The following is a 56,511-nucleotide window of genomic DNA, read 5'->3' on the forward strand; positions in this document are numbered from 1 at the left end:
GGTTACATTCCGAACCCGGAAGTTAAGCTTCTCTGCGCCGATGGTACTGCACTCGGGAGGGTGTGGGAGAGTAGGTCGCCGCCGGACAATCTTTGAAGGGGCCCGACGCCGTGTGCGTCGGGCCCCTTTTTTTGTTGTGTCGGCAGGCCTGGGTGGCGCTGTGTGGCGCTCTCTCGTACGGTCGGCTACCGGTCCACACCTGACACCCAGGCGGCGCCTCCACGCGCCCGAGGGGCTGACTCCAGGCGCGCATTCTCATACGCGTGCCCACTGCGCTCATCCACCCGGCTGCGCATCGGTCTGCACGCCGCACCGAATTCGTGCGCCCCCTCGCTGTCCCCGTTGAATAGAAGACGGGGATCTGGTGCTCCAGCAGGTGACCACAGAGGGTGACTTCGACGGCGAGAGAGAGCCGGCGGGGCGAATTGGCGAGGCTCCGAGCGGTTCATCCCGATGGCTACTCTCTGCATCCGGCCATGAGTAACCGGAGTGCCCAGCAGGCTGTGCGCCGCGCGATTAGGCTGGAAAGCCTTGCTGGTGAAGGCGTCGACAGTGAAGAGGCGCACGTGGCCGTAGGCGGGCGGTGGTCGGATATCCAGATGCAAGCGGGCTGCAAGCCGTACAAAATGGAATTGGGGCTGGGCGTGTCGCGTGGCGAATGCGGAATCGTCGGTTACCGTCCAATGTGTAGGGACGTGCCGATTACGGTGAGTTCCTGAGGAAAGGACAAGCCGATGGGGGCAGTGCGCAAGGTGGTGAGCTACCTTGGCCTGAGCGGGGTCGATCACTACGACGAAGGCTATGACGACGACGAGAACTACGAGGACGAGTACGTCCCCGCGACCGAGCGGGCCGCCAGACGGTGGCGCGCGAACGTCGACTCGTCACGAATCGTGATGGTCCAGCCGCTCAAGTACAACGACGCGCCGTTGATCGGCCAGCACTTCCGTGACGGACAGACCGTGATCATGGACGTCTCGGGCATGCCGATGCCGGAGGCGACGAGGATGGTCGACTTCGCCGCCGGGCTGGCCTATGGGTGCGAAGGGCGGATCGAGCGCATCGCCGACCGCGTCTTCCTGCTCGCGCCGGCGCACGTGGAGATCGAGACCACCTGAGGGTGGTGACCGGCCCGCTGGGCAGTGGTCGGCGCGCGGAGGCGGGCTGCGCTGACCACGACCGCCCGGCGGGGTCGAACCGGTGGCCGGGTATGGAGGCGGATCGTCGATGCGCCCCCGACCTGGGCCATTCAGGCGGGTCGCCGACGAGCCGCGGCCCGCTGGTCCTCGGCTGGCTTCCCGACGACCCAGCTTCCTACGCCGGCCCGGCCGAGCCGTCGCCGGGCGACTTGCTTACGTCAGCTCAGGTGTGGCCCGCCGATCAACGGACGGTAACCGGCGGGCCACCCGTCCACAGCATTCGAGGCCAGGCCACCAGCCCCCGATGGCGTGGCTATGGCCATCCAGCGCCCCAGCCAGGAAGTACCGGCCACTGGCGCCCGGCTCATTGGCCAGGGCCCAACGGCCGTGAGCGTCCAGTCCCTTGGGCGAGCGCGGATCGTCGTCGGCCCGATCCGCTGGCCCGGAGCCCGCTGACCGGGCGGCATCTGGCCCATTCGCCAGGGTCCGATGGCCGTGAGCGCCCATTCCCTCGGCCGAGCGTCGATTGCTGTCAACGTCCGCTGGCTGAGGGGCCGCTGACCACCTGAGACCAGCCCATTCGGCGCGTGCCCGATGGTCGTGAGCGCCCAGCTCTTCCGCCGACCGTTGATGGCCGTGTGCTCTCAGCTCGATCGTCGAACGGTCGATGGCTGTGAGTGGTCAGCCCGTTCGTTGAACGGTTGATGGCTGTGAGCGCTCAGTCCGTTCGTCGAACGGGTCGGCGGGCGTGGGTGGCTGGTCGGTTCGTCAGGGGTTACTGAGAGTGTTCCTGGAGCGCGGGCTAGCTGGCGCGGGGGCCGCGGCGGATGAGGCGGGTCAGTTCGGTGGCGTCCTCCGTGGCCTGCGTCGCGCGCTCGTCCGCCTCCCTGGCGTACGCGTGCAGGGCCCACACCGCCCCCTCCGCCAGCTCCTTCAACTCGCTGACCTGCCCGGCCACGTACCGGGTGTCGGCTTCGACGAGCTTGCGCCGCTGCCAGAGCTGCCACCCGGCCAGGCCGATCATGGCCACCGCGGCGGCGGCGAACAGGCTGCTGGAGATCACCGCACCGACGAGGCAGGCGATGCCGGCCACGATCAGCAGCATGGCTGCCCACGGACGTGGCCGGGGCACGACGCCGTCCGTAAGGATCGACGTCTCGGCGGCGGCCAGCGACGACGCCTCCGGACCCTCCGGGCGCAGGTGGATGCGGTGGCCGAGAAGGGCGACGGTGAGCGTGGTCGGCGGCGCGAGGCGGCTGTCGGCTTCGAGCTCCTCGGCCACGCCACGCAGGATCGGCCCCGCCACGTGCAGGGCGATTGCCGCCAGGTGCGGGTCGGAGCCGGGGCGGAGGTCTTCGAGCAGGTACGCGTTGAGCGAGGCCATCGGGCCGGCCGGGCCGCCCAGGCCGATCAGGGAGCGCAGGACGGCGAGCGGCTCGTCCTCGCCCCAGCTGGCGGCCGGGCTGCCGGAGCTGTTGTCGAGCGAGACGACGATGTCCTGTTCGGGCTGGCGGGTCGAGGTGATCTCGGCGCACCGCCCGCGCAGCCGAGCCAGGCGGGCTGCCGCCATGGCGGGTCTGGCCAGCTCGGGGATCTCGGCCATCTCGGGGAAGTCGACCAGGGACGGCGGCACCACGACCGAGGGCTCGCCCGGCACCAGCGCCTGCACCCACTGCTCCGGGTCGGTGTGTTCCTGCACGGCCAGGGCGTCGAGTTTGCGCAGCACGAAGATCTTGCCGGCGGGGCCGTACGCCCCCCGGGCGGCGGCCAGCCAGAGCGAGCGCTGGCCGTGGGTGACCGGCCGGTCGAGCGAGAGCTCGCCGAAGGCGGTGCCGAGCCAGGAGGCGTGGATGCGGCTGCCCTGCCCGGACACCGCGAGGGCCAGGCAGAGGAAGAGCGCGGTCTGCTGCTGGTCACGCCCGGCGGCCCTGCTCAGGGGCTCCAGCGGGTCTTCGCCCGCGAGGATGGCGACCAGCGCTTCGATGGCCGGAGGCAGCCAATAGCCGGGTATATCGCGAAAATCTGGTGCGGCGGGAGGAGCGGCGCCCTTGGCGGCAAGGTGAGCGAGCAGCGCCTCAGCGTAGCGATGCAACTCCGTAGGTGCTTGGGGGCTCGCAGTCAGGTCCGTGCTCAAGGCAGAGAACTCCCCCATTTCGGCCTCAATTCATGACCGCGTAAAGCCTAGCCGTTCGGGCGCGCCAACCAGGTGGAGGCGCGCCCACGGCGGATCTGCGGACTTTGAGGCAACTGCCTGTTACATACGCTCCGGAACCGGGACACCCAGAAGATCGAGCCCCTTCTCCAGGACGTCCAGGACCAGCTTGCACAGGGCCAGCCGGTGCTGCCTGGTCTCCGGGTCGACACCTTCCTTGGTCACCGGGCACTCATCGTAGAACGTACTGAACAGGCTGGCGGTCTGGAACAGGAAGTTGCACAGCCGGTGCGGCTCGGATTCGGCGGTGACCTGGGAGATCAGCTCCCCGAAGCCCAGCACGTGCAGGCCCAGCGCGCGTTCGGCCGGGGCGCCCAGCACGATGGGGCCCGTCGCGTCCGCCGGGGTCACGCCCGCTCTGCGGAAGATCGAGCGGATCCTGGCGGTGGCGTACTGCATGTACGGGCCGGTGTTGCCGGTGAAGCTGAGCATGCGGTCGAAGTCCAGGACGTACTCGCTGTCATGGCTGACCGACAAATCGGCATATTTCACTGCACCCATGCCGACGGCGTGCGCGATCTCCTTCGTGGTGGCCTCGTCGTAGCCCCGGTCGGCGATGGCCGCCCTGGCCCGTTCGATGGCCTCCTGGAGCAGGTCCATCAGCTTGACGGACTCGCCGGACCGGGTCTTGAACCTGCGCCCGTCCTTGCCCAGCATCATGCCGATCTGGACGTGCTCGGCCGAGACCGACTCGGGCAGCCAGCCGGCCAGCCGCGCCGCGGCGAACACCATCCGGAAGTGCAGCGCCTGCTCGTTGCCCACGACGTAGAGGATGCGCTCGGTCTTCAGGTCGTGGACGCGGTAGCGGATCGCCGCCATGTCGGTGGTGGCGTACCCGTATCCGCCGTCGCTCTTCCTGATGATCAGCGGCAGCGGCTTGTCGTCGGAGCCGGCGAAACCGGGCGGGAACACGCAGAGCGCGCCGTCGCTGATCACCGCCGCCCCCGACGCCTCGAGGTCGTCGCACGTCTTCTGGAGCATGGGGTTGTACATGCTCTCGCCGGCGAGGTCGGCGTCGGTCAGCGTGACGCCGAGCAGCTGGTAGACCTTGTTGAAGTAGCGGACGGTGGCGTCCATGAACACGTGCCACACCCGCATCGTCTCGGGGTCGCCCGACTGCAGCGTGGTCACCCGCACCCGGGCGCGCTGCCTGAACGCGTCGTCGCTGTCGAACTTCGCCCGCGCCGCCTGGTAGAACTCCGTGCCCTGGCCGGCCTCCAGCTGCGCGACCGCGGCCGCCTCGCCGATCTCGAGCAGGTGCTCGATGAGCATGCCGAACGGCGTGCCCCAGTCGCCCAGATGGTTCTGCCTGATCACGGTGTTGCCGAGGTGCTCGTGCAGGCGGGCCAGCGAGTCACCCACGATCGTGGTGCGCAGGTGGCCGACGTGCATCTCCTTGGCCGCGTTGGGCGCGGAGTAGTCGATCACCACGGTCTGCGACGGCGTGATCGTGCCGACGCCGAGCCGCGGGTCGGCCAGCATCCGCGTCGCCTCGGACTCGATCCACGAGTCGTCGAGCGTGATGTTGAGGAAGCCGGGGCCGCTGACCTCGATCGTGCCGGGGAAGTCGGACAGCTCCGCCCTGATCGCCTCGGCGACCTCCCGCGGCGCCCGTCGCAGTCGCTTGGCCAGGCTCATCGCGACGTTCGCCTGGAAGTCGGCGAACTGGGAGGGCCGGATCAGCGGATCTGCGTCGGCGTGCTCCTGGCCGAACGCGCGCGCCAGCGCCTGCTGGACGCGTTCGGTGAGCACTATCTGCGGGTCGGTCATGTTCTAAGGGTACCGGCGACCTTGACCGCGGCGCTGATCGCCGCGGCAGCCACGAGCGAGATGCCGACGGCGGTCAGGCTGTTGCCGATGCCGCCGGGTTCGAGGGCGAAGAAATGCCGTACGAACGGGATCGTCAAGCCGATCGCGAACGCCGCCGCCATCGAGGCGACCAGCGCGATCCGCCACCAGTTGAGCGGCCTGGCGATCAGCACGAGCACCCACCAGGTGGTGAGGAAGAGCGCGATCACCGCCGACGTCTGGTTCTCGACGAGCGTGGACGTGCCGCTGTGGGCGGCCCAGAACGACAGCAGCACCGCCGCCGCGCACAGCACCCCGGCGGGTACGGCGAAGCGCAGCACCCTGGGGACGAACCCCGGCTTCGAACGCTCGAACGTGGGCGCGAGCGCGAGGAAGAGCGCGGGGACGCCGATGGTCAGGGCGTTCGTCAGGGTGGAGTGGCGGGGCGCGAACGGGAACATGACCCCCGCCACGCCGACCAGCAGCGACAGCACGATCGCGTAGAAGGTCTTGGTGAGGAACAGGTTGGAGACGCGTTCGATGTTGGCCAGCACCCGCCTGCCCTCGCCCACGACGTGCGGCAGCGTGGCGAACCTGTCGTCGAGCAGCACCACCTGCGCGACCGCCTTGGTGGCCGGGCTGCCGGCGCCCATCGCGATGCCCAGGTCGGCGTCCTTCAGCGCGAGCACGTCGTTGACGCCGTCGCCGGTCATGGCCACGGTGTGGCCCCTGGCCTGGAGCGCGGTGACGAACTGGCGCTTCTGCTGAGGGCTGACGCGGCCGAAGACGGCGTGGGAGTCGAGGAGTTCGCCCAGCTTGGCCTGGTCGTCGTAGGGGAGGTCGCGGGCGTCGATCGAACGGTGCGCGTTCGGGATCTCCAGGCCGGTGGCGATGGCGGAGACCGCGACCGGGTTGTCGCCGGAGATGATCTTGACGGTGACGCCCTGCTTGGCGAAGTAGCGGAGGGTTTCGTGGGCATCGGGCCGGACGCGCTGCTTGAGCGTGACGATCGCCACCGCCTCGACGCCCGCGCCGCCGCGCTCCACGCCGAGCGGTGAGCTGCCACCGCGCTCCACGCCGGGCGGTGAGGTGCCGGCGCGCGCCTCGTCGACCGATGAGCTGTCGCTGCGCTCCAAGCCCGAGCTGCTGCCGCTGCCGCCGTCGCCGTCCTGTGGTGTGGACGGGGGTCCCGCCTGAGGCGCGGGCAGGGTGCGGGCGCGGCACAGCACGAGCACGCGAGCCCCGGTGGCGGCCAGGCCGGCGGCCCTGTCGTACGCGTCCCCGCCGTCGAGCAGCACGTCCGGCGCCCCCAGCAGCCACGCGCCCCGCTCGCCGAAGTCGGCCCCGCTCCACTTGCGCGCCGACGAGAACGGCACCGTCTCACCGGCCGTCCACCCGTCCCGGGCGCCCGGGTAGCGGGACCGGATGGCCTGGGCGGTGGCGTTCGGAGAGTGGTCGAGGTGGGACAGGGCGGCGAGGGCGTCCTCGACCGGGTGGCCGTCGCCCAGGGGCAGCACCTGGTCGAGGTCCATGCCACCGGCGGTGAGCGTGCCCGTCTTGTCCAGGCACAGCACGTCCACCCTGGCCAGGCCCTCGATCGCGGGGAGCTCCTGGACCAGGCACTCGCGCCGGCCCAGCCGTACGACGCCGACGGCGAACGCGATCGAGGTCATCAGCACCAGGCCCTCGGGGATCATGGTGACGATGCCCGCGACCGCGCCGGTGATCGCGGTGCCGAAGTCGGCGGAGTGCTTGAGCTGGCTGTAGATCAGCAGGGCGCCGATCGGGATGACCAGCCAGGTGATGTACTTGATGAAGTTCGCCACGCCCTCGCGCAGCTCGGAATGGGCGAGGTGGAACTTGCTCGCCTCTTCCGCCAGCTTCACCGCGTACGCGTCGGTGCCGACCCGCGTGGCCACGAACGCGCCCGCGCCCGCCACGGCGAAGCTGCCCGACAGCACCTGGTCGCCGGGCTGCTTGTGCATGGGGTCGGCCTCGCCGGTCAGCAGCGACTCGTCCACCTCCAGCCCGTCGGACTCGACCACCTCGCCGTCCACCAGCAGGCGGTCGCCGGGGCCGAGCAGGATCAGGTCGCCTAAGACCACCTGGCGGGGCTGGACCAGCCGCTCCTCGCCGTCCCGCCGGACCCTGACGGGGGCCTCGTTGATCACCGCGAGCTTGTCGAGCGTGCGCTTGGCACGTAGCTCCTGAACGATGCCGATCAGCACGTTGGCCACGATGACCAGGCCGAACAGGCTGTCCTGCCACTCACCGAAGATCAGGACCAGCGCCCAGAGCACGCCGATGACGAGGTTGAACAGGGTGAAGACGTTCGCCCTGACGATCGCGCTGAGCGACCTGCTCGACCGCCGCGGAACATGGTTGGCCTTCGCCCCCGCCACCTGCGCCGAAGTGAGCCCGTTGGTCACTGTGGAGAGCCGGTCCACATAACCCCCTGTTTCTGTGGATCGGTCACACCCTACGGGGTCACCACAATCTGTGGGAGCGATGTGTAACAGCGATCTTGTCGCCGATGCGGGCCACGATTCCGGCCGCGGACAGGTCGGCCGCGAGCTTGCAGGCCGCGCTGATCCCGTCGGCCCTGGACGAGCCGTGGGCGATCACGACGGTGCCGTTCAGGCCGAGCAGAACGGCGCCCCCGTACGCCTCGGGGTCGAGGCGGCGGCGCAGCTCGCGGATGCGCGAGCGCTGCATCGCGGCGCCCAGCCTGGCCAGCCTGCTGTCGGTGACGGCCTGCCTGAGCTCGGAGAACGCGTAGCGGACCGCGCCTTCCATGGTCTTCAGCGCCACGTTCCCGGTGAAGCCGTCGGTGGTGATCACGTCCACCTTGCCGGTCAGCAGGTCATGTCCCTCGATGTTCCCCTCGAACCGGAGGCCGGGGGAGGCCAGCAGCAGCTCATGAGCGCGTTTGACGAGCTTGTTGCCCTTCTCGGCCTCGCTGCCGATCGTGAGCAGGCCGACCCGGGGCGCCTCGGTGCCGTACGCCAGCTCGGCGTAGGCCGTCCCCAGATGGGCGAACTGCACGAGCATCTCCGGCTTGACCTCGGCGTTCGCGCCCGCGTCGATGAGCAGGGTGGGGTTGGGGAGGGTGGGGATCGCGACCGCTATGGCCGGTCTGAGCACCCCTTGCTGGCCTTTGAGCCGCAGCCTGCCGGTGGCCACGATGCCCGCCGTGGAGCCCGCGGACACGACCGCGGCGGCGTCGCCGCGGCGTACGAGGTGGCAGGCGACGGCGATGCTCGAACGCGGCCGGCGCAGGCTCGCCAGCGCCCCCTCGTCCATGGCCAGCGCCTCCTCGGCCCGTACGATCGGGACCTCCTTGGTGGCGTCGTGGTCGGCGAGCGCCTCGTAGAGCACGCGGGGCGAGCCGACGAGCACGACGGACAGGCCGCGCTCCCGCACGGCGTGCACCGCTCCCGCCACGATCTCGTGCGGTGCGTGGTCGCCGCCCATGGCGTCGAGCGCGATGGGCCTGCTGTCGGACAATGATCACCTCGTACGGCCTCGAACCCGCCGCCACGGCTTGACCGGAACGCGGGCTCGGTATGTCCGCATCGTAGGCAAGGCAGATGCCAGGTTAACCGGCGGGTAGGCCCTGTTGGTTCCCCTGAAGGCCCCCTCCACTCTCGCCGACCCCCCACCGAATCCCACAGTCCCACCCCATTACCCCGCTCCCCGTCCATCGCCGCCGCCCTGCGCCGGCTCGGCGGGCGTCGCGTGGTCGCCGCGCCCGCTACCGGCCCCTCGTGGTCGCCGAGGGTGCCCGGGATCAGGAAGTGTGGGGTTGCATGCAAAGGGGGCGGACGATCAGTGGAGGTTCCAGTCGTCCTTTCCGCGCGACACGATCACCTTGGAGAACTTCGACGCCCCCGTGATCCGGATCAACGGCCCGTCGGCCTCCGAGCCGCCCGTCACGTTGCGCTTGCCGAACATCGAGCTGCCCTCGTCGATCACGTGCGCGTTGTCCGGAACGCGCACGATCAGCTTGCTGAACCAGGCGTCGGTCTCGATGGTGATCTCGCGGCCGGGCAGCACCGCGTCCGAGAGGTCGATGATGAGGGCCCCGAAGCGGGCGGACAGCCGGGTGTTGCGGGAGGCCACCCACCGCCCCTTCCGGACGATCTTGCTGAACTTCGAGTCGATGACCTGCTGCTCGATGGCGGCGGGCACGTTGGACGCGGACACCTCGGGCAGGTCCCGGGTGATGGGGACGAGTTCGCCCACCGTCTTCGCCGCGTAGGCGACGTCCAGGCGGTCGGCGTGCTCGACGCTGGTGAGCCTTCCTGTGGCGAGGGCCTCTGAGAGGACCGCGGCCACGCGGTCACGGTCGGCGTCGGAGGCCCGCTGGTCAGGGTCATGAGTCACGGTAAATCAGTGTATGCCCAATCGCGATATGTCGCGAGTGCCCGCCAACCTCAAGGAAAACTTGGAGTCCAGTGGAACCGCTGACGTGTCTGACAGCGTCCGGGTATTAAGAACCGTAGACGCGCGACAGGGTCGTGAGGTTTACACCCGATCGAACAAAAAAGATGGGAACGGCCTAGTGATCTTGAACCAAGCTGGCACGCGGCGCTTCAAGGCGTACACGTCCAAGCACCTTGACGAGCTCTTGAAGCGTGCGGGGCTGGGCGACGAGGAGCGGCTGAAGGTCCGCGCCGTCGCCACGGTGCTGCCGTTCCGGACCAACGCCTACGTCGTCGATGAACTCATAGATTGGTCGGCCGCGCCCGACGACCCCATCTACCGGCTCGTCTTCCCGCAGGAGGACATGCTCCCCGCGACCGACGTCGCCCGGCTGGCGGACCTGCTCAAGGCCGAGGCGCCGAACATCGAGATCCAGGCGGAGGCGAACCGGGTACGCGCACAGCTCAACCCGCACCCCGCGGGCCAGAAGGAGCTCAACGTCCCGAAGATGGGCGACGAGCCGGTGCCCGGCATGCAGCACAAATATTCAGAGACCGCGCTGATCTTCCCCAAGCAGGGGCAGACCTGCCATGCCTACTGCACGTACTGCTTCAGATGGGCGCAGTTCGTCGGTGACGCGGACCTGAAGTTCGCCTCCGACGACATCGATCAGATGGTGGCCTACATTCGCCAGCATCCCGAGATCACCAGCGTCCTGATCACCGGCGGCGACGCGATGATCATGGGTGAGCCCGTCATCAGGCGATATATCGAGCCGTTGCTGGATCTGGAGCAGCTCGAGTCCATCAGGATCGGCACCAAGGCGCTGGCCTACTGGCCGCAGCGCTTCACCACCGACCCCGACGCCGACGCCACGCTCGGGCTGTTCGAGGAGGTGGTGAACGCGGGCAAGAACCTCGCGTTCATGGCCCACTTCACGCACCCGCGCGAACTGGAGTCGCCGCTGGTCGAGTCGGCCGTCAAGCGCATCCTCGGCAGCGGGGCCACCATCAGGACCCAGGCGCCGCTGATCAGGTCCATCAACGACGACCCGGCCGTGTGGTCGCACATGTGGCGGCGGCAGCTCAGGATGGGGATGATTCCTTATTACATGTTCGTCGAGCGCGACACCGGCCCGCAGGACTACTTCGCGGTGCCGCTGGCGCGCGCGTACGAGATCTTCAGGGACGCGTACTCGAGCGTCTCCGGGCTCTGCCGAACGGTCCGCGGGCCGTCGATGTCGGCCACGCCGGGCAAGGTGTGCGTCGACGGCGTCACCGAGATCGCGGGAGAGCAGGTGTTCATGCTCCACTTCATCCAGGCGCGCGACCCCTCACTGGTGGGGCGGCCGTTCTTCGCGCGCTACGACCCGTCGGCGGTCTGGCTGACGGATCTGCGCCCGGCCTTCGCCGAACGGTTCCCGTTCGAGCCCGCCGGGGCGCTGCTGCCCGTCTGACCGGTCGTCCGCGTCCACGCGACCGAAAATCCGCGCCCGCGGCCCGTGACATTTGTTTTCGCGACCCTTTGTTCACGGGCCGCCGGGCAGGTAAATTCCGGGGAACCGCTCCAAGTTTTCGTGTACGCGATCCAAAGCTTCCCGTACGCGGCCCAGAACCGGCGCGCTCGTGACACCGATCCGAACGCGCGCAATATCGGAAACTAGACCCATCTATTTCCCGTTTTGTCTCCCCGCTCAACGCTCTCCCTTTACTCGGTAACCGGCCTGCAAACCCCTGCTACATGGGCATTCATGCGCCTGCGGCCGATCACAGCGAGTGATAGAACTGCTTGCGTAGCTCAGCCGTGACGGCACGCTCCGTGTGGTGCCCATAGCGCGCCCGCCACGGCATTCGGGGGTTATCGATTCGCATTTCCACCGCATTCGAGAGCGATCGATCACGAGCCGGGAAGGCAATCATGAATCGAGTAGTCAAGACGGCGGTCGCCGTCACAGCATTCGGCTTGGCGGCGGCTTTGGCCGTTCCGGCGCAAGCGGAAGTCCGGCACGACGCCGCCGGTTACGTGGGCTCGGGTGGTGGCTCCGGCAGCCCGCTCGACAGCCTGCTGGGCGGCAGCCTCACCGACAGCCTGCTGGGCGGTCTCGTCGGCGGCGTCCCGCTGAACGGGCTGCTGGGCGGCGGCACCCAGGCAAAGTCCGCCGCGCGGCCCAGCCGCCCGATGACGGACGTCGAGCGCGACATCGCAGCCGAGAACCAGCAGGGACCCGCCCACTTCACCACGCCGAACGCGGCAGAGGACGTCACCAACTTCGGCGGTCCGCTGCCGGAGCTGTCGCCGATCGTCGGCGGGTTCTCGCTCGGCGGCGGGGGCCTGACCGAGTCCCTGCCCGTGCCCATCCTGTCGGGCGCGGCACGCATGGCCCAGCCCGCCGCGACCTCGGTGAAGGCAGGCAAGCAGGGGACCGGCCAGGTCGTGACCGAGGGGACGGCCCTGCGCGGCGCCTACGACGCGACGGCGGGCGTGCTCGGCATGTCCGTCGGCGACGCGATGAACAAGGTGAACAGCAACAGCCTGTTCCCGGGTGCCGGTTCCAGCGTCCTGAACACCAGCACGGCCACGGCCAAGACCATGAACAGCACCACCCAGGGCGTCGAGTCCCTGTCGGCCGGGTCCGTCGTGGCCGGCCTCGGCCTGGTGGCCCGGCAGGCCCTGCCGCAGGCCGCGAGCAGCGAGCTGTCGCCGGTGATCGGCCAGGTGGCGCCGGTCGAGATGGCTCCGGTCGTCGAGGCGCTGCCCGGCACCGCGCAGGCCGCATCCATGGACGAGCTCACGCCGCTCGTCGAGGACGCCTCCGGGTTCCTGTCCGCCAACGGCACCAAGGCCACCGGCACCTACGGTGACGTGCTGACCGCGCTTGGATGGACCACCGACGCGCTGACGAGCTCGGTGCGGGACTCCTGGACTCGCGACTAGAGCGACCAGACGCGATGGAGGCGCCGTAGAGCGGTGGCTCGCCGAGGGCCAGGATGACGGTTCGCGGGTGTCCTAGGTGCCGACGCCCGTGAACGGCCGTACCGGCTTCGAGGTGGTCCCGTTCGCGCCCCGGCTCTTCCCTCAACTGCGTGTTCCCTTTCCCGGGACCAGCGGGTGCCGCTCGTTCGGCGCGGCGGTCCCGGTGCCGTCACTCTGGTGCGGTAGGTCGGCGGGGACTGACGGGGAACGACGCCACGCCGGCGCGACAGGCCGGCGGGGAAGCTGACCGGGGACGATTTCGCACCGACGCGGCAGGCCGGCGCGGCGCTCACAGGTGCCGAGCGCCTACGGCACTGGCGCGCGTGGGTTGCCAGGCCCCGCGCAAGCGGGCAGGTCTCATGACGGGCCTGGGCGGACGCGCCCATGCCCTGGTTCGCGCAGCGCGCCGCCACTGCAGGGCAGCGGCGCCGCACGAGCCCGCCGCCGACCCCGGACTCCGGGGTCGGCGGCTTTTTCGTTTCTCCGTCTCCGGGGCAGGGCAAAACCCCCATCTTGTACGGCAGAGCACGGGCGGCGCCACCCGCCGCACGTGGCCGAGCGCCTCCAGGGTGACGCCCGCTGACCCGCACGTGGCCGGCCGCCGTCACGGCGCAATGTCAGCCGTCCGAGGGGGTCGTCGTGGGCCGGAGTTCCTGCTGTCCCCGGGCCGGGCCGAGGGCACGCCTTCAAGGGATCGTCGCGGGCAGGCGGGTCAGGTCGCGCAGTGGGTGATTGTCGGGATTTTGGGCAGGTCGGGGGCTCAGGGCAGGCGGACGCCGGTGCGCCGGGCGATCTGGGCCTGCAGTCTGGCCATCTGCCAGTGCAGCTCCAGCAGCTGCTCGGCGAGCTGTATCCGGGGAATCTCGGCCACGTCCTCGGTGGCCAGGTGGTCGATCGCGGCCGAAAGCTCCACCATCGCGCGCTCCCACTCCATCAGCGTAACCTCGGATCGAATTGACGTTCGAATCCTATCGGAACGGCAGCCTCGATGTCAGTCTTTTGCCCCTGCGGTCGCTCGCGTTTCGCACAGAAGATCGAAACCTCGGGCATGGGTATGCGCGGGCAGGGATGTCGGTGTTTGTGGCCGTAACCCGGCATGGCGAACGGGGCTGGAGCGGGGGGGAGGCTCCGAGCCCTGGGCGTGGTGAGAGGTCAGCCCTTGTTGTAGGCGGCGATGACTTCCTTCGGGTCGCCGTCCATCTTGATCTTGCCCTTGTGCAGCCAGATGACGCGGTTGCAGGTCTCCTCGATGACCTTGAGGTCGTGCGCCACGAGGAAGACCGTGCCGGCGGACTCGCGGATCTGGCGGATGCGCTCCTCGCTCTTCTTGCGGAACTCGCGGTCGCCCGTGGCCAGGGCCTCGTCGATGAGGAGGACGTCGTGGGTCTTGGCGGAGGAGATGGCGAAGCGGAGCCGGGCGCCCATGCCGGAGGAGTAGGTGGACATGGGGAGCTGGACGAACTCGTCGATGCCGGAGAAGTCGACGATCTCCTGGTACTTGTCGCGGACCTCGGCAGGCGTCATGCCCATGGCGTAACAGCCGAGGACGATGTTGCGCTCGCCGGTGAGCTCGCGCATGAGGGCCGCGTTGACGCCGAGCAGCGAGGGCTGGCCGTCGGTGTAGACGGCGCCCTTGTGCGGCGGCAGGAGGCCCGCGATGGCCCGCAGGAGCGTGGACTTGCCCGAGCCGTTGCGGCCCACGATGCCGATGGCGTCGCCGTGGTAGGCCACGAACGTCACGCCCTTGACGGCGTGGACCTCCTTCATCTGCGGGCGGCCCTGGCGCTTGAGGATGCGCGTGAGGGCGTTGACCGCGTTGCCCTTCTCGGAGTCGGAGGCGGCGCCGTAGACGCGGTAGACGATGTGGAGGTCGTCGACGATGACGGTCGGAGTGCCCGTGGGGGCGTCGAGTGGCCGCTTGCCCTGGGGCTCCGGATCGGGATGCACTCTCACATCCTTGCCGGGGACGGCGGGCGTCTCGCCCTTCACCTGTGACAGCTCCTTGGTAAGTTCAGCCACGCCCGTACCTCTCCTCGGACCGCCAGAAGTACCAGAAGCCGAAGCCGAGTGCGAACACCGCCCAGAATACGCAAGACACCAGCACCATGGTCGGGGGGTGGTGGCCGAACTGCGGATTGTGGGTCGAGATGAGGATCTCGCGCATCCACTCGATGTAGGAAGCGGCCGGGTTCATGTACATCACATTGGCCACCCATTGGGGCAGGCCGGCGGAGCCGACGACCTTGTCCTGGATCGAGAAGAACACGCCGGAGGCGTAGAGCCAGGTGCGGGTGATGAACGGCAGCAACTGGTTGAGATCGCGCATCGAGGCGCCGAGCCGGGCGACGATCAGACCGGCGCCGATGTTGAACATCGTCTGGAGCAGCAGCACCACCGGGATCATGAGCCAGAACCAGTTGAGCCCCTCGCCGGTGAGCATCACGATGACGAGCAGGATGCCCATGGAGATGGCGAGCTGCTGGAGCTCCTGGATCGTGTAGGCCAGCGGCAGCGAGGCGCGGGGGAAGTGGAGCGCCCTGATGAGCGACAGGTTGCCCGAGATCGACTTGGCGCCCGCGGTGACCGTGCGCTGCGTGTAGGTGAAGACGAACATCCCGGTCAGCAGGAACGCCGTGTAGTTCTGGATGTTCTTGCTGCCGCCGAGGATGAGGCCGAACATCAGGAAGTAGATCCCGGCGTTGAGCAGGGGGGTCAGCACCTGCCACAGCTGGCCGAGAGCCGAGCTGGTGTACTTCGAGACGTTGCGCGAGGTCGCGTACGTCAGGATGAAGTGTCGCCGCTCCCAGAGCTGGCGCACGTAGACAGGGAACCTCGGCCGCGCGATGGCACGGCGAAGTCCGTATCTCTTGGCGAGCTTGGCCAGCGGCTCCTGCCCGCTTCGGCCGCCCGCCTGGGCGTCCGCGACGGCGGATTCCGGCTGGCTCATGGCAAGGACTCTATTGGATCCCGGTCGGTGGGGTGCCTGTCACGCGGGTTGGCGACAGCGTCAGTTGGACGGAGACTCGGGACGCTCGGTTCCCAAGGCCCCGTCAAGACCTGCTCAACCGTAGCCCAGCCAGGCGCGGTGCGCTGGCAAGGGCACGGCCACTCTCGGGTAGGGGGTAATTTTCATCGGCTGTTCACGTCCTGGCAGTACCGGTTCGAGGGGCTATGTACGATTTGTTGCCTAATGGGCCGAATGTCTGTGACGCTGGATTGGCACACGTGTGACCGAACTGCAACGCGCCAGAGACTCCCTGGTGGCAAGTAGTAAGGGATAGTCGCGATCGACTGGCAGGGCGTCGGCTGGTTTGACCATGTCAGCCAAACCCGGGGGGAAAACCAGGATCCCCCCGTCAGGCTGCTACACGATCACCGCAGCTCAGCGCTTACGCCCACCTGTAGAGGGAGGAATTCTTTCACCATGCGTGTTACTAAGGGCGTACAGATCGTCGCCGGTACCGCGCTGCTCGCCCTCGCGGTTGCCGCGTGTGGCGGCGGTGCCTCTGACAGTGGCGGCACGGCTGCCGGGGGCGGAGGGGAGACGCCGGTCCGCATGGAGATCGGTGAGCCCCAGGAGCTCCTGAACCCGCAGAACACGACGGAGACCGAAGGCTCCGAGGTCCTCGCCGCAGTGTTCTCGCCGCTGGTGCGCTACGACGAGAACAAGCAGCCAGTCGAGGAGGCGGCCGAGTCGGTCACCACCTCGGACAGCAAGGTCTGGACGATCAAGCTGAAGTCCGGCTACACGTGGCACGACGGCACGCCGGTCACCGCCGCCGACTACGCTCGCGCGTGGAACTACGCGGCCCTGCAGGACAACGCCATGGCCTCGTCCTTCTTCTTCGGGCGCGTCGACGGCTACGCCGACGTGCACCCGGGTGAGGGCAAGACGCCGACGGCCAAGGAGATGAAGGGTCTCAAGGTCGTCGACGACTCCACGCTCGAGGTGACGCTCGCGGCGCCGTTCTCGCAGTTCAAGACGATGCTGGGCTACACCGCGTTCTACCCGATGCCGAAGTCGGCCATCGGCCCCGACGGCAAGGTGACGCAGGCCTACGGCGAGCAGCCGACCGGCCAGGGTCTGTTCAAGCTTGACAAGCCCTACAAGAAGGGCACCGACCAGACCGTCGACCTGACGGTCTACGACAAGTTCCCGGGCGCCAAGCCGAAGAACTGGAAGAAGCTCCAGTTCAAGGTCTACACGAGCTCCGAGACCGCGTTCAACGACCTGCAGGCCGAGAACCTGGACATCCACGACTCGCTGCCGCCGTCGACGATCGCCACCGCCAAGTCCGTGCTCGGCGACCGCTACCACGACGAGCCCGACGCGGCCGTGGGCTACATCGGCGTTCCGCTGAAGTACAACCCCGAGTTCAAGGACCCGCAGGTCCGCAAGGCCATCTCGCTGGCCATCGACAGGAAGACCATCACCGAGACGGTCTTCTCCGGCACCCGCGCCCCCGCGGACGACTTCATCAACCCGGCCATCCCCGGCTACCGCCAGGGCGCCTGCGACGCGTGCACGTACAACCCGGCCGAGGCCAAGAAGCTGTACGACGCCGCCAAGGGCCCCAAGACCATCGAGCTCGGCTACAACGCCGACGGTGGCCACAAGGAGTGGATCGAGGCGGTCGCCAACAACCTTCGCGCCAACCTGGGCATCGAGGTCACGCCGAAGCCGTTCGAGAAGTTCCAGGGTATCCTGGACGCTCTGGACGCCAAGGAGTACAAGGGCCTCTTCCGCATGGGCTGGGCGATCGACTACCCGTCGGCCGAGAACTACCTGACCCCGATCTTCGGTACCGGCTCCATCGGCACCGGTTCGAACTACGGTGGCTACTCCAACAAGGACTTCGACGACCTGGTCGCCAAGGGCGACCAGGCCACCGACGCCGCCGAGGGGCTGAAGTTCTACCAGCAGGCGGATGACATCCTGATCAAGGAACTCCCGTACATCCCGGTTTACTTCTACCGGAGCAACTTCGGGTACTCCTCGAAGGTCAAGAACGTCAAGCTCAACCTGCTCAACCAGGTTAACTGGACCGAGGTCGAGAAGGCCTGACGTTCATTCGCGCGGTGGACGGCTCTTGCCGTCCACCCGCCGGAGGGCTGAGCTTGGAGGCAGCTACTCGAGCCGGGTGAACCACGGGCTCCGAGGGCTGCCTCCAAGTCATGTACCGGAGGGCTTGTATGGGCCGTTATGTCATCAGGCGCTTGATCCAGGCGATACCCGTCCTGCTCGGCGCCACCCTACTTATCTTCATGATCGTCTTCGCGCTGCCAGGGGACCCCATCGCGGCGTTGTTCGGAGACAAGCGCCCGGACCCCGCGATCGCCGAGGTCCTGCGCGAGCAGTATCACCTCAACGATCCGCTGCTGCTGCAGTACTGGTATTACATCAGCGGCGTGCTTCTCCACGGTGACTTCGGAGTGAACTTCGCCGACGTCCCCGTGTCCCAGGTCATGGCTGGCAAGTTCCAGGTCACCCTGAACCTCGCGCTGACCGCCCTCGTGATGGAGGCGCTCATCGGCGTCGGTCTGGGTCTGTGGGCGGCACTGCGCCGCGGCAGGGCCATCGACACCGCGATCCTCGCCTCCACGCTGCTGCTCATCTCGGTGCCCACGCTGGTGACCGGCTTCGTGCTGCAACTGGTGCTCGGCGTGAAGCTCAAGTTGTGGACGGGGCTGGACATCTTCCCGGTCGCGGGCACGTTCGCGGGCTGGCGCAGCTATCTGCTGCCCGGCTTCGTGCTCGCGGGAACGTCGATCGCGTACCTGACCAGGCTGACCAGGACCAGCCTGGTGGAGACGCTGAGAGCGGACTACATCCGCACCGCCACCGCCAAGGGTCTGTCGAGACGGCGCGTCATCGGCAGGCACGGGTTGCGTAACGCGCTGATCCCGCTGGTCACCTATCTGGGTGCCGACCTCGGCAACCTGATGGGCGGCGCGGTGATCACGGAGACGATCTTCAATCTTCCAGGGATTGGAAATCAGCTCTTCCAGTCGGTTTACTTGCGAGAACAACCGGTTGTCGTGGGAATCATCACCGTCCTGGTGCTGATCTACATCCTGGCCAACCTGGTCGTCGACCTGTTGTACGCCGTGCTCGACCCGAGGATCCGTTATGAGTAACCCAACCCCGCCGCCGGGGCCCGGGCTCCCGGAGACGCAGACACTGGTCACGGACACGGTTGCCGCCCCGGCGCCCGCGCAACAGGGCAAGAAGGGCAAGGAGGGCAAGCCCGCGAGCCTGTGGAGCGACGCCTGGTACGACCTCAGGCGCCGGCCGATGTTCATCGGGTCAATGATCATCATCCTGATCCTGCTCGTCATGTCGTTCTGGCCGTCGCTGTTCACCTCGATCGACCCGTTCAACGCCAGGACCTGCGACCTGGCCACGGCCAGGCAGGCGCCCAGCGCCGGCCACCTGTTCGGCAAGGACAGCCTGGGGTGCGACGTCTTCGCCAGGACGATCTACGGCGCGCGCAACTCGATCGTGATCGGTGTGTTCACCACGGTCATCACCACGCTGGTCGGCGGTCTGCTCGGCCTGGTGGCCGGCTTCCGGAGCGGTGTGGTCGACACGGTGTCCTCGCGGCTCACCGAGATCTTCTTCGCCATCCCCCCGGTTCTCGGCGCGCTGCTGATCGGCGCCACCTTCCGCGGCCGGGCCAACAGCATCCTGCTGGTCATCCTCGCGCTGGCGGTGCTCGGGTGGCCGATGACGTTCCGCATCATGCGGGCGGCCGTGATCACCGCGAAGAACCAGGACTTCGTGGTCGCGGCCAGGGCGCTGGGAGCGGGAGCGGGGCGGATCATGTTCCGCCACCTGCTGCCCAACTCGCTGGCGCCGGTCATCGTCGTGGCCACGATCAACCTGGGCGGCTTCATCGCCGCCGAGGCCGCGCTCTCGTTCCTGGGCGTGGGCGTGCAGTCGCCGGACATCTCATGGGGCCTGATGATCGCCGACGCGCGCATCAGATTCCTGGAGGCGCCGCTGCCGCTGGTGTTCCCGGCCGTGTTCCTCAGCATCACGGTGCTGGCGTTCATCATGATGGGCGACGCCGTACGCGACGCGCTCGACCCGAAGCTCAGGTAGAAGGGGGGATCAAGTGAAGAAGACGTCAACGGATGTGTTGCCCGCCGAGGGAGGGCTGGGCGACCAACCGCTGCTCGCGGTCGACGACCTGCACGTGGAGTTCCGTACGCGTGCCGGGGTCGTGCGCGCGGTCAACGGCGTGAGCTACACGGTCAGCCCCGGTGAGACGCTCGCGGTGCTGGGCGAGTCGGGTTCCGGCAAGTCCGTGACCGCCCAGGCGATCATGGGCATTCTCGACATGCCGCCGGCGGTCATCCCCAAGGGGGAGATCCGCTTCAAGGGCACCGACCTGCTCAGGCTGTCGGAGGAGGCGCGCACGCAGGTGCGCGGCCAGCGCATCGCGATGATCTTCCAGGACGCGCTCTCCGCGCTCAACCCGGTGTTCACCGTGGGCTGGCAGATCAGCGAGATGTTCCGGGTGCACCGCGGCCTGTCCAAGCGCGACGCCATGAAGAAGGCCGTCGAGCTGATGGACCGGGTCCGCATCCCGGCCGCCAGACAGCGCGTGAACGACTATCCGCACCAGTTCTCCGGGGGCATGCGCCAGCGCATCATGATCGCGATGTCGATCGCGCTGGACCCCGAGGTGCTGATCGCGGACGAGCCGACCACGGCGCTCGACGTGACCGTGCAGGCCCAGATCATGGAGCTGCTCGCCGAGCTGCAGCGCGAGAGCCAGATGGGCCTGATCCTGATCACGCACGACCTCGGCGTCGTGGCCGACGTGGCCGACAAGATCGCCGTCATGTACGCGGGGCGCATCGTGGAGAACGCCCCCGTGCACGACATCTACAAGGGTCCCGCGCACCCGTACACGAAGGGCCTGCTGGAGTCGATCCCCCGGGTCGACCACAAGGGCCAGGACCTGTACGCGATCAAGGGCCTGCCGCCCAACCTGCTTGACCTGCCGACCGGCTGCGCGTTCCACCCCCGGTGCCCCTACCGGCAGGACGACTGCGTGACCGACGTCCCCCCGCTCCACGAGATCAGCGGCACCCGAGGTAGCGCGTGCCACTACTGGAGGGAGGTCCTCGATGGCGATAGGTGAGCGCATCCTCGAGGTACGCGACCTGGTCAAGCACTTCCCGCTGACCCAGGGCATCATCTTCAAGCGGCAGATCGGCGCGATCAAGGCCGTCGACGGCGTCTCGTTCGACCTGCACAAGGGCGAGACGCTGGGCATCGTGGGCGAGTCGGGCTGTGGCAAGTCCACCCTCGCCAAGGTGCTGATGGCGCTGGAGCGGCCCACCTCGGGCTCGGTGCTGATCAACGGGCGTGACATCGGCAAGGCCAAGGGCGGCGAGCTCAAGCGGATGCGCCGCAACATCCAGATGGTGATGCAGGACCCCTACACCTCGCTGAACCCCCGGATGACCGTCGGCGACATCATCGGCGAGCCGTTCGAGATCCACAGTGAGGTGGCGCCGCGCGGCGACCGCCGCAAGAAGGTGCAGGAGCTGCTGGAGGTCGTCGGGCTCAACCCCGACCACATCAACCGCTACCCGCACCAGTTCTCCGGCGGACAGCGGCAGCGCATCGGCATCGCCCGAGGGCTGGCGCTCCAGCCGGAGATCATCGTCTGCGACGAGCCGGTCTCGGCCCTGGACGTGTCCATCCAGGCGCAGGTGATCAACCTGCTGGAGCGGCTGCAGAACGAGTTCGACCTGGCGTACATCTTCATCGCGCACGACCTGTCGGTGGTGCGGCACATCTCCGACCGGGTGGGCGTGATGTACCTGGGCAAGTTCGTGGAGCTCGGGAAGGACACCGAGATCTACGACAAGCCCGCGCACCCGTACACGCAGGCGCTGCTGTCGGCGGTGCCGGTGCCCGACCCGGAGGGCCGGGAGCAGCGGGAGCGGATCATCCTGCAGGGCGACCCGCCGTCCCCGGCGAACCCGCCGTCGGGATGCCGGTTCCGTACGCGGTGCTGGAAGGCGCAGGAGATCTGCGCCGAGGAGGAGCCGCTGCTGCAGATCCGGCCGGGTACCGGGCACGAGAGCGCCTGCCACTTCGCGGAGACGCACGACGTGGTGCACGTGGGCTGACGCGCCTCCGAAGACCCTCCGAGGGAGCTCCCCCGGAGGGTCTTCGCGTTTCTACGTCGTCACGATGAGGGCCGAGCCGTGGCCGAAGAGGCCCTGGTTGGTGGCCAGGCCGACGCGGGCGGCGGGCACCTGGCGGTCGCCGGCCCCGCCCCGCAGCTGCGTGGTCAGCTCGCAGAGCTGGGCGATGGCCTGGGCGGGGATCGCCTCGCCGAAGGAGGCCAGGCCGCCCGAGGGGTTGACCGGGATCCGGCCGCCGAGCGCCGTCTCCCCGTCGCGCAGCAGCTTGGTGGCCTCCCCGGGCGGGCACAGGCCGATGTCCTCCATCCAGTCCAGCTCCAGGGCCGTGGAGAGGTCGTACACCTCCGCAAGTGAGACGTCCTCAGGTCCCACCCCCGCCTCCTCGTACGCCGCGTGCGCGATCGCGGCCCTGAAGGGCCTTTCAGGGGCGGGTACGGCGGCGCGGGAGTCGGTGGCGAAGTTCGGCAGCTCCAGGATCGTGTTGGGGAAGGTCGGGGTGACGGTGGAGACCGCGGCCAGGCGCACCGGCGCCCGCAGGCCCCGGCGGCGGGCGTAGGACTCCGAGGCCAGGACCACCGCCGCGCCCCCGTCCGAGGTGGCGCAGATGTCCATGAGGTGCAGCGGGTCGGCGACCACGGGCGAGGCCAGCACCTCCTCGGCGGTGACGGGCTTGCGGTAGCGGGCCATGGGGTTGAGCGAGCCGGCCAGCGCGTTCTTGACCTTGACGGCGGCGAAGTCGGCCGGGGTCGAGCCGTGCACGGCCATGCGCCGGCGGGCGTACAGGGCGAAATAGGCGGGGTTGGTGGCGCCCAGCAGGCGGAAGCGGAGCCAGTCCGGGTCGTCGGGGCGGTCGCCGCCGACCGGTTTGAAGAAGCCCTTCGGGGTGGAGTCCGCCCCGATCACCAGCGCCACGTCGCACAGGCCCGCCAGGATGCGGGTGCGGGCGATGTCCACGGCCTGGGCGCCTGAGGCGCAGGCCGCGTAGCAGGAGGCGATCCTGGCGCCCGACCAGCCGAGCGCCTGCGCGTAGGAGGCGCCCGCGACGAACCCGGGGTAGCCGTTCCTGATCGTGTCCGCCCCGACCACGAACTCCACGTCGGTCCACGCCACCCCGGCGTCCCGCAGGGCCGCGCGGGCGGCCGCCACGCCGTACTCCAGGAAGGGCCTGCCCCACTTGCCCCACGGATGCATCCCGACACCCAGCACCACCACGCTCACAGCGCCTCCTTCGTCGGCGCTGTGAGCGTGGCACTGCTGTGCTTATCGGTTCGTTCGCTTCGCTCTCTCACGGCCCGCTCCCACATCCACACCAGAGGACCGTCGGACAGCGGCCCGGCGGTGAGCGTCAGCTCCATGCCCACTTCGAGCTCGTTCACCGTGAGGCCCCTGACCTGGCCGAGCACCACGATCCCCACCTCGTCGAGCTCGACGGCGGCCAGCGTCACCGGCACGTACGGCTCCGCGGCGACGTACGGGGCGGGGGGTGGGTAGCAGGCGTTCGTGTAGGACCACACCCTGCCGCGGCGGGGGAGCCGGACGGTCTCCGTCGAGGTCCCGTCGCAGTGCGGGTTGGGGCAGAGGCCGGTCCTGGGCGGGAAGGTGACGGTGCCGCAGGTCGCGCATCTGGTGCCCAGGAGGAAGACGCCGTCCTCGTCGACGGCGAACCAGCCCTCGATCGCTAACGTCATGCGGCCAGTATCGCACAAGCGCTTGTTCGGGTGGAGGGCTGGGGACAAAGCCTGGTGGGGGAGGGCTGCGGGGGCGGGGTCAGGGGCGGCGTTTGCGACGGTGGCGGACGAGGACGCGGGCCGACATCGCGGCCGCCAGCATCACCATGCCCGCCACCACCGGTCCCCGGGAGGCGGGCGGAGGGCCGTCGCCGAAGTACGGGCCGGTGCGGGCGCGGCCGGAGCCGGGCAGGTCCAGGCGGGCGGCCTCGCGCAGGGCGAGCAGGGCGTTGGCCACCCCGTGCCCGTAGGCGGGGCTGTGGCCGTCGGCCGGCTGCCGCCTGGTGCCGAGCTCGATGGCCGTCCGCACGTGGTACGGCGACAGGGCCGGATACGCCGACTTGACCAGGGCCGCGAGGCCCGCCACCATGGCCGCCGCCGAGCTGGTGCCGTCGCTCACCACGTACGAGTCGCGCGCGTCGGCCGTGACGATCTCCGTCCCCGGCGCGACCACCGAGAGGTAGTCCTGCCTGTTGGAGAACGCGGCCACCCTCAGCTCCCGGTCCACCGCCCCCACGGCGATCACCCCGGGGTAGGCGGCGGGGAAGTTCTTCCTGTTGGCCGTGCCGCCGTCGTTGCCCGACGAGGCCACCAGCACGGCGCCCCGCGCGATGGCGTACTGGATGGCCTCCTCCTCGGAGGGCGAGCCCTCCCACGTGCCGCTGCCGCCGCCCAGCGACATGCTGATCACGCCGGCCCCGTGGTCGACGGCGTACCGGATGCCCTTGGCCAGCGCGTCGCGCCCGCCGGAGCGCTGCTGCTCGCGCAGCGGGTCGCCGTTCTCCAGCGTGACCCGGATGGACATCACCCTGGCCGCGGGCGCCACCCCGATCACGCCGCCCCTGTGCTCGTCGCCGTGCCCGCGCCCGGCGATCAGGCTGGCCATGGCGGTCCCGTGCCGCCCCCACAGGCCCTTGGCCGTCCCGGTCAGGTCGGGGCCCTGGATCACGGCGCCCTCCAGGTCGGGGTGGCGGCCGTTCACGCCGGTGTCGAGGACGGCGACGATCACGCCCTCGCCCCTGCTCGTCCGCCACGCCTCGGGCAGGCGCATCGCGGCGAGCTGCCACTGCCCCGCCCGGGCGGCCTCGCCCACGTCGTCGGTGGCGCTCGCCGGGACGGTCCCCACCACCAGCGCGGTGATGAGGACGGGGACGGCGAGCCTGCTCATCGGGTCAGCGTCCGGTGCAGCTCCGCGGCGAGCTGCCGCGCCGTGGCGCGCAGCCGGGGCACGACGCGGTCACCCGGCTGGTACGGCCGGCCGTCGGCGTACCCGGCGGCCGTCGCCACCACGTAGCGCTCGTCGGACCTGAGCACCACCCCGGTGAAGTACTGCCGCCGGCCGAAGCGCTCGGCCGGCCCCTGGGGGAAGGCCACCGGCAGCACGGTCGCGGGCCGTCCCGCGCGGTAGTAGCCGCGTCCGGGCGCGTCGAGCACGGCGATGCCCACGGTGGCGACGAACGTCTGCGTGCTGTCGGCGTACGTGGCGCGCAGGGCCACGTGGCAGCCCCGCCGGACGGCGGCGGGCTGGAACGCCGCCCGGCAGGGCGCCTCGGGGGCGACCCCGGCGAGCACGTACGTGACACGTGCCCCCGACGGGCTGACCCCGGGCACGGTGGCGGGGAAGATCTGCGAGACGGGCCACGCGCGCCAGCGCTCTGACACGGGCGGCTCCGGCGCGGGCCAGATCGCGGACAATATGGAGAGCAGCACAACCGACAGCTGGTACACGTCGACCTCGGGAGGGGAGGAGAGGGGACGCCCGCGCGTTGCATTCTGACACGTGCCCGCTGATTGTTTCCGACGCTTCGGTAAACAGACCGATACGCGGAGTAATTCCGATCTGTGTGCTTTCGTACTAAGAAGTAGGCGCAAGTCGGACATGCGCGCCAGGCGGGAGCCCCAGCCGCTGCGCTGCGTCACCGGAGTTGACCGCGATCGCGATCAGCCCCGCCGAGTCGGCGAACGCCACCAGCTCCCCGGGCGGCACCGCCGCGAACGTCTCTCGGTACGGCAGCGCGAGCTGCCGCCGGCCCAGCCAGACCCCCAGCGTGTCGCCCACCCGCACGCCCAGCGTGTGCAGGTCGCCGGCCGCGATCGAGAGCTGGGTGTTGCCGTAGCGGTCGACCGAGACGACCTCGCCCTCCACCGAGCCCTCGCGCAGCAGCGAGGTCGGCTCCGGCAGCGTGACCAGCCGGCCGATCGGCACCTCCGGCCCCAGGTCCGACGGTCTCAGCCCGCCGCACAGCCGCCCGGCGACCGGCGAGAAGACGTCGCGCCCGTGGAAGGTCGGGGAGACCGGCCGAAGGAAGTGCTCCTCGTTGCTGATCGCGTAGGCGGCCTCGGCGCCGCCGCTGGCGCGCACGGCCCACGACAGCACCCCGTTGTCGGGGCCGATGAACACCCGGCCGCCCGCCTCGACGGCCACCGCGCGCCGGGCACCGCCCGCACTGGGATCGACCGCGCCGATGTGGATGCCGACGGGGAGGTACGGGATGGTCTGGGCGAGAACCGCCGCGCCACGCCGTACATCACCCGAGGGGATCAGGTGGCACACGTCGATCACCCGTGCCTCCGGGGCGATTCCGGCGATCACTCCGTGACAAGCCGCTACATAGCCATCTTCGAGCCCATAGTCGGTGAGGAGCGTGATTACTGAGGTCACATTTCGTGACTGTACGTCTCTCAATACGCCGTGAACAGCCGCACTCCGCACATTACGATTGGCCACGGGCCGCGTGCGTGCGGAGTCGTCGCGCGCCCCTTTCCCGAGGAGGACACCATGGGAGCACCGCTCAGCGGTGACAATGCTGCCCAGGAAGCGTCCGGCCAACCCCTCTCAGAACGCGATCTCGAACTCCTCGCCTTCGAACGCCAATGGTGGCGGTACGCGGGCGCGAAGGAGCAGGCCATCAAGGAGAGCTTCGGGTTCTCCGCCACCCGCTACTACCAGTTGCTCGGCGAGCTGATCGATCGGCCGGAGGCGCTGGAGCAGGATCCCATGCTGGTCAAGAGGCTGCGCAGGTTACGGTCCACCCGTCAGCGCGACCGCGCGGCCAGGAGACTCGGCATGCGTCCCTGACCGGCTGGGTAAAGCAGCCGCGTGAAGAACATCCCTGGAATGAAAGCGATCCTGGACGATCCGGCCGGCGCCGTGATCGGGCTCGACTTCGACGGGACCCTGTCGCCGATCGTGCCCGATCCCGCCGAGGCCGTGATCCATCCGAAGGCGTCGGCGGTGCTGGCCGAGCTCGGCGCACACGTCCTGGCGGTGGCCATCGTGACAGGCCGGCCGCCGGCCACCGCGCTGGCGCTCGGGCCGGGCCTGGCCGACGTGCCCGGGCTGGTCGTGCTCGGGCACTACGGCTTCGAGCGCTGGGAGGCCGGGCGGATCTCCGGCCCGCCGCCGCCTCCGGGCGTGCTCCAGGCCCAGGCCGAGCTGCCGCTGCTGCTCGACTCGCCGGGCCTGGAAGGCGTCACCGTCGAGGACAAGGGCCGGGCGGTGGCCGTGCACACCAGGCGCAGCCCCGACCCGGAGGGCGCGCTGGCCAGGCTGCGCGAGCCGCTGGCCAGGCTGGCCGAAGAGCACGGCCTGGTGGTCGAGCCGGGGCGCTTCGTGCTGGAGCTGCGGCCGCCGGGCATGGACAAGGGGCAGGCGCTCAGCCTGTTCCTGGCGGAGCGGGCCGCCAGGTCCGTCATGTTCGTGGGCGACGATCTCGGCGATCTGGCCGCGTTCGAGGCCGTACGCGCCTCGGGGCTGCCCGGCGTGACCGTGTGCAGCGGCTCCGCCGAGGTCACGAAGCTGGCCGAGCAGGCCGACATCGTGGTGGACGGGCCCGACGGCGTCGTCGCGCTGCTGGCGGAACTCGTGGCGGCTTTCAGCCGTTCGTGACCGGGCTGCAAGTCGCGCTCTCTAGGGTCGGGCGCATGCACAAGCGATACCTCGCCGCCGCGGCCGTGGCCGCGGTCACCCTCCTCGCGACCGCCCTGCCCGCGCACGCCGCGCCCGCGCAGGCGGTCAAGCTGCGGCACGGCCTGACCCTCTACGTTCCGATCAAGTGGAAGGTCTACCGCCACGGCGCCGACCAGGTCCAGATCGTGACCGGCAAGTGCGCCAAGCCCAGCGGCTGGGGGACGCCCGAGTGCGACGCCTTCTACGTCTTCGGCCCCAAGTACATCAAGATCGGCGCCGAGGGGTTCGGCCCGTACACCGGCAAGAACCCCTTCTACACGGCCAGCGACGTGCAGCCGTGCCCGTCCAACCGCAAGTGGGGCGAGCACATCGGCCCGACGGTCACCAGGGGCCTGCGCCAGGTCGGGGCGGGGCACAAGGCCGCCTACAACGCGTGGAAGTCGACCTGCGTCAGCTACTCCGGTGCGAAGGTCCTGGCCCGCTTCACGCAGCGCGAGTGGTATCTGCCGAAGAGCAAGATCCTCGTCGTGGACCAGTGGAACACGCCGGGGCTGTCCGACACGCTGGAGAACGCCGACTGGAACTGACCGCGCTCAGATCTCGTCCAGCGCGTCGAGCTGGGCCGCGAGCCACTTCTGCGGCGGCAGGGCGGTGGCCGCCGCGTGCAGCTTGTCGCGCCGCATGCGGCGCTCGTCCTCCGGCATGACGAGCGCGGCGTGCAGCGCGGCGGCCGTGCCGCTGATGTCGTACGGATTCACCACGAGCGCGTGCGGGCCCAGCTCGGCCGCCGCCCCCGCCTCGCGCGAGAGCACGAGCGCGCACCTCGTGGACAGGATCGGGCCCTCCTTGGCGACCAGGTTCATCCCGTCGCGGATGGGGTTGACCAGCAGCACGTCGGCCATCCGGTACGCGGCCAGCGAACGCGGGTAGTCGTCGTTGACGTTGAGGATCAGCGGGTCCCAGTCCTCGGTGCCGTACTCGTCCTCGATCTCCTGCGCGCAGCGCAGCACCGACGCGGTGTATTCGCGGTATTCGGGAAGGTCGTGCCTGCTCGGGTACGCGAACGCCAGATGCACCACCTTGCCGTGCCACTCGGGATGGGCGGCCAGGAACTCGCGGTAGGCCACCAGGCCGCGCACGATGTTCTTCGACAGCTCGGTGCGGTCGATGCGGACGATCAGCCGGCGGTCGCCCACCTGCTCCCTGAGCGCGATCATGTGCGACTCGACGTCGGGCTCGACGGCGCGCTCCCACAGCGCGTCGCCGTCGACGCCGAGGCTGTGCACGCCGATGCGGGTGGTCCTGCCCTCATGGGTGACGCTGCGCCCCACGCGGTCGACCTCCGCGCCGAGCAGCGCCTCGCAGCAGTCCATGAACGCCAGCGCCCACCTGTCGGCCAGGAACCCGGCGTGATCGGCGCCCAGGATGCCTTCCAGGACCTCGCCGACCACCTCGTCGGGCAGCAGCGAGAAGTATTCGGGCGGCGCCCACGGGGTGTGGCTGAAGTGCGCGATGCGCAGGTCCGGCCGCTCGGCGCGGAGCATGGCCGGGGTCAGCGTCAGGTGGTAGTCCTGCACCATGACGCGGGCGCCGTGGCCGGCCTCCTCGGCCAGCGCCAGCGCGAACGCGCCGTTGTAGTCGCGGTAGGACTCCCACTCGCGCTCGAACCTCGTGCCGAAGTTCGGCGAGTTGGGGATGTCGTAGAGCAGGTGGTTGACGAACCACAGGGTGGAGTTGGCCACGGCGTTGTAGGCGCGGTGGAAGGTCGCGGGCGGGATGTCGAGCATGCGCAGCGGGCCCGTGTCGTATCCGGCGTGGTCGATCCGGCCGCCGGGCACCAGGCGCACGGCGCTGCGGTCGCCGTCGGACAGCGCCGCGCACACCCACAGCACGCGGTCCTTCCTGGCCACCTCGGACAGCGCCGAGACCAGGCCGCCGCCACCGCGTTTCATGGTCAGCTCACCGTCGTCCGAGACGGTAAAAGAAACGGGTCCTCTGTTGGAGGCCACCAGGACGCTGTTCATCTACGCTCCCTTCGCCCATAGGATCCCAGCTATGGCGCTAGATGAGCTAACCGAGGAACTCGCCCGCTCGGCCGCCGGAGGAGATCATCGCGCACTTGGCGAGCTCCTGGCGCGGATCGAGCCCGATGTGATGCGGCACTGCGCCCGGATCCTCCCCTATCACCAGGACGCCGAGGAAGCCTCCCAGGACACGTTGCTGGCCGTGGCGCGCAACATCGGCCGGTTCGAGGGCCGGGCGCGGTTCAGCACGTGGCTGCACATCGTGACGGCCAACTGCGCGCGCACCACGTACAGGTCGCTCAAACGGCGGGCGGCCGAGCAGACCTCCGACGAGTTGCCCACGCAGAAGCCCGACGTGGCGCGGGTGAGCGTGATCGCGGGCTCGCGGCTCGACCTGCTCGACGCGATGGAGGCGCTGGAGGCCGACAAGCCCGACCTGGCGCAGGCGCTGGTGCTGCGCGACATCGTCCAGCTCGACTACAACGAGGTGGCCGAGCAGCTCGGCATCCCGCTCGGCACCGCCAAGTCGCGCATCCATCAGGCCCGCAAATACGTGCAGGGAGTGCTGGGTGATGATTATCGCTGAGACGCCGCGTCCCGCATCCTGAGACAGGTGGCCATCCCGGCCTCATGGGCGGGTAGAGTCCATTTCAACAACTGCATATTGCTCATCCAGAGGGGTGGAGGGACCGGCCCTGCGAAGCCCCGGCAACCCTCCCGGCTTGAGACTCGCGACCTGGCGAGGCCGACCGGGACAAGGTGCCAATTCCGGTCTGCGGTCAAGGTGGCCGCGGGCGAAGATGAGGGAAGGCCTCGCTTCATGTCGCTCGACTTTGGTCCTGCTGTCGGTCTGTCCTGCCGTGAGTGCGGCACGCGTTACCCGCTCGGTCCGAGCTTCGCGTGTCTGGAGTGTTTCGGGCCGCTCGAAGCGGCCTATTCCTTCGGCGAGGTGACCCGTGCCGACATCGAGTCGGGTCCCGCCAACATCTGGCGTTACCGGTCGTTGCTCCCGGTGCCGGTTGACGTCGCCAGTAAGCCCAATATGAACCCCGGTTGGACCAAACTGGTCAAGGCCGGAAACCTCGGGCGCGCGCTGGGCCTCAAGTCTCTGTACGTGAAGGACGACTCGGGCAACCCCACCCATTCCTTCAAGGACCGGGTCGTCGCCATCGCCGTCGAGGCGGCGCGTAACTTCGGCTTCCACACCCTTTCCTGCTCCTCCACGGGCAACCTCGCGGGCGCGGTCACCGCGGCGGCGGCGCGCGCCGGGCTCGAGGCGTGCGTGTTCATCCCCGCCAACCTCGAAGCTGCCAAGATCGCCATGGCTCGCGTGTTCGGCGGCAAGCTGATCGGGATCGACGGCACCTATGACGAGGTCAACCGGTTCTGCTCCGAGCTGATCGGCGACCCGCTGGGCGACAAGTGGGGGTTCGTCAACGTCAACCTGCGGCCCTACTACGCCGAGGGCTCCAAGACGCTCGCGTACGAGATCGCCGAGCAGCTCGGGTGGCGGTTGCCCGAGCAGATCGTCATCCCCATCGCCTCCGGCTCGCAGCTCACGAAGATCGACAAGGGCTTCCGCGAGCTGGTGAAGCTGGGGCTGGTCGAGGACACGCCGTACAAGGTCTTCGGGGCGCAGGCGGCCGGGTGCTCGCCGGTCTCCACCGCGTACAAGGCGGGGCACGACGTCGTACAGCCGGTCAAGCCCGACACCATCGCCAAGTCGCTGGCCATCGGCAACCCGGCCGACGGGCCGTACGTGCTCGACATCGCCCGGCGCACCGGCGGGGCCGTCGAGGACGTCACGGACGCCGAGATCGTGGCCGCGATCAAGCTCCTGGCCTCGACGGAGGGCGTCTTCGCCGAGACCGCGGGCGGGGTGACCGTGGGCGTGCTGAAGAAGCTCGTTGAGAGCGGGCGGCTCGACCCCGAGGCCGAGACCGTGGTCCTCAACACCGGCGACGGCCTCAAGACGCTCGACGCGATCAGCGACGACGCCCAGCCCACGGCCGTGATCCGGCCCTCCCTCGACGCGTTCCGCGCGGCTGTCTGACAACCAGGAAAGGCAAGTTAAACCATGAGCGTTTCGGTGCGGATTCCCACCATTCTGCGCACCTACACCGGGGGCAACGCCGAAGTCAGTGGCGAGGGCGCGACTCTTCGTGACGTCCTCACCCAGCTCGACTCCGACTACCCGGGGATCGGCGCGAGAATTCTGGATGAATCGGGCAAGATTCGTCGTTTTGTCAACGTTTACGTTGGGGAAGAGGACGTCCGTTTCGCCGACGGGCTGGACACTCCGGCACCTGAGGGCACTCAGATCTCAATCATCCCGGCCGTAGCCGGCGGCTGAGTGCCATAGATCACACCTGAGAAGGCGCCCCTAGTGGGCGCCTTCTCCATTTCCAGGCCAAATGAAACGTTGAACCGCCTTCGATGCGAAGAAATGCGTCGTTTGCAGATTGACTCTGTTGCCAAACCCCGTGCCACAGGTATGGTCGAGGGCGATCGTCTGGCTGATTTTCCGTTAAGTCGGGCGATAACGGGTCTCGCGGAGGAATGGGTGAGATCTGAAAGTCCAGTAAGAGGAGTCGGAAGTGGCGCAGGGCACCGTCAAGTGGTTCAACGCGGACAAGGGCTACGGCTTCATCGCGGTAGACGGTGGTAAGGATGTATTCGTCCATTACTCAGCGATCATGATGGACGGGTACCGATCTCTCGAACAGGGGCAGCGCGTCGAGTTCGAGATCACGCAGGGCCAGAAGGGACCTCAAGCGGAGTCCGTCCGCGCGGTCTGATACACCCCCCTGGTATGCACCGGCGGGGATCGCACGGCAACGCAGTCCGGGCGAACCCGCCACCTTTCTCTCGTCGACTCGATCACGGCGAGCCGCGTTGAGGCGGCTCGTCGTGGGTACGGATCCCGCTACCTGCGGTGGCCTGGACGCGGCTCTTCGCAGGTACGGGGTCCCGCCGCCACCGCCGACGGACGGCCGGGCACGGCCCGCCACGCAAGCCGATACGGGGAGGAAAGCCCCGGTAGGAGGCTTCTCGCTTGCACTCGGCAGGGTAGAGTGCTAAACAGTTCGTTGGCACTCTGTGCAGCAGAGTGCCAATACTCGGATCGGGACGATGGGGTCTGCCGCAGGAGATGCTGACCCATGCCGTCGCGGGCGTCGGCTCGGTCCACGACAAGCCACCCTGCATCTGGGAGGTCTAGCCTTATGGCAGCCAAGATGATCGCGTTTGACGAGGACGCCCGGCGCGGTCTCGAGCGCGGTATGAACCAGCTCGCCGACGCCGTCAAGGTGACCTTGGGGCCCAAGGGCCGTAACGTCGTGCTGGAGAAGAAGTGGGGCGCCCCCACGATCACCAACGACGGTGTCTCCATCGCCAAGGAGATCGAGCTCGAGGACCCGTGGGAGAAGATCGGCGCCGAGCTGGTCAAGGAAGTCGCCAAGAAGACGGACGACGTCGCCGGCGACGGCACCACGACCGCCACCGTGCTCGCCCAGGCGCTGGTGCGCGAGGGTCTGCGTAACGTCGCCGCGGGCGCCAACCCGATGGGCCTGAAGAAGGGCATCGAGGCCGCGGTCGAGCGCGTCAGCGAGGAGCTCTCCAAGCTGGCCAAGGACGTGGAGACCAAGGAGCAGATCGCCTCCACCGCCTCCATCTCCGCCGCCGACCCCGAGATCGGCTCGCTCATCGCCGAGGCGATGGACAAGGTCGGCAAGGAAGGCGTCATCACCGTCGAGGAGAGCAACACCTTCGGCCTGGAGCTTGAGCTCACCGAGGGCATGCGCTTCGACAAGGGCATGACGTCGATGTACTTCGTCACCGACTCGGACCGCATGGAGGCCGTGCTCGAGGACCCGTACATCCTGATCGTCAACAGCAAGGTCTCCGCCAACAAGGACCTGCTGCCGCTGCTCGACAAGGTCGTTCAGTCCGGCAAGCCGCTGTTGATCATCGCCGAGGACATCGAGGGCGAGGCCCTGGCGACCCTGGTCGTCAACAAGATCCGCGGCCTGTTCCGCTCCGTGGCCGTCAAGGCCCCGGGCTTCGGCGACCGCCGCAAGGCGATGCTCAACGACATCGCCATCCTGACCGGTGGCCAGGTCGTCGCCGAGGAGGTCGGTCTCAAGCTCGAGAACGCCACCCTCGACCTGCTCGGCCGCGCCCGCAAGGTCGTGGTGACCAAGGACGAGACGACGATCGTCGACGGCGCCGGTGACGCCGAGCAGATCTCCGGCCGGGTCAACGAGATCCGCGCCGAGATCGACCGCACCGACTCCGACTACGACCGCGAGAAGCTCCAGGAGCGTCTGGCCAAGCTGGCCGGCGGCGTGGCCGTCATCAAGGCGGGCGCGGCGACCGAGGTCGAGCTGAAGGAGCGCAAGCACCGCATCGAGGACGCCGTGCGCAACGCCAAGGCGGCCGTCGAGGAGGGCATCGTGCCCGGCGGTGGTGTGGCGCTGCTGCAGGCCGGTGCCAAGGCGTTCGACAAGCTGGAGCTGTCGGGCGACGAGGCGACGGGCGCGGCGATCGTGCGCAAGGCGCTGGAGGAGCCGCTGAAGCAGATCGCGGTCAACGCCGGCCTTGAGGGCGGCGTCGTGGTGGAGCGGGTTCGCAACCTCACCCCGGGTGAGGGCCTGAACGCCGCTTCCGGCGAGTACGTCAACATGTTCGAGGCGGGCATCCTCGACCCGGCCAAGGTGACGCGCTCGGCGCTGCAGAACGCCGCCTCCATCGCGGCGCTCTTCCTGACGACCGAGGCCGTCATCGCGGAGAAGCCCGAGAAGACCCCTGCCGCTCCGGCCATGCCGGGCGGCGGCGACATGGACTTCTAGGTCTTTTCTTCGCCGTTCATACGAAGAGCGGCCCGGTTTTCCGGGCCGCTCTTCTTTTCGTTTCTCAGCCATTACGTTTCATAATTGATCCGCTACTCCGGGTGAGGAAGGGTGGTGATCACAGACCTCAACGAAGGAGTAGAGGATGTTTTCCCGCAGCAAGCGTATTTTCGGCATCGCCATTCTGAGCGTGGCCGCGGCCACCGCCGTCGCCGTGCCCGCCCACGCGAACGCGCCTCTCACCAACGCCATCGCCGGTGAGCTTCCGGTCCAGCTCCTGAGCAAGGTGCGGGCGCCGCTCTGTCTGCCCATGGGCGCGCTGGCCGGCCAGACCAAGCTGAATATCCCGCTCGTCGACTCGCTGCTGCCGCAGCTCGAGGGAAGCTGCTAGGGCCTAGGGCTCAGCCGGCGCTTGTCGCGCTTCATGGTCTCTCGGACGCCCCGCCCTTCCACGGCGGGGCGTCTCCCTTTTCCCGGCGGGCCCGCCGCGCCTTCTGGTGGGCCCCGCCGCACCTTTTGTCGGGCCTGGCCCGTCGGGCCCGGTACACCTTCTGCTGCTTTTGCCGGGCCCGGCGCACCGCCCCCTGGAGGGCGGTGCGGCCGCGGGCGCGGTCAGGTGCTGTAGGTCGGGACGATGTGGCCGCGGGCCAGGGTGTTGGCGGTGATGTTGAAGCCCACCACCGCCGGGCTGGCGTCGCTGTGCACGCCCAGCTTGTCGACCCCCAGGGCGTGCACCGTGAAGACGTAGCGGTGCGGGGCGCCGGGGGGCGGGGCGGCGCCGCCGAACTCCTTGGTGCCGTAGTCGTTGCGGGCGTGAACGGCCCCCGCGGGCAGGCCCTTGAACTCCGGGCCGGTGCCCGCGCCCGCCGGCAGCTCGGTCACCGAGGCCGGCAGGTCGAACAGCACCCAGTGCCAGAAGCCGCTGCCCGTGGGGGCGTCGGGGTCGTAACAGGTGACGGCATAGCCGCGGGTCTCGGCGGGCGCGCCGGACCAGCGGAGGTGCGGCGAGCGGTTGCCGCCCGTCATGCCCCAGTCGTTGAAGACGTGGAGGTCGTTCAGCCGCTCGCCGTCCTGGATGTCGTCGCTCTCGACCACGAGCGCGGGAACCGACGGCAGGTGTTCATGTGGAAGCGGTGCTGGCACGGCATCCTCCTAGGTTGAGAGCTCCTTGCTCAGCCATCCTAGAAGCGGTCGTGCCCGCCGACGATCAGCCGCCGGGTCCCGCCGGTTCAGGTCGTCAGCTCGGCCGGCAGCGGCTTGTCGTGCAGCACCGTCAGGGACGTCACCGCACGGGTCAGCACCACGTACAGCCTGGCCAGGCCCCTGGGTTCGGCCGCGACGATGTCCGCGGGCTCCACGACGACGACGTGGTCGTACTCCAGACCTTTGGCCAGGGTCGCGGGGACGATCAGCAGGCGGTGCTCCTCGGCCGAGTCGGGATCGAGCACGGCGTGGGGGAGGCCGGCCAGCGCGCGGGAGACGTCGGCGATCAGGGCGTCGGGGACGATGACGCCGATGGAGCCCTCCTTGGTGAGGGCTTCGGCGGCGGCCTCGGCGACCGAGCCGCCGGGGCGCACGGCGAGCGAGCCGAGGCCGGGGCGCAAAGAGCGCGGCGCGGCCAGCTCGGGGGCGATGGAGGGGAGCAGCCGGGCGGCGTAGTCGAGGACCTCGCGCGGCACGCGGAAGCCGAGTGTCAGCTCCGTCACCTCGCCCTCGCGCTGGCCCAGGTGCTGGAGCACCGACTCCCACGAGCTGGTCGACCATGGAGTCGTGCCCTGGGCCAGGTCGCCCAGAACGGTGGCGGAGCCGTTGCGGCAGCGGCGGCCGAGCGCACGCAGCTGCATCTCGGAGAGGTCCTGGGCCTCGTCCACCACGAGGTGGCCGAGGGACGGGGTGCGCTCCATCAGGTCGCGGAGCTCGTCCAGGAGCGCGGCGTCCGCGGCGGACCATTTCGCGGACTTCCAGCCCCGGTACGGCTTCCGCCAGATAAGCATTTCTTGCTCATCAGGCGACAAATCGGATTTTGCGGCCTTTGATAGGAATTCTGGGTCGGAAAGGAGGCGGTAAAGGACTTGCTCCGGCGTTAGTTTGGGCCAGACCGTATCCACGAGCTGTTTCACCGGTTTCGACCGGGCCACGGCGTCCTGCACCCGGTCGTCGGGCGATTCGCCGCGCTGCTCCATTCGTACCAGCACCATGTGGGCCAGCCGCTGCGCGAGCGCCGCCCGGCCCGGGTTGTAGCGCGTGGTGCCGCGCAAGGAGGCCACGATCTCGCGTACCTCGTAGTCCGCCACCCGGAAGCGGTAGGCGCCCTTGGTGAACACCACGCCGTCCTCGGGTTTGACGATGTGCAGCCAGAGCGCGCGTTCGAGCACCGCCGCCATCCTGGCGTCGCCCTTCACCGCCGCCACCATCGGCTCCTCCGCGGTGGCGTACTCGCCGAGCAGCCCCGCCACCGTGGTCTGGTCGACCTTGACCTCGCCGAGCGCGGGGAGCACCGAGGAGATGTACGACAGGAATGCCCGGTTCGGGCCGACGATCATCACGCCCGACCTGGCGAGCCGCTCGCGGTGGGTGAACAGGAGGTACGCCGCCCGGTGCAGGCCCACGGCGGTCTTCCCGGTGCCGGGGGCACCCTGCACGCACACCGTCTGGGCCAGGGTGGAGCGGACGATCTCGTCCTGGTCCGGCTGGATGGTGGCGACGATGTCGCGCATCGGGCCGGTGCGGGGGCGCTCGATCTCGTCGGTGAGGATCTTCGACGGGCCGATCTCGCTGCCCTCGCCCAGCGGTTCGTCCTCGAACGCGGTCAGCGCGCCACCGTGGTACCCGAAGCGGCGCCGCCGTACGACTCCCATGGGTTCGGCGGGGCTGGCTTGGTAGAACGCCCGCGACACAGGGGCGCGCCAGTCGATGACCAGGGGCTTGCTGCCGCCGTCGTGCACGTGGCGGCGGCCGACGTAGATCGTGCCGGGGAGGTCGTCTCCCGCCCCCCGGTCGAGGCGGCCGAAGAACAGCGGGGTGTCGGGATGGTCGGCCAGCGCGGCCACGCGCTGGTCGAGGAGGGACTGGAGGATCTGCTGCGACACCCAGTCACCCGCCGCGTCCGCGGACAGCGACTGGGCATGTGCGCGCATCGCCTTGAGCGCGGCCCTGGACTCGGCCAGGTGGGCCTGCTCGGAGGCCAGCACGTCGGAGGGTATGTCGGGGGCCAACTGGTGTCCGGGCATGCGAAAGTGCCTCCCTTGGTCGGGAACGGAGGTGGTAAGGCAGCGAATCGGCCAGTCTAGTGGCGGGGTCGGGTGGCTTCCAAAGCATTTACCCGTGGCCCGACCACGCGTCCTTGCGCACTCCCCGCTCCCGCCCGGCCGGCCGCATCGGGGCAGGGGAGTGGCGTTGATCGCCGCGGCGGGGTACGTCGGCGGCTGCGGAGGACCGGCCGGTAGCGGGGTCGGGGGCGAGTAGCGGTCTTCGGGGTGGGGTAGGCATAGGTGATGGCGCGGATCCAGCTGCGTTTTTCGCCGATCATTCCCACGATCGCGAGCTTCCTGCTCGCCGCCCTCTGGTCGTTGTCCGTGTTCGCGGGCTGGGGGATGGAGGCGTTCTGCGAAGGCGGCGAGTCCGCTTCGACCTGCTCGCAACGTCTTGGTACGGTCTCCACGGTGTCGGGGCTGTTCGCCGCGCTCGCCGCCTGCTGCACGGCAGCCGCCTGGCTCGTCCCGTGGTCCAGACAGGAACCGCGCACGTTCGGGCGGATCATGGGCGCGGGAGTGGTCGCCTGGGTCGTCGCGGAGGGCGTGTTGTTCCTCGGCGGCATGATGGCGCGGTAGGGTGCGCCGACCGCTCGAATCCCTACGATCCGTAACAACCCGGAAATACCGAAAAATTCGGGCATATCAGGTGGGTTTGTCGGATCATGGGGGTATGTCGCAGGCGGCGTGATAGTACGCAGGTGAGGGGGGTGGTTCGATTGTCTTCGGCCCGCGGAGTCTCGTGGACGTGACACCACGCTGAACATGCCTGGCCGCTCAAGCTGAGCGGCCGGGCATCACACCCCGCCGAGCACGTCGTCGGCGTCGATGATCTGGTACGCGTACCCCTGCTCGGCCAGGAACCGCTGCCGGTGCGCGGCGAACTCCTGGTCCACCGTGTCCCTGCTGACCACCGTGTAGAACCGGGCGCCCCCGCCGTCGGCCTTGGGACGCAGCACGCGGCCGAGCCGCTGGGCCTCCTCCTGGCGCGAGCCGAACGTGCCCGACACCTGGATCGCGATCGCGGCCTCCGGCAGGTCGATGGAGAAGTTCGCGACCTTCGACACCACCAGCACCTGGATCTCCTTGTCGCGGAAGGCCTGGTAGAGCCGCTCCCGCTCCTTGACCCTGGTCTCGCCCTTGATGACCGGCGCGTTGAGGTGCTCGCCGAGCTCGTCGAGCTGGTCGATGTACTGGCCGATGACCAGCACCTGCTCACCGAGGTGGCGGCGGACCAGCGCCTCGGTCACGTGGGTCTTGGACGGCGTGGTGGCGCAGAAGCGGTAGCGCTCCTCGGACTCGGCCATCGCGTACGCCAGCCGCTCCTCGTCCGTCAGCGTGACACGCACCTCCACGCAGTCGGCGGGCGCGATCCAGCCCTGGTTCTCCATCTCCTTCCAGGGCGCGTCGTACCGCTTGGGGCCGATCAGCGAGAACACGTCGCCCTCGCGCCCGTCCTCGCGCACCAGCGTCGCGGTCAGCCCGACGCGCCTGCGGGCCTGCAGGTCGGCGGTCATCCGGAAGATCGGCGCGGGCAGCAGGTGCACCTCGTCGTAGACGATCAGGCCCCAGTCGCGGGCGTCGAACAGCTCCAGGTGCGAGTAGACGCCCTTCCGCCTGGTGGTCATCACCTGGTAGGTGGCGATGGTGACCGGGCGGATCTCCTTCTTCGAGCCGGAGTATTCGCCGATCTCGTCCTCGGTCAGCGACGTGCGCTTGAGCAGCTCGGTCTTCCACTGGTGGGCCGAGACCGTGTTCGTCACCAGGATGAGCGTGGTGGCCTGGGCGTGCGCCATGGCGGCCGCGCCGACGATGGTCTTGCCCGCGCCACAGGGCAGCACGACCACGCCGGAGCCGCCGTGCCAGAACGAGTCCGCCGCCTCCTGCTGGTACGGCCGCAGCGCCCAGCCGTCCTGCAGCAGCTTGATCGAGTGGTGCTCGCCGTCCACGTAGCCGGCCAGGTCTTCCGCCGGCCAGCCCAGCTTGAGCAGGGCCTGCTTGACGTTGCCGCGGTCGCTCGGGTGCACGATGACCGAGTCGGCGCCGAGCCGCTCGCCCAGCATCGGCTGGATCTTCTTGGAGCGCAGCACCTCCTCCAGCACCGCCCGGTCGGTGGAGGTCAGGACCAGGCCGTTGACCGGGTCCTTCTCCAGCCGCAGCCGGCCGTACCTGGCCATGGTCTCGGCGATGTCCACGAGCAGGGCGTGCGGCACGGGGTAGCGGCTGAAGCCGATCAGCGCGTCGATGACCTGCTCGGCGTCGTGGCCGGCGGCGCGGGCGTTCCACAGTGCCAGGGGGGTGACGCGGTAGGTGTGCACGTGTTCGGGAGCGCGCTCGAGCTCGGCGAACGGCGCGATCGCCTTACGGCAGTCGTCGGCTCGTTCGTGGTCGACCTCGAGCAGCAGTGTCTTGTCCGACTGGACGATCAGCGGTCCATCGCTCACTGGCTTTTCTCCGTGGGGTTCCGTACGGGGCCTCGCGCAACAGGACCATCGTCTCCCGATCCTGGCTCTCCCGCTCCGAGACTCCAACAACCGGCGCGCCCGGATTAGTCCTCAGGCGGTCCGGAAGCCGCGGACGTCAGTCGTCGAGACGGCCGGTGAGGCCCAGGAACAGCAGGACGCCGATGCTGAGCACGAAGCCGAGCCCGAACATGATCCAGCTCCAGATCACCATCGTACGGGCGGAGCGCGGCTCCGCGCGGGCCTTGCCGAGCGCCAGGCCGGCCAGGATCGCGCCGGGCAGGCCCAGGAGGTTGCAGCATGAGACGAGCGCGAGGAGGTTGAGCACGAGGGAGACGATCGCGTTGGCGCTGGGGCCGTCGTTCTGCGGGGGCGGGGGATAGCCGTAACCGTAACCGTGCTGCGGCGGCGGCTGCTCGCCGTAGGAGGCGCCATAAGGCTGGTACGGGTGGCCCGGCGGATCTTCCTGGCTCACGTTCACCTCCAGACACGTCAACACTTACCACGGAAACGAGACGTGCCTGAACACGCTGTGAGATCTGGCCATAGATCGCGGGCCCGGCGACCGTGTGCCGAGGCCCGCGGCCAGGTCGGTCGAGGCGAGGTCGGGGCCCGGTCAGCCGAGGCGGGCCCGCAGGGCCTTGCGGTCGAGTTTGAGCACGCTCGTCACCGGCACCGAGTCCACGAACCTCACCTCGCGCGGGTACTTCACCCGCCCCACCCGCTCGCGAGCCCACTCGATCAGCTCCTCGGCCGTCACCGTCGCGTCCGTCCTGAGCTGGACGAACGCCACCACCTCCTCGCCGATCCGCGGCTCCGGGCGGCCCACGACACCTGAGATCACCACGTCGGGATGCCGGTTGAGCGCGTCCTCGACGTCGCGGGGGAACACGTTGAAGCCGCCGCGGATGATCAGGTCCTTCTTCCTGTCCACGACGTAGAGGTAGCCGTCGTCGTCCACGCAGCCGATGTCGCCGGTGCGCAGCTCCCCGCCGATCAGCGCGGTGCCCTCGGGGTCGGGCTCGGCCTCGCCCCAGTAGCCGAGCATCAGCGAGTCGCCAGAGACGCAGATCTCGCCGACGTCCCCGGTCTCCAGCTCCTCGCCCTCGCCGTCGCGGATGGCGATCGTGTAGCCGGGCAGCGGGAGCCCGACGCTGCCGACCCTGCGCCTGCCCGGCGGGTTGAACGTGGTGACCGCGCTGGTCTCGGTCAGACCGTACCCCTCGAGGATCTGCACGCCCGGCATCCTGCGCTCGAACTCCTCCAGCACGTCCCTGCCGAGCGGCGCCGCGCCACAGGTGAGGAAGGAGAGGTCGGGCAGCGGGTGCGACTCCAGCGGCTCGGCGAGGAGCTGCTGGAGCATGGAGGGTACGACGGTGCCGTACTGGACGTGCTGCTCGGCGGCCAGCGCGAGGAACGCCTTCGGCTCGAACCAGCGCATCAGCACCGCCTGCTGCGGCTCCGTGGCGTGCATCGAGGCGACCGAGATGATCAGCCCGTACGCGTGCGAGAGCGGCACGGGCACCAAAGCACGATTTTTCCCGTCTAGGTGGGACGTGTCCCAGACGTCCTTGGCCACCTGCCAGAGGCCCCCGTGGCTCAGCATGACGCCCTTGGCCCGGCCCGTGGTGCCGCCGGTGTACATCAACGCCGCCAGATCGCCGGGGTCCCTGGTCACGGGGCCGCGTTCGGATGCCCGTTCCAGCTCGGCCGTGTCTACATAAATCGGTATATCGACGGCGGTGGCCCGTACGGTCTCCACCAGCTCCGGCGAGGTGACGATCGCGGACGCGCCGCTGTCGAGCAGGATGTGCCGCAGCTCATCGGCGCCCACCAGGAACACCACCGGAGTCACCACCGCGCCCGCGGCCCACAGCGCCTGATAGATCAGCGGCACCTCGGGCGAGGTCGCCATCATCACGACCACCCGGTCCCCGGGCCCGATCCCGGCCTCGGCGAACCCGCCGCACATCCGGCGCGCCCGCTCGGCGAGCGCGTGACTGCGGTGCCAGACGCCCTCGTAGAACGTCGCGTCGTGGTCGTCGAAGCGGCCCCATGACTCCTCGGCCAGCTTGCCCAGCGTTTGCTCGCTCACATGCCCAACCTGATGCGATCGAGGTCACGCCGTCAACCCTTGACTAGTCCGGGTGGGTGGGGCCCGCTTGGCCGATAAATGACAACATATCTCCCTCTATGGTGGTTCGTGTTTCTTGTTGGACTAGATCGTGTAATGGTGGAAGATCTAGGGGCCGTGGGGCCTGCCGAGGCAAGGGAAGTCATGATCGACATGTCCGCGTCAAGCGGTCCCGAATGTGAGTACCACACAGAAGGCCAGGTCAGGATGGCCTTCGTGACTCTCCGCGAGCCCTTCGTGGTAAAAGAAGAAACTTGTTAGGCGTAGTTGTTTTCTGTAGAAAACTTTCCAGTCAATCCTGAGGTGAATTCGTGACCGAAACGCCTGAATCGGGCGAGATCGACCTCGATGACATAATGCTCGAACAGAGTTTGTTAACGGTATACGACTACCTGCGGCCACTCGCCGCACCGGTCCCCGGGGACCTGAAGAGACGGGACGCCGACGCGCTCCTGCGCTCCTACCTGGAGCCCGGCCGTTTCCCCGAGGCCGTGCACCGGCTCTCCGCCTGCCACCTGCTCGTCCTCGTGGGCGAGGAGGAGACGGGCAAACGACTGGGCGCCATCGCCCTGCTCTCCCGGATGCCCCTGGCCGAGAGCACGATCACCGTGCTGTCGCCCGCTGGCACCGCCGCCGACCTGCTGTCCAGGACCGAGTACGAGCCGGGCCGGGCGTACCTGCTGCACGACTGGATCGCCGAGAGCACCGACAGGGTCGAGCTGGTCAACCTCGCGCGCAAGCTGGCCGAGCTGGGCTCGTACCTGGTCATCACCAGGAACGGCGCCCCCTCCCAGGCGGTCGAGGTGGAGCATCCGTGGAGCGCGCCGGACCCGGGGGAGCTGTTCGACCTGTGCCTGCGCGCGTACGGCCTGCGCGCGGGACGCAGCCCCGAGGAGCTCACCCGGGCCAGGGACCTGGCCCTGAGCCTGCCGACCCCGGCCGAGGTCGTGCGCCTGGCCGGGCGGCTGGCGGAGACCGACGAGCCTGCGGGGGAGGAGGTGGCGGCCTGGTTCGACACCAAGCCGTCGTTGCGCGAGGTGCGCGAGGTGGCCGCGCTCGCGTTCCTGCACCGGGTGGGCGGGCCGGTGTTCGAGCGGCAGTTCGCCAGGCTTGAGCGGATCTGCCAGGCGCATGAGAGGCGCGGGCCGCAGCCGGTCGGGCCGCCCCATCCCCTCGTCACCTATGACGAGGGCCGCGTGGTGTTCCGGGCGCCGCACCACCGCGGGCAGGTGCTCGCGGAGCTGGCCGGGCGGTACGGGTTCTGGCTGTGGCAGCCGCTGCGCGAATGGGTGCGGTTGCTGGCCGCGGAGGGGGCCGACGTCCGGACCCGGGCCGCGGAGGGGGTGGCGTTGCTGGCGGCGTACTCGCTGAAGGACGCCCAGGCGGAGTTCCTGGACGGGTGGGCGCGGGGCGGGGACGCGGAGCGGCTGGCGGCGGGGGACGCGCTGTCGTACATGTGCGCCGACGACACGCTCGCCCCTGAGGCGCTCAGGATCGCGCTGGCCTGGGCGGCCGACCCTCTGGACCCGCGGGCCGCGGCGGCGGCCGTGGCGCTGGGCGGCGGGCTGTCCGTCCGGTATCCGGCCGACGCGGTGCGGCAGCTGTGGCGGCTGGGGTCCGGCGACGGGCCCTCGGCCGGGGTGGCGGAGCGGGTCCTGGCGCTGCTGGTCGAGCACGCGCGCCGGCACCACGACGCCTGGGGGCGGACGGTGACCGCGCTGGCCGCGGCCCTCGCCGCGGACGCCTGACCCGGGCCCGACGACGCCCGCCGGGGCCGCGGGACCCCGGCGGGCCCCCCGCCCCCCGCGCCGCGACCTCGGTTCGCAGGAGGCGGCGGGGTCGGGGGTCAGAGGCCGGCGACGCCGGTGATGCGGTGGAGGGCGAAGCGGTGGACGGCGGCCCGGGTCTCGTCGTAGGCGGTCAGGTAGCCGCCCTCCATCCGGGCCGGCTCCAGGATGCGCGAGGTCGCGTTGCCCTGCGAGTCGAGGTATCCGATCCACACGCGCACCCCCTGCTTGATCGCCTCCTGCAGGGCCGAGATGGTGGCCGTCGCGGGCCCGCGCGGTATCTGCCCGCCCGGGGCGTCGACGGGCTCGCGCCGTGCCAGGTGCGCCGCGTCTCCGGCCCGCAGCGCGCGTACGGCCGCCACCGCCACCCCGGGGTCCAGCCCGTTGGGCGACGCGACGGTGCGGGCCGGGGCCGGCCCCTCGGTACGGCGGCTGTCGAGCTGCGAGATGATCACGTCGCCGTCGAGCGACTCGGCGACCGGCGCGTACCCCATGGCACGCAGCGAGTCGACCAGCGCCGCCCTGGACGAGCGGGAGGCGATCACGGTGGGGGCCAGCCTGCGCAGCCGCAGCGCGGCGGAGCGCCGGTCGGCGGTGATCTGGTCGAGCAGCGCCGGGTCGTCGCAGCGGATGTACGCGCTGGCGGTGCCCACCCGGATGCGGCCGTGGCGCCTGGCCACGTCGGTCACCAGGTACGACAGCGCCTGCGGCACCGGCGTGGCCGAGTGGCGGGCCAGCATCGACACCAGCTCCTCGCCCCCGTGCCCCGCGTCGAGCGCCCGCCGGATCGAGCTCTCGCTGAACCGGTAGACCGTGGCCCCGCCCTTCGACTCCACGTCGGCGGTGAGCGTCATCCAGCGGTTGACCTCGCTCGTCAGCGGCCCCGGCGCGACGGCGGTCAGGTCGGCCTGGAGCAGCACGTGGTCGACGGGCTCGGGCAGCAACGGCGCGAGTACCCCGGCGGGGTCGCCGCCGTCGAGCAGCGCCCGCCCGTGCGCCGACAGCGCGCCCAGCCCCGTCACGCCGACCTGCTCGGCCTCCCGCAGCGCGAACTCGGTGAGCTGCTCGCGCAGCGGCCCCCGGCGGCGCGGCTGCTCCCACGCCAGGCGTTCGAGCACGGAGTCACGCGACGGCGCGAGGCCGGGCGCGGCGGCGAGCACGCCCAGCGTGGCCGCCCTGACCCCGGGAGCGGAGGAACGGCGCAGGTCGGTGTGCAGGGCGTTCAGCGGCCTGTCGCGCTCGTCACCGCGTTTGACGGCCGCTTCGCCGGCTTTATCCTGGCGAGCTCCTGCGCTGCCGTGTTTGATGGTCGCGCCCGCTTCGCCACTCGCCGGCGTCGCTGCGCCCGCTCTCTCCTGGCGAGCTCCTGCGCTGCTGCGTTTGATGGTCGCGCCCGCTTCGCCACTCGTTGGCGTCGCTGCGCTCGCTCTCTCCTGGCGAGCTCCTGCGCTCCGGTCACCGACCAGGCCGGGGACGCGGTCCATGTGCAGCCACGTGGCCGCGAGGGTGACCCACCGGTCGGCGGTCGCCCTGACCCGCCAGAGGTCGTAGCCGGAGGTCGGCAGCCACTCGCCGTCCACGCCGCCGCCCGCCGCGATCAGCCCGGCCGCGTGCGCCACCTCGACGACCAGCGCCGCCACCCACTCGGGCAGGTCCAGCTCGCTCGCCGTGCGCTTCAGGTCGCGCACGCCCAGGCCGCCGGTACGCAGCACGCCGGGCGGCTCGACGCTCCACCGCTCGCACAGCTCCTCGACCGCCCTGACGAACGAGAACGCCTGCCCGGCCGCCGTGCGATCGGCCAGCTTCCGGTCGCGCGCCGTCCCTTCCAGCGGCGGCGGGAGGGCCAGCAGGCCGCGGTGCACCCGGCCGCCGCGCAGGTAGAGGCCGACCTCGCGGGGCAGGGTCACGCTCTCCTCGCCGGTGGCCGCCAGCAGCCCTCTGGCCAGCAGCTCCTCGATGGGCGAACGGGCGGACGCCACGCTCACCTCGCGCCTGGCGTTGGGCACGCGGCCGGTCGGCGGGCCCCAGGCGAGCTGATCGAGCGCGCCTCTGGCCTCGGGCGAGACGGACTCGACGAGAGCGGCGGGCGCCGCCAGCGCGGCCGCCAGCCGTTCCTTGCCCGAGCCCTTGGTGCCGGGCGCGACGTCGTCGGCCATCTCGTCGAGCTGCTCGGGCGCGTGATGCCGGAACGCGTCGGTCGCCCGCGGCCCGAGCCCTGCCGGGTCTTCGAGCACCTTGCGCACGCCCGGCCCCAGGTCGAGCGCGTCGTCGGGCCCGTAGACCAGCGCCAGCTCGAACAGCCTGTCCAGCGCGGCCGACAGTGCGGGCTCGGCGGCGTCGCCCGGCCCGCCCTTGGCCCCGCTCTCCGCGCCGTCGCCCGTCAGGGCAGCGCCCACGAGCTCGCGCAGCCGCTTCCTGGGCGTCGGCCCGTCCTGTACGGCGAGCGTCTCGACGACGGCCAGCGTGAACCGGTCGAGCCGGTCGAGCACCCTGGCTATCGCCGACGGGCTGCCCGCCCGCGAGGCCAGACCTTCCAGATGCGCGGGCACCGGAGTGATCAGCTCCGGCCGCGCGGAGACGAGCGCCCGCAGCTGTTCGTCGGTGCGCCCCCTGATCCACTCCGTGAACTCCATCGTTGCCATGGTATGTCCCCCCTGATTGGGGCAGCATTGCTTGACGTGATAGAGCGCGCGGACCAGCTCGTCCTGAACTATGTCTCGAAGGCGGCCGACGCCGCCCACGGCGTGCTCAGGGCCGACCAGCGGCTCGACTTCGCCAAGCGGCTGCGCGCCAGGATCGAGGTGGAGCGGCGCGGCAGCCAGAACGCGCGCGAGGTGTCGAAGGTGCTGGCCAGGTTCGGCGACCCGGCGGCGCTGGTCGAGCGCGAGGCGCGCAGACTCGCCGAGGAGGGCGTCTCCACCATGCGTGCCGCCGAGGCAGGCCCGCCGGCCCAGCCGGAGGAGCAGGGCTCCACGCGGCGCTTCCCCACGATCGTGGACGACGGCGACGTGCCCGCGGGCGTCCAGGCGTACCGGAAGATCGCCCGGGAGAGCCTCGGCAAGGGGCGGGGCCTGCCGTTCGCCGGGCTGCGCAGGGTGGCCATGTCCAGCGCGAACCCCATGGCGACCGGCGGCAGGGACGCCAGGACCCTCGTCAAGGAGCATCCGCGCGACGCCGCCGCGATGGTCATCCTCGTGGTGGCCGCGCTGCTGCTGCCGTTCGACCTGCCGCCGCTGGCGATCTTCGAGATCCCTGTGGTGGTGTGGGCGATCGGGGCGGCGCTCGTGCTGTTCAGCGAGAGCTGGAACCTGCGCGACAGGTTGCTCGGGATCGGGGCGCCGCTGCTCGGCTACTCGGTGGGCGGCGTGCTCGTAGGCGGCCTGCGGGTGGGGAGCGAGCCGGGGTTACAGGCGTTCTTCGCGCAGTTCTACAGCGTCAGCGGCACCATGTTCATGATCGGGACCGGGTTGGGCGTGGTCTGGCTGGCCTACCGGCTGCTCGACGTCAGCTGACCGGCGCGGGGCTGGGCAGCAGGCCCACCGCCAGGCGCACCCACGCGGCGACGAACTGGTCCTTGTCCGCGTGGCCCGGCAACTCGCCGACCGTCTCCTGGAAGAGCCGGTAGTGCACCACGGAGCCGCCCAGCACCGCGGAGATGCCGGTCCAGTCGACCTCGACGTCCTTGTACTCGGGTTGCGCCCTGAACCAGGTGACGATCGCGTCGAACATGGGCTGCAGCAGCCCTTCGCGCACCACGGCGACCAGCTCGGGGAACTGGCTCAGGTCGCGGAAGAACACCCGGGTCAGCTCGGACTCCTCGCGGACCTTGGCCAGCCCGGCGCGGCACAGGAGGGACAGGCGATCCTCCAGGTCGGCCGACGCCTCCATGCTGCTCAGCTCGGCCAGGCTGTCCGCCACCTGGCTCCTGGTGCGGGTGGCGTGCTCGTTGATCGCCGCGGCGAGCACCTCGTACTTGGACTTGAAGTGCCGGTAGAGCCCGCCAGCGCCGGGCGAGAGCCCGGAGGCGGCCTCGATCTCCGCAACGGAGGTGGCGGAGTAGCCCCGCTCCGCGAACAGCCGCAGGGCCTCATCGATGATCCGCGCACGGGTCGATCTGGTCATATCTATCCTGTTACCTCCGCCTTGAGAGTAGTCGCAGTGAGTGGCGGGGGCCGCACCTAAGGAGCGGCGCGCCGGATCAGGCCTGCCAGCGCCGAGCCGATGATCAGCCAGACGACCGCGGCCAGGCCGTAGTTGACCAGCGCGGTCCAGCGCGGGTCGGCGAGCTGGAACAGGTTGGCCAGGCCCAGCGACAGCCAGGCGGCGAGCGACTCGACGAACTGGTACCAGACGTTCGCGGGGTTGGCCTTGAACACCGTGAAGACCGCGTACAGGATCACGACCAGCGCGGCCACCCGCGTGGCGACCTTCACCAGATAGGCCAGGGCCGACACGGTCCGGCTCCAGATCGTCACGGGCGGACCGCCGGGCCGGGCGGGTCTGTGGGGGCGGGGTGGGGCGGAGGAGGCGACGAGCCGGTCTCCGGTGTGCGGCGGTTGGGGGGTGTTGGTCACGGCCGCTCCTCTCCGATAAGTAATTCCTTTCTTCCCATTCCTTCGGTCCCACGACAAGGGGCCGTTACGCGGAGTGGAGAGGCGTTTGGCATCCTGCACTCGTGACAACTTCCGTGGGATTCGACCTTGACATGACATTGGCGGACACGCGAGAGGGCATCGCGGCCGTTTACGACGAGCTGTCGGTGCGTTTGGGTGTGCCCATTGACTCGGCGGCTGTGGTGAGCCGGTTGGGGCCGCCGCTGGAGATGGAGCTGGCCAACTGGCTGCCTGTAGAGGAGGTCGCCTCAGCCGCCGACCTTTATAGGGAGATATATCCGGAAATAGGGGTGCCGGTGCACACGGCCATGGCCGGCGCGTACGACGCGATCGAGGCCGTACGGGAGCGCGGCGGCCGGGTGATCGTGGTGACCGGCAAGAACCTGCGGGACGCCATCGGCACGGTCAAGGTTCTCGGCCTCGCCGTGGATGAAGTGGTCGGTTCCGTTTTCGGTGCCGCCAAGGGATCGGCACTCGCGCGGTTCGGCGCGGCGGCTTATGTTGGTGACCATGTCGCGGACATCGAGGCGGCCCGCGCGGGCGGCGCCGTGAGCGTGGCGGTCGCGACCGGTCCTTACACGGCGGGAGAGCTGCGTGAACACGGAGCGGATGTGGCGCTGGCCGACCTGACCGAATTCGCGGCCTGGTTCGCGGGTTGGCGCAGGCATGATGCAATCCGGTAATTGCCCGGGATTTACCCGGTCGCCCTGGCGCGCTCCGGGGCATAACCTACATCCATCCATCTTTTCGACTGTTTGAACGAGGTCCTCCTGTGCCGAGTGGCAAGGTCAAGTGGTACGACGCCGACAAGGGTTTCGGCTTCCTCACCCGTGACGACGGCGGTGAGGTCTTCGTGCATTCCTCCGCGCTCCCCACAGGTGCGGGCCCACTGAAGCCCGGCCAGAAGGTCGAGTTCGGTGTGGCCGAGGGGCGCCGCGGCCAGCAGGCGCTCTCGGTGCGGATCCTTGAGCAGCCGCCGACGCTGGCCAAGACCAAGCCCAAGGCCAAGCGGAAGAAGCCGGACGAGATGGTGGTCATCGTCGAGGACCTGATCAAGTTGCTTGACGATGTCTCGACCTCATACCAGCGGGGCAAGCATCCGGAGGCGGCCCACGCCAAGAAGATCGCGCAGGTGCTCAGGGCCGTCGCCGACGACCTCGACGCCTGACGCGGCGGCCCCGGATTCGAGGAGGCCCCGGGTCAACTGTTCGGGTTGGTGAGCGGCTTGGTCGGGTCGAGCGTGTCGGTCAGCTGGAGCTCGTGACCGCCCGCCTCGGCCCGCTGCCTGCGCAGCTTGTCGTCGGTCGCGCGCACGCGCCGCCGGCGGGCGACCAGCAGCCAGCCGAGCGTGGCCGTGAGCGCGGCGGCCGGCGTGACCAGCCCGGCCACGCTGCTCTGCGACAGCGACAGCACCAGCCCGACCAGGCCGCCGAACACCCAGGCGAGCTGGAGCATGGCCTCGACCACGCCGAACGTGGACGAGCGCACCTCCTCGCCGATCTCGCGCTGCACGATGGCGTCGAGCGCGAGCTTGCCCAGCTCCTGCGCGAAGGCCGTGACCAGCGAGATGGCCAGGGCGGTCCACAGGCCGAAGAAGATCGCGGTCGAGATGCCGGTCACGACGGTCACGGCCAGCGTGACCAGCACGATCAGCTGCGGCGAGTGATTACGCGTCCAGTTGGCCACGGCGGCCCCGACCAGGCCCCCCAGGCCGGCCGCGGCCGCCAGCAGCGCGATCGTCTTGGGAATGTCGAAGAACGGGTCCCGCAGCGGCCCCGCCGCCAGCCAGGGCACCGCCTTGTCCTGCACCAGGAACAGCAGGAAGAACAGCAGGAACCCGGAGAAGACGCGCAGCGCCACGTTGGCCCAGACGGCCTCGGCCACCGCCGGGCCCACTTTGAGCAGGGTGCGCCAGCGCGGCGCGGCCCCCTCCTCCTCCAGATCGGGCGAGTCGATGTGCCGCGGCAGCCGTACCGCGGCGACTCCCAGCAGCAGGAAGGCCACCATCGCCACGCGCAGCACCAGCGCGCTGCCCAGCCAGGCGGTCAGACCGGCGCCGAGCGGCACCGCGACGCCCGCCGAGACCAGCGTGAACAGCGCCACCCGCGCGTTCGCCGACACCAGCGTGATGTCCGCGGGCAGCACGCTCGGCATGATCGCGGCCCGCGACACGTTGTACGCCTTCGACAGCACCAGCACGCCCAGCGCCCCGATGAACAGCGTCGGCAGGTCGCCGGGGCCCACCGCGGCCGCCATCGCGAAGCAGAGCAGCCCCCGCCCGAACAGCGTGCCCGCCATCACGTAACGCCGCCCCGACCTGAACCGGTCGAGGATCGGCCCCACGAACGGCGCCAGCAGCCCGAACGGCAGCATCGTGATCACCAGGTAGAGGGCCACCGAGCCGCGGGCCTCGCCCACGGGCACGCCGAAGAACACCGTGCTCGCCAGCGCCACCGTGACCAGCGCGTCGCTCGCGCTGTTGCCCGCCGACAGCTCGATCAGCCGGCCGAGCCCGGTGCGGCCGGCGCCGTTGGCGTAGGTGAGGCGCCGGGTGGCCTTGCCGACTTTTCGCGCACCTTTTGCCGTGGCCTTGCCAGCCCGCGCCGTGCCGCTGGCCGTGGCCTTGCTCGCGCGCACGGTGGCGCTGGCGGTGGCCCTGCTCGCGCGCACGGTGGAACGTCCCGCGTCGGCGGCCCCGCGTGCCACCCGCCGCGAGATGTCGCGTGCCCGGCCCCAGCCTCCCTCCACGCATACCAGTCTTACCTGATTCATCCGCGATCTCGGAGTGGGATCCCCCGTTGTGGGACTCTCCGGTCCGCCCATGGGTGAGAATGAAGTGTGAGCGAACAGCACCTTTCGGCGGAGGGCGCCCCATGAGCCGCACCCGGGCCCGCGTCTCCGCTCCCGACCAGGCCTGTGTCGCCGCGGTCGATCTGGCGCGCAGCGCGGCCGAGGAGCTCGCGCGTCCGGGCGAGCCCGGCGAGCACCTCGGTTTCGAGAGCGAGGGCGACCGGATCGTCACCCACTACTTCGCGTGCCTCGACCGGGCCTACCGCGGCTGGCGCTGGGCCGTCACCGTCACGCGCGCCTCGCGGGCGAAGATCGTCACGGTCAGCGAGGCCGTCCTGCTGCCCGGCACGGGGGCGCTGCTGGCGCCCGAGTGGCTGCCGTGGAGCGAGCGCCTGCGCCCCGGCGACCTCGGTGTGGGCGACCTGTTGCCGACCCCTGAGGACGACGACAGGCTCGCGCCGGGCTTCACCGAGACCGACGACGACGGCGACCAACAGGCGGTTTTCGAGTACGGCCTGGGCCGGGCCCGTGTGCTCTCGGCCATTGGCAAGGACCGGGCGGCCAGACGCTGGCACTCGGGCGAGCACGGGCCGCACACTCCGATCGCACACGCCGCTCCCGCGCAATGTTCCACCTGCGGCTTCTACTGGCCGCTGGCGGGTGGCTTGCGGCAGACGTTCGGGGTCTGCGCCAATGAGTACGCGCCCGACGACGGCAAGGTCGTCGCCGCCGACCACGGCTGCGGCGCCCACTCCGAGGCCGCCGTCCTGCCGCCCACCGTCGAGCAGGCCATGCCGATCCTCGACGACCTGGGCTATGACCTGATGGAGGAAGAGGCGGGCTCGGTCGACGAGTCGGCCTCCGAAGAACTCGGCCATTCCTGACAGAGCCGGCCGCTAACCTACGCGTGGCCGTTACCCCTCTACCAGGATCGTGATCGATGACCGACACCTATGGCACTGACCGGATGCGAGCCGCCGTCCTCTCCGCGTGGACGGCCTCGCCCGCGAGGTTCCGCGAAGACGCCAACGCCGAAGAGGACTTCGCGCTCGGCGGCTACCGGGACCGACTGATCGTCGAGCTCGCCCAGAACGCCGCCGACGCGGCCTTGCGAGCTGGTGTGCCGGGGGTGCTGCGGCTGACGCTCACGGGCGACGTGCTGACGGCCGCCAACACCGGCGCCCCCCTCGACGCCACCGGCGTGGAGGGCCTGTCGACGTTGCGCGTCTCCGGCAAGCGCGACGAGGTGGGCGCGGCGGGGCGGTTCGGCGTCGGGTTCGCCGCGGTGGTGTCGGTCTGCGACGAGCCCGCCGTCTGCTCGCGCGGCAGCGGCGCGGTCCGCTGGTCGCGCACGGAGACCGCGGCCGCCGTGGCGGAGATCCCCGCGCTCGCGAGCGAGCTGGCCGACCGTTCGGGGCACGTCCCGCTGCTGCGGCTGCCGTTCGACGCGCCGCCGCTCGACGTGCCCGAGGGTTTCGACACGGTCGTACGCCTGCCGCTGCGCGACGCGGCCGGCGTCGACGTGGTCCGCCGCATGCTCGCCGAGACCAGCCCGGCGCTGCTGCTGGGCATGCCCGCGCTGGAGGCCATCGAGATCGACCTCGACGGGTCGGTCCGCACGGTGGTCGCCGACGGCTGGCATGTCGTCTCGGAGTCGGGGGAGTTCACGGCCGAGGAGGTGAGCCGGCTCTTCGCCGACCGGCCCACCGAGGAGCGCGCCCGCCCCTACTGGTCGCTGCGCTGGGCGGTACCTCTCACCGGCACCGGCGAGCCTGGCCCGCTGCCCGCCGCGGTGCCGCCGGTCGTGCACGCGCCGACGCCCAGCGACGAGCCGCTCGACCTGCCCGCGCTGCTGATCGCGTCGTTCCCGATGGCCACCGACCGGCGCCACTTCGCCAAGGGGCCGCTGACCGACTTCCTGGTCGAGCGGGTGGCCGACGCCTATGTCCGGCTGCTCCGGGAGCTGCCGCGCACGCCCAAACTGCTCGACCTGGTGCCGTCCCTGATGGGCAAGGGCGAGCTGGACGCCAGGATCCGCCGGGCCGTGCTGACCAGGCTGCCCGTGACGCCGCTGCTCCCGGCGCTGTCCGCGCCCGCGCCCGCCGTGCAGACCCCGTCCTTCGCCGACGCGGAGGTCTACGAGCCCGACGCGGAGTGGCAGGTCGAGCACCCCGCGCGCGAGCCCGAGGACGACGGGTGGGTGGTCGCGGGCCGGGAGGCGGCCGTGGTGGCCGCCGGCTCCGGCGAGCTGCTCGCGGCGGTCGCCGACTTCGTGCCGGGGCTGGTGCCCGCCGGGTGGCCCGCCAGGCACCCGGCCATGGCCGCGCTGGGCGTGCGCAAGGTCGAGCTGGCCGACGTGATCGATCTGCTGTCCGGCGAGGCCGTGGAGGCCCGCGAGCCGTCGTGGTGGCGCTCGCTCTACGAGGTGCTGCCCGCCGACGATCCCGAGTCGCTGGGCGCCCTGCCGGTGCCGCTGACCGACGGCCGGCTGGTGCGCGGGCCGCGCGGCACGCTGATCCTCACCGACGGCGGGGCCGAGCTGGACCTCAGCCCGCTGGGGCTGCGCATCGTGCACCCCGAGGCGGCCCACCCCGCGCTGCTCAGGCTGGGCGCGGCCGAGGCCACGCCCCGCACGATCCTCGAAGACCCGCTGACCAAGGCCGCCGTCTCGCAGTCGCTCGACAGCCCCGACCCGGAGCCGGTCGCGCGGGCCGTGCTGTCGCTGGTGGGCGCCTCGGGGCTGGTGCCCGGCGAGGCGCCGTGGCTGGCCGAGCTGGCTCTGCGCGGCACCGACGGCGAGCTCTACCCGGCCGGCGAGCTCATGCTGGCCGACGGGGCGCTGGCGGGGCTCCTGGAGCCCGGCACGCACCTCGGGGTGGCCGCCTCCGAGCTGGAGGAGGAATACGGCGCGCGGGTGCTCGCGGCGGCGGGGGTGCTCGACGGGTTCGCGACGGTCCACGAGGCGGACGTGCTGCTCGACCAGGACGACTGCGACCACGACCTCGACGGCGAGGACGACTGGCTCGACCACGTGCTCGACCTGCTGCCCGAGCTGGGCGTGCCGCCCATGGTGCCGGAGTTCCTGGCGGTGCGCGACCTTGAGCTGGTGGCCGACTGGCCGGCCGCCCTTGAGCTGCTGAGCCGCCCGCCCTTGCGGGCCGCCCTCCACCCGCTGCGCGTGGCCGGCGTGGAGGTGCCGTCCTACACGGCGTGGTGGCTGGCCAACCACCCGGTGCTCGACGGCCGCAAGCCGCTGGAGCTGCGGCTCCCGGGGGCCGACCCGCTGCTTCAGGGCCTGTACGCCGACGCGCCCGCGGGGGTCGACGAGGCGGCGCTGTCGATGCTCGGGGTGCGCACGACGCTGCCCGAGCTGCTGGCCTCCCACGGCGGCCCGGAGGAGCTCCTGGACCTGATGGCCGACCCGGGCATCGAGGTGGACCGCGCGCAGCTCCGCGCCCTGTGGATCGCGCTGGCGGGCGTGGACCCGTCCCGGGTGGCGCCGCCGTCCCGGATCCGCGCCGTCCGGGCGGGCTCCATCATGGTGGCCGCCGCGGACGAGGCCGTGGTGGTGGAGGCGCCCGACCTGCTGCAGCTCGTGGCGGACCGGCCGCTGGTGCTGGCACCTTACGACCTGGCCGAGTCGTTGTCCGAGCTGCTCGACCTGCCGCTGGCCGGGGAGCTGACCTCCGGGGAGGTCACCTCGCAGGGCCAGGAGCGCCCGGTGCCCCCGGAGGTGCAGGCGCTGCTGCCCACGGCGCCCGCCGTCTACGTGGAGCACGAGAAGCTGCTGGTGGACGGGGTGGAGTGCACGTGGCGCTTCTTCGACGGCCTGGTCCACTGCACGGGTCTCGACGGGCTCGCCCGCGGCCTGGCCTGGGCGACGGGCCAGTGGAACGACCGGCTGGCGGTGGCCGCGCTGCTGCGTGACCCGGAGTCGGTGCCCCTCCTGCTCGCCGAGGCCGACCTGTCCTGACGGCCGCTCGGGGGGAGGCACCACGGGGTGCCTCCCCCTGAGGGTCAGGCCGCGCAGGAGGTGGACTTGGCGGGCACCTTGCCGTCCAGCAGGTACGCGTCCACCGCATCCATGATGCAGCCGTTGCCCGTCGCGTACGACCCGTGCCCCTCACCCTCGTAGGTGATCAGGACGCCCGTCTTGAGCTGGTCGGTGAACCGCGTCGCCCACTTGTACGGCGTGGCAGGGTCGCCCTTGCCGCCGACCACCACGATGGGTCCCGAGCCGGAGGCGTCGATGCGCTCGGCCGCTTTGTCCCCCTTGACCGGCCAGAGGGCGCAAGGGGGGAGAGCCGAGTCCTCGCCTGACATCGGCGAGAAGATCTTCTCTACCCGCTCGTTGGTCTTGGCGGCCTCGGCCGCGGTGGGTCGTTCGGCGGTGTCGGCGCAGTCGATCGCCTGCTGGCTCGTCATCGAGGTCGTGTACGTCCCGTCCGCTTTGCGACCCGTGTACAAGTCCGCGAACGTGAGCAGCATGTTGCCGTCCCCCTTGACCGCTGCCGCCAGACCCTCCTCCAGCGACGGCCAGCCATCCTTGGTATACAGCGGGGTGATGAGGCCGAGCTGGGCCAGCCCGAAAGTGAGCTCCCGGTCACCCGCCTTCAGCGGCTTGGTCCTGAGCCCGTCGAACAGGGTCTTCACCCTCTGTTCCACGGCGGCCGGGTCGGCTCCCAGGTCGCAGCCCTGCGCCACGCAGTCCTTGGCGAACGCCTTGAACGACTGGTAGAACCCCTCTGCCTGGGTCACCGTCCGTTCCGCCCAGGTGACCCTGGGGTCGATGGGGCTGTCCAGAACGAAGCGGCCGACGTTCTTGGGGAAGTGGGCGGCGTACACGCCGCCGAGGTGCGTGCCGTACGAGATGCCGAAGTAGTCGAGCTTCTTGTCGCCGAGCGCGACCCTGAGCAGGTCAAGGTCCTTGGCGGCGTTCACGGTGCCGACATACGGCAGGACCTTGCCCGAGTCCTTTCGGCACGCCGCCACGTACTCCTTGGTCAGCCGTTCGGCGTCGGCCTCCGGCCCCGCGCCGAGGAACTTGTCGAGGCGGCTGCCGCACTTGACGCCGGCGCTGCGCTCGACGCCTCTCGGGTCGAAGCTGACCAGGTCGTAGCGAGTGCCAAGGCTCGCGAATAACTGGGCCATCTGCGCCAGTGCGTCCACGCCCGAAGCGCCGGGTCCGCCGAAGTTGAAGACCAGCGAGCCGCGGCGGTCGCCGGTGGCCTTGACGCGGATGAGCGCGAGGTCGA

At 70.0% G+C, this 56,511-nt stretch carries 48 protein-coding genes, 1 rRNA gene and 1 riboswitch (1 of these 50 only partly in view); of the genes, 25 read left to right on the top strand and 24 right to left on the bottom strand.

Going from position 1 to position 56,511, the window contains the following annotated elements:
- Together rrf and ACIBQ1_RS52755 are read left to right on the top strand one after the other, a co-directional pair.
- A 5S ribosomal RNA gene (gene rrf, locus ACIBQ1_RS52750) occupies positions 1-87 on the top strand; the annotation flags it as partial.
- Between the two features lie 647 nt (positions 88-734).
- The gene (locus ACIBQ1_RS52755; protein WP_397290019.1) at positions 735-1,118 is read left to right on the top strand and encodes a cell division protein SepF; all 384 of its coding nucleotides are present in this window, start codon (positions 735-737) and stop codon (positions 1,116-1,118) included.
- Between the two features lie 823 nt (positions 1,119-1,941).
- On the opposite strand, the gene ACIBQ1_RS52760 is transcribed toward ACIBQ1_RS52755, so the two are convergent.
- From ACIBQ1_RS52760 to ACIBQ1_RS52780, 5 genes are all read right to left on the bottom strand, one after another.
- Positions 1,942-3,231, bottom strand: coding sequence for a hypothetical protein (locus ACIBQ1_RS52760; protein ID WP_397290021.1), 1,290 nt, complete (start codon positions 3,229-3,231; stop codon positions 1,942-1,944).
- A 162-nt stretch (positions 3,232-3,393) separates the two neighbouring features.
- Entirely contained in the window at positions 3,394-5,121 is a 1,728-nt protein-coding gene (argS, locus tag ACIBQ1_RS52765; protein WP_397290023.1) for an arginine--tRNA ligase, read from the bottom strand.
- On the bottom strand, positions 5,118-7,586 hold the full coding sequence (locus ACIBQ1_RS52770; protein ID WP_397290025.1) for an HAD-IC family P-type ATPase: 2,469 nt from the start codon (positions 7,584-7,586) through the stop codon (positions 5,118-5,120). The genes argS and ACIBQ1_RS52770 overlap by 4 nt, the downstream gene beginning before the upstream one ends.
- Positions 7,587-7,626: 40 nt before the next feature.
- A complete protein-coding gene (gene plsX, locus ACIBQ1_RS52775) occupies positions 7,627-8,646 on the bottom strand; it encodes a phosphate acyltransferase PlsX (protein ID WP_397290027.1) in 1,020 nt (339 codons plus the stop codon).
- A 321-nt stretch (positions 8,647-8,967) separates the two neighbouring features.
- Positions 8,968-9,525, bottom strand: coding sequence for a DUF1707 domain-containing protein (locus ACIBQ1_RS52780; protein ID WP_397290029.1), 558 nt, complete (start codon positions 9,523-9,525; stop codon positions 8,968-8,970).
- Between the two features lie 178 nt (positions 9,526-9,703).
- On the opposite strand from ACIBQ1_RS52780, the gene ACIBQ1_RS52785 reads away from it, so the two are divergent.
- Complete coding sequence (locus tag ACIBQ1_RS52785) at positions 9,704-11,020, top strand: KamA family radical SAM protein (RefSeq protein ID WP_397290032.1); 1,317 nt, start codon at positions 9,704-9,706, stop codon at positions 11,018-11,020.
- Positions 11,021-11,481: 461 nt separating this feature from the next.
- Positions 11,482-12,498: a hypothetical protein gene (locus ACIBQ1_RS52790; protein WP_397290034.1), complete on the top strand. Its 1,017-nt coding sequence runs from the start codon at positions 11,482-11,484 to the stop codon at positions 12,496-12,498.
- A 799-nt stretch (positions 12,499-13,297) separates the two neighbouring features.
- On the opposite strand, the gene ACIBQ1_RS52795 is transcribed toward ACIBQ1_RS52790, so the two are convergent.
- From ACIBQ1_RS52795 to ACIBQ1_RS52805, 3 genes are all read right to left on the bottom strand, one after another.
- Positions 13,298-13,471: a hypothetical protein gene (locus tag ACIBQ1_RS52795; RefSeq protein ID WP_355376906.1), complete on the bottom strand. Its 174-nt coding sequence runs from the start codon at positions 13,469-13,471 to the stop codon at positions 13,298-13,300.
- Positions 13,472-13,689: 218 nt separating this feature from the next.
- On the bottom strand, positions 13,690-14,556 hold the full coding sequence (locus ACIBQ1_RS52800; RefSeq protein WP_397290036.1) for an ABC transporter ATP-binding protein: 867 nt from the start codon (positions 14,554-14,556) through the stop codon (positions 13,690-13,692).
- On the bottom strand, positions 14,549-15,484 hold the full coding sequence (locus ACIBQ1_RS52805) for an ABC transporter permease (RefSeq protein WP_397290038.1): 936 nt from the start codon (positions 15,482-15,484) through the stop codon (positions 14,549-14,551). Before ACIBQ1_RS52805 ends, ACIBQ1_RS52800 begins: the two co-directional genes overlap by 8 nt.
- A gap of 477 nt (positions 15,485-15,961) precedes the next feature.
- Here ACIBQ1_RS52805 and ACIBQ1_RS52810 point away from each other — a divergent pair, with 477 nt between their 5' ends.
- The 5 genes from ACIBQ1_RS52810 to ACIBQ1_RS52830 all read left to right on the top strand — a co-directional run bounded on the left by ACIBQ1_RS52810 (position 15,962) and on the right by ACIBQ1_RS52830 (position 21,690).
- Complete coding sequence (locus tag ACIBQ1_RS52810) at positions 15,962-17,602, top strand: ABC transporter substrate-binding protein (protein WP_397290040.1); 1,641 nt, start codon at positions 15,962-15,964, stop codon at positions 17,600-17,602.
- A 128-nt stretch (positions 17,603-17,730) separates the two neighbouring features.
- Positions 17,731-18,675, top strand: a complete 945-nt coding sequence (locus tag ACIBQ1_RS52815; protein WP_397290042.1) for an ABC transporter permease — start codon at positions 17,731-17,733, stop codon at positions 18,673-18,675.
- Positions 18,668-19,642 (top strand): ABC transporter permease, encoded by a 975-nt coding sequence (locus ACIBQ1_RS52820; protein WP_397290044.1) that lies wholly within the window; start codon positions 18,668-18,670, stop codon positions 19,640-19,642. The genes ACIBQ1_RS52815 and ACIBQ1_RS52820 overlap by 8 nt, the downstream gene beginning before the upstream one ends.
- 13 nt (positions 19,643-19,655) lie before the next feature.
- A complete protein-coding gene (locus tag ACIBQ1_RS52825) occupies positions 19,656-20,690 on the top strand; it encodes an ABC transporter ATP-binding protein (protein WP_397290046.1) in 1,035 nt (344 codons plus the stop codon).
- A complete protein-coding gene (locus ACIBQ1_RS52830) occupies positions 20,677-21,690 on the top strand; it encodes an ABC transporter ATP-binding protein (protein WP_397290048.1) in 1,014 nt (337 codons plus the stop codon). The genes ACIBQ1_RS52825 and ACIBQ1_RS52830 overlap by 14 nt, the downstream gene beginning before the upstream one ends.
- Before the next feature lie 51 nt (positions 21,691-21,741).
- On the opposite strand, the gene ACIBQ1_RS52835 is transcribed toward ACIBQ1_RS52830, so the two are convergent.
- The 5 genes from ACIBQ1_RS52835 to ACIBQ1_RS52855 all read right to left on the bottom strand — a co-directional run bounded on the left by ACIBQ1_RS52835 (position 21,742) and on the right by ACIBQ1_RS52855 (position 26,097).
- The gene (locus tag ACIBQ1_RS52835) at positions 21,742-22,899 is read right to left on the bottom strand and encodes a lipid-transfer protein (RefSeq protein WP_397290199.1); all 1,158 of its coding nucleotides are present in this window, start codon (positions 22,897-22,899) and stop codon (positions 21,742-21,744) included.
- A 23-nt stretch (positions 22,900-22,922) separates the two neighbouring features.
- Positions 22,923-23,396 (bottom strand): Zn-ribbon domain-containing OB-fold protein, encoded by a 474-nt coding sequence (locus ACIBQ1_RS52840; protein ID WP_397290050.1) that lies wholly within the window; start codon positions 23,394-23,396, stop codon positions 22,923-22,925.
- Positions 23,397-23,475: 79 nt separating this feature from the next.
- A complete protein-coding gene (locus tag ACIBQ1_RS52845; protein ID WP_397290052.1) occupies positions 23,476-24,603 on the bottom strand; it encodes a S8 family serine peptidase in 1,128 nt (375 codons plus the stop codon).
- Positions 24,600-25,097 carry a hypothetical protein gene (locus ACIBQ1_RS52850; RefSeq protein WP_397290054.1) on the bottom strand — a complete coding sequence of 166 codons (498 nt, stop codon included), beginning with the start codon at positions 25,095-25,097 and terminating at the stop codon, positions 24,600-24,602. The genes ACIBQ1_RS52845 and ACIBQ1_RS52850 overlap by 4 nt, the downstream gene beginning before the upstream one ends.
- Positions 25,098-25,290: 193 nt before the next feature.
- Positions 25,291-26,097 (bottom strand): S-adenosyl-l-methionine hydroxide adenosyltransferase family protein, encoded by an 807-nt coding sequence (locus ACIBQ1_RS52855; RefSeq protein ID WP_397290056.1) that lies wholly within the window; start codon positions 26,095-26,097, stop codon positions 25,291-25,293.
- A 117-nt stretch (positions 26,098-26,214) separates the two neighbouring features.
- On the opposite strand from ACIBQ1_RS52855, the gene ACIBQ1_RS52860 reads away from it, so the two are divergent.
- Genes ACIBQ1_RS52860 through ACIBQ1_RS52870 form a run of 3 tightly spaced genes read left to right on the top strand, consistent with a single transcriptional unit; the run spans position 26,215 to position 27,932 of the window.
- Complete coding sequence (locus ACIBQ1_RS52860) at positions 26,215-26,514, top strand: DUF3263 domain-containing protein (RefSeq protein ID WP_397290058.1); 300 nt, start codon at positions 26,215-26,217, stop codon at positions 26,512-26,514.
- A 39-nt stretch (positions 26,515-26,553) separates the two neighbouring features.
- Complete coding sequence (gene otsB / locus ACIBQ1_RS52865; RefSeq protein ID WP_397290060.1) at positions 26,554-27,324, top strand: trehalose-phosphatase; 771 nt, start codon at positions 26,554-26,556, stop codon at positions 27,322-27,324.
- Positions 27,325-27,359: 35 nt separating this feature from the next.
- The gene (locus ACIBQ1_RS52870) at positions 27,360-27,932 is read left to right on the top strand and encodes a hypothetical protein (protein WP_397290062.1); all 573 of its coding nucleotides are present in this window, start codon (positions 27,360-27,362) and stop codon (positions 27,930-27,932) included.
- Between the two features lie 6 nt (positions 27,933-27,938).
- Here ACIBQ1_RS52870 and ACIBQ1_RS52875 read toward each other — a convergent pair whose 3' ends face one another.
- Complete coding sequence (locus tag ACIBQ1_RS52875; RefSeq protein WP_397290064.1) at positions 27,939-29,369, bottom strand: trehalose-6-phosphate synthase; 1,431 nt, start codon at positions 29,367-29,369, stop codon at positions 27,939-27,941.
- 31 nt (positions 29,370-29,400) lie between these two features.
- On the opposite strand from ACIBQ1_RS52875, the gene ACIBQ1_RS52880 reads away from it, so the two are divergent.
- The 6 genes from ACIBQ1_RS52880 to ACIBQ1_RS52905 all read left to right on the top strand — a co-directional run bounded on the left by ACIBQ1_RS52880 (position 29,401) and on the right by ACIBQ1_RS52905 (position 34,610).
- Positions 29,401-29,955: an RNA polymerase sigma factor gene (locus tag ACIBQ1_RS52880; protein ID WP_319719563.1), complete on the top strand. Its 555-nt coding sequence runs from the start codon at positions 29,401-29,403 to the stop codon at positions 29,953-29,955.
- Between the two features lie 79 nt (positions 29,956-30,034).
- Positions 30,035-30,176, top strand: a riboswitch (SAM riboswitch).
- A 13-nt stretch (positions 30,177-30,189) separates the two neighbouring features.
- Positions 30,190-31,422 (top strand): threonine synthase, encoded by a 1,233-nt coding sequence (gene thrC / locus ACIBQ1_RS52885; protein WP_397290066.1) that lies wholly within the window; start codon positions 30,190-30,192, stop codon positions 31,420-31,422.
- Positions 31,423-31,446: 24 nt separating this feature from the next.
- Complete coding sequence (locus tag ACIBQ1_RS52890) at positions 31,447-31,722, top strand: MoaD/ThiS family protein (RefSeq protein ID WP_397290068.1); 276 nt, start codon at positions 31,447-31,449, stop codon at positions 31,720-31,722.
- Between the two features lie 244 nt (positions 31,723-31,966).
- Positions 31,967-32,167, top strand: a complete 201-nt coding sequence (locus ACIBQ1_RS52895; RefSeq protein WP_068927743.1) for a cold-shock protein — start codon at positions 31,967-31,969, stop codon at positions 32,165-32,167.
- A gap of 426 nt (positions 32,168-32,593) precedes the next feature.
- Complete coding sequence (groL, locus tag ACIBQ1_RS52900; protein WP_397290070.1) at positions 32,594-34,219, top strand: chaperonin GroEL; 1,626 nt, start codon at positions 32,594-32,596, stop codon at positions 34,217-34,219.
- Between the two features lie 145 nt (positions 34,220-34,364).
- The gene (locus tag ACIBQ1_RS52905) at positions 34,365-34,610 is read left to right on the top strand and encodes a hypothetical protein (RefSeq protein WP_397290072.1); all 246 of its coding nucleotides are present in this window, start codon (positions 34,365-34,367) and stop codon (positions 34,608-34,610) included.
- A 221-nt stretch (positions 34,611-34,831) separates the two neighbouring features.
- Here the strand turns inward: ACIBQ1_RS52905 and ACIBQ1_RS52910 are convergent, their stop codons facing one another.
- Both ACIBQ1_RS52910 and ACIBQ1_RS52915 read right to left on the bottom strand, forming a co-directional pair.
- Positions 34,832-35,362 carry a YbhB/YbcL family Raf kinase inhibitor-like protein gene (locus tag ACIBQ1_RS52910; protein WP_397290074.1) on the bottom strand — a complete coding sequence of 177 codons (531 nt, stop codon included), beginning with the start codon at positions 35,360-35,362 and terminating at the stop codon, positions 34,832-34,834.
- Between the two features lie 86 nt (positions 35,363-35,448).
- Positions 35,449-37,449: a HelD family protein gene (locus ACIBQ1_RS52915; protein WP_397290076.1), complete on the bottom strand. Its 2,001-nt coding sequence runs from the start codon at positions 37,447-37,449 to the stop codon at positions 35,449-35,451.
- Between the two features lie 264 nt (positions 37,450-37,713).
- Here ACIBQ1_RS52915 and ACIBQ1_RS52920 point away from each other — a divergent pair, with 264 nt between their 5' ends.
- Positions 37,714-38,049 carry a hypothetical protein gene (locus ACIBQ1_RS52920; RefSeq protein ID WP_397290078.1) on the top strand — a complete coding sequence of 112 codons (336 nt, stop codon included), beginning with the start codon at positions 37,714-37,716 and terminating at the stop codon, positions 38,047-38,049.
- Positions 38,050-38,267: 218 nt separating this feature from the next.
- On the opposite strand, the gene ACIBQ1_RS52925 is transcribed toward ACIBQ1_RS52920, so the two are convergent.
- The 3 genes from ACIBQ1_RS52925 to ACIBQ1_RS52935 all read right to left on the bottom strand — a co-directional run bounded on the left by ACIBQ1_RS52925 (position 38,268) and on the right by ACIBQ1_RS52935 (position 42,027).
- Positions 38,268-39,914 (bottom strand): DNA repair helicase XPB, encoded by a 1,647-nt coding sequence (locus ACIBQ1_RS52925; RefSeq protein ID WP_397290080.1) that lies wholly within the window; start codon positions 39,912-39,914, stop codon positions 38,268-38,270.
- A gap of 136 nt (positions 39,915-40,050) precedes the next feature.
- Complete coding sequence (locus ACIBQ1_RS52930; RefSeq protein WP_397290082.1) at positions 40,051-40,407, bottom strand: hypothetical protein; 357 nt, start codon at positions 40,405-40,407, stop codon at positions 40,051-40,053.
- A gap of 141 nt (positions 40,408-40,548) precedes the next feature.
- Positions 40,549-42,027: a class I adenylate-forming enzyme family protein gene (locus ACIBQ1_RS52935; RefSeq protein WP_397290084.1), complete on the bottom strand. Its 1,479-nt coding sequence runs from the start codon at positions 42,025-42,027 to the stop codon at positions 40,549-40,551.
- A 350-nt stretch (positions 42,028-42,377) separates the two neighbouring features.
- On the opposite strand from ACIBQ1_RS52935, the gene ACIBQ1_RS52940 reads away from it, so the two are divergent.
- A complete protein-coding gene (locus tag ACIBQ1_RS52940) occupies positions 42,378-43,814 on the top strand; it encodes a hypothetical protein (protein ID WP_397290086.1) in 1,437 nt (478 codons plus the stop codon).
- Between the two features lie 98 nt (positions 43,815-43,912).
- Here the strand turns inward: ACIBQ1_RS52940 and ACIBQ1_RS52945 are convergent, their stop codons facing one another.
- Positions 43,913-46,486 (bottom strand): helicase-associated domain-containing protein, encoded by a 2,574-nt coding sequence (locus ACIBQ1_RS52945; protein WP_397290088.1) that lies wholly within the window; start codon positions 46,484-46,486, stop codon positions 43,913-43,915.
- A 45-nt stretch (positions 46,487-46,531) separates the two neighbouring features.
- On the opposite strand from ACIBQ1_RS52945, the gene ACIBQ1_RS52950 reads away from it, so the two are divergent.
- Entirely contained in the window at positions 46,532-47,365 is an 834-nt protein-coding gene (locus ACIBQ1_RS52950) for a hypothetical protein (RefSeq protein WP_397290090.1), read from the top strand.
- On the opposite strand, the gene ACIBQ1_RS52955 is transcribed toward ACIBQ1_RS52950, so the two are convergent.
- Positions 47,358-47,975: a TetR/AcrR family transcriptional regulator gene (locus tag ACIBQ1_RS52955; RefSeq protein ID WP_397290092.1), complete on the bottom strand. Its 618-nt coding sequence runs from the start codon at positions 47,973-47,975 to the stop codon at positions 47,358-47,360. The genes ACIBQ1_RS52950 and ACIBQ1_RS52955 overlap by 8 nt on opposite strands.
- Positions 47,976-48,031: 56 nt before the next feature.
- Positions 48,032-48,427 (bottom strand): hypothetical protein, encoded by a 396-nt coding sequence (locus tag ACIBQ1_RS52960; protein WP_397290094.1) that lies wholly within the window; start codon positions 48,425-48,427, stop codon positions 48,032-48,034.
- Between the two features lie 101 nt (positions 48,428-48,528).
- On the opposite strand from ACIBQ1_RS52960, the gene ACIBQ1_RS52965 reads away from it, so the two are divergent.
- Both ACIBQ1_RS52965 and ACIBQ1_RS52970 read left to right on the top strand, forming a co-directional pair.
- On the top strand, positions 48,529-49,149 hold the full coding sequence (locus tag ACIBQ1_RS52965; RefSeq protein ID WP_397290096.1) for an HAD family hydrolase: 621 nt from the start codon (positions 48,529-48,531) through the stop codon (positions 49,147-49,149).
- A gap of 89 nt (positions 49,150-49,238) precedes the next feature.
- Positions 49,239-49,634, top strand: coding sequence for a cold-shock protein (locus ACIBQ1_RS52970; RefSeq protein ID WP_397290098.1), 396 nt, complete (start codon positions 49,239-49,241; stop codon positions 49,632-49,634).
- Between the two features lie 32 nt (positions 49,635-49,666).
- Here ACIBQ1_RS52970 and ACIBQ1_RS52975 read toward each other — a convergent pair whose 3' ends face one another.
- Positions 49,667-51,214 (bottom strand): MFS transporter, encoded by a 1,548-nt coding sequence (locus ACIBQ1_RS52975; RefSeq protein WP_397290099.1) that lies wholly within the window; start codon positions 51,212-51,214, stop codon positions 49,667-49,669.
- 125 nt (positions 51,215-51,339) lie between these two features.
- Here ACIBQ1_RS52975 and ACIBQ1_RS52980 point away from each other — a divergent pair, with 125 nt between their 5' ends.
- Together ACIBQ1_RS52980 and ACIBQ1_RS52985 are read left to right on the top strand one after the other, a co-directional pair.
- Positions 51,340-52,140 carry a DUF3027 domain-containing protein gene (locus ACIBQ1_RS52980; protein WP_397290101.1) on the top strand — a complete coding sequence of 267 codons (801 nt, stop codon included), beginning with the start codon at positions 51,340-51,342 and terminating at the stop codon, positions 52,138-52,140.
- A 56-nt stretch (positions 52,141-52,196) separates the two neighbouring features.
- Complete coding sequence (locus ACIBQ1_RS52985; protein ID WP_397290103.1) at positions 52,197-55,229, top strand: sacsin N-terminal ATP-binding-like domain-containing protein; 3,033 nt, start codon at positions 52,197-52,199, stop codon at positions 55,227-55,229.
- Positions 55,230-55,273: 44 nt separating this feature from the next.
- Here ACIBQ1_RS52985 and ACIBQ1_RS52990 read toward each other — a convergent pair whose 3' ends face one another.
- Positions 55,274-56,511 carry the 3' portion of an alpha/beta hydrolase gene (locus ACIBQ1_RS52990; protein WP_397290105.1) on the bottom strand. 214 nt of this gene lie beyond the right edge of the window, so only the last 1,238 of its 1,452 coding nucleotides appear in the window; the start codon falls outside the window, past its right edge — the gene reads right to left on this strand; its stop codon occupies positions 55,274-55,276.

It is taken from the genome of Nonomuraea sp. NPDC050153 (assembly GCF_044460125.1).
Taxonomy (GTDB): domain Bacteria; phylum Actinomycetota; class Actinomycetes; order Streptosporangiales; family Streptosporangiaceae; genus Nonomuraea.

What these genes read in the sequence shown, in the direction of transcription:
- ACIBQ1_RS52755 (WP_397290019.1), top strand. Translation starts at nt 735, where the DNA reads ATGGGGGCAGTGCGCAAGGTGGTGAGCTACCTTGGCCTGAGCGGGGTC.
- argS (WP_397290023.1), bottom strand. Translation starts at nt 5,121, where the DNA reads ATGACCGACCCGCAGATAGTGCTCACCGAACGCGTCCAGCAGGCGCTG.
- ACIBQ1_RS52790 (WP_397290034.1), top strand. Translation starts at nt 11,482, where the DNA reads ATGAATCGAGTAGTCAAGACGGCGGTCGCCGTCACAGCATTCGGCTTG.
- ACIBQ1_RS52795 (WP_355376906.1), bottom strand. Translation starts at nt 13,471, where the DNA reads ATGGAGTGGGAGCGCGCGATGGTGGAGCTTTCGGCCGCGATCGACCAC.
- ACIBQ1_RS52805 (WP_397290038.1), bottom strand. Translation starts at nt 15,484, where the DNA reads ATGAGCCAGCCGGAATCCGCCGTCGCGGACGCCCAGGCGGGCGGCCGA.
- ACIBQ1_RS52810 (WP_397290040.1), top strand. Translation starts at nt 15,962, where the DNA reads ATGCGTGTTACTAAGGGCGTACAGATCGTCGCCGGTACCGCGCTGCTC.
- ACIBQ1_RS52815 (WP_397290042.1), top strand. Translation starts at nt 17,731, where the DNA reads ATGGGCCGTTATGTCATCAGGCGCTTGATCCAGGCGATACCCGTCCTG.
- ACIBQ1_RS52820 (WP_397290044.1), top strand. Translation starts at nt 18,668, where the DNA reads ATGAGTAACCCAACCCCGCCGCCGGGGCCCGGGCTCCCGGAGACGCAG.
- ACIBQ1_RS52830 (WP_397290048.1), top strand. Translation starts at nt 20,677, where the DNA reads ATGGCGATAGGTGAGCGCATCCTCGAGGTACGCGACCTGGTCAAGCAC.
- ACIBQ1_RS52835 (WP_397290199.1), bottom strand. Translation starts at nt 22,899, where the DNA reads ATGCATCCGTGGGGCAAGTGGGGCAGGCCCTTCCTGGAGTACGGCGTG.
- ACIBQ1_RS52840 (WP_397290050.1), bottom strand. Translation starts at nt 23,396, where the DNA reads ATGACGTTAGCGATCGAGGGCTGGTTCGCCGTCGACGAGGACGGCGTC.
- ACIBQ1_RS52845 (WP_397290052.1), bottom strand. Translation starts at nt 24,603, where the DNA reads ATGAGCAGGCTCGCCGTCCCCGTCCTCATCACCGCGCTGGTGGTGGGG.
- ACIBQ1_RS52860 (WP_397290058.1), top strand. Translation starts at nt 26,215, where the DNA reads ATGGGAGCACCGCTCAGCGGTGACAATGCTGCCCAGGAAGCGTCCGGC.
- otsB (WP_397290060.1), top strand. Translation starts at nt 26,554, where the DNA reads ATGAAAGCGATCCTGGACGATCCGGCCGGCGCCGTGATCGGGCTCGAC.
- ACIBQ1_RS52870 (WP_397290062.1), top strand. Translation starts at nt 27,360, where the DNA reads ATGCACAAGCGATACCTCGCCGCCGCGGCCGTGGCCGCGGTCACCCTC.
- ACIBQ1_RS52875 (WP_397290064.1), bottom strand. Translation starts at nt 29,369, where the DNA reads ATGAACAGCGTCCTGGTGGCCTCCAACAGAGGACCCGTTTCTTTTACC.
- ACIBQ1_RS52880 (WP_319719563.1), top strand. Translation starts at nt 29,401, where the DNA reads ATGGCGCTAGATGAGCTAACCGAGGAACTCGCCCGCTCGGCCGCCGGA.
- thrC (WP_397290066.1), top strand. Translation starts at nt 30,190, where the DNA reads ATGTCGCTCGACTTTGGTCCTGCTGTCGGTCTGTCCTGCCGTGAGTGC.
- ACIBQ1_RS52890 (WP_397290068.1), top strand. Translation starts at nt 31,447, where the DNA reads ATGAGCGTTTCGGTGCGGATTCCCACCATTCTGCGCACCTACACCGGG.
- groL (WP_397290070.1), top strand. Translation starts at nt 32,594, where the DNA reads ATGGCAGCCAAGATGATCGCGTTTGACGAGGACGCCCGGCGCGGTCTC.
- ACIBQ1_RS52905 (WP_397290072.1), top strand. Translation starts at nt 34,365, where the DNA reads ATGTTTTCCCGCAGCAAGCGTATTTTCGGCATCGCCATTCTGAGCGTG.
- ACIBQ1_RS52915 (WP_397290076.1), bottom strand. Translation starts at nt 37,449, where the DNA reads ATGCCCGGACACCAGTTGGCCCCCGACATACCCTCCGACGTGCTGGCC.
- ACIBQ1_RS52920 (WP_397290078.1), top strand. Translation starts at nt 37,714, where the DNA reads ATGGCGCGGATCCAGCTGCGTTTTTCGCCGATCATTCCCACGATCGCG.
- ACIBQ1_RS52945 (WP_397290088.1), bottom strand. Translation starts at nt 46,486, where the DNA reads ATGGAGTTCACGGAGTGGATCAGGGGGCGCACCGACGAACAGCTGCGG.
- ACIBQ1_RS52955 (WP_397290092.1), bottom strand. Translation starts at nt 47,975, where the DNA reads ATGACCAGATCGACCCGTGCGCGGATCATCGATGAGGCCCTGCGGCTG.
- ACIBQ1_RS52980 (WP_397290101.1), top strand. Translation starts at nt 51,340, where the DNA reads ATGAGCCGCACCCGGGCCCGCGTCTCCGCTCCCGACCAGGCCTGTGTC.
- ACIBQ1_RS52985 (WP_397290103.1), top strand. Translation starts at nt 52,197, where the DNA reads ATGACCGACACCTATGGCACTGACCGGATGCGAGCCGCCGTCCTCTCC.